General features: G+C 51.0%; 45 protein-coding genes (1 of these 45 running past the window's edge). 24 read left to right on the top strand and 21 right to left on the bottom strand.

The genetic code is table 11. The features are described from left to right. The 6 genes from AC2215_RS17945 to AC2215_RS17920 all read left to right on the top strand — a co-directional run. Positions 1-721, top strand: partial view of a CHASE2 domain-containing protein gene (locus AC2215_RS17945; RefSeq protein WP_486811368.1) — the 3' end only. 1,844 nt of this gene lie to the left of the window's left edge; only the last 721 of its 2,565 coding nucleotides appear in the window; the start codon falls outside the window, past its left edge; the stop codon is at positions 719-721. A gap of 498 nt (positions 722-1,219) precedes the next feature. Next, positions 1,220-1,537: a thioredoxin gene (gene trxA / locus AC2215_RS17940; protein ID WP_486811367.1), complete on the top strand. Its 318-nt coding sequence runs from the start codon at positions 1,220-1,222 to the stop codon at positions 1,535-1,537. Positions 1,538-2,179: 642 nt separating this feature from the next. Next, positions 2,180-2,521 (top strand): photosystem II reaction center protein Psb28, encoded by a 342-nt coding sequence (psb28, locus tag AC2215_RS17935; RefSeq protein WP_486811366.1) that lies wholly within the window; start codon positions 2,180-2,182, stop codon positions 2,519-2,521. 395 nt (positions 2,522-2,916) lie between these two features. After that, complete coding sequence (locus tag AC2215_RS17930; protein WP_486811365.1) at positions 2,917-3,405, top strand: hypothetical protein; 489 nt, start codon at positions 2,917-2,919, stop codon at positions 3,403-3,405. Further along, on the top strand, positions 3,398-5,023 hold the full coding sequence (locus AC2215_RS17925) for a phospholipase D-like domain-containing protein (protein ID WP_486811364.1): 1,626 nt from the start codon (positions 3,398-3,400) through the stop codon (positions 5,021-5,023). Before AC2215_RS17930 ends, AC2215_RS17925 begins: the two co-directional genes overlap by 8 nt. Before the next feature lie 463 nt (positions 5,024-5,486). Further along, a complete protein-coding gene (locus AC2215_RS17920; RefSeq protein ID WP_486811363.1) occupies positions 5,487-7,178 on the top strand; it encodes an alpha/beta hydrolase in 1,692 nt (563 codons plus the stop codon). On the opposite strand, the gene AC2215_RS17915 is transcribed toward AC2215_RS17920, so the two are convergent. The 7 genes from AC2215_RS17915 to AC2215_RS17885 form a co-directional block, all read right to left on the bottom strand. Then, positions 7,138-7,407 (bottom strand): hypothetical protein, encoded by a 270-nt coding sequence (locus tag AC2215_RS17915; RefSeq protein WP_486811362.1) that lies wholly within the window; start codon positions 7,405-7,407, stop codon positions 7,138-7,140. The genes AC2215_RS17920 and AC2215_RS17915 overlap by 41 nt on opposite strands. A 206-nt stretch (positions 7,408-7,613) precedes the next feature. Beyond that, the gene (locus AC2215_RS17910) at positions 7,614-12,515 is read right to left on the bottom strand and encodes an ATP-binding protein (protein ID WP_486811376.1); all 4,902 of its coding nucleotides are present in this window, start codon (positions 12,513-12,515) and stop codon (positions 7,614-7,616) included. A 165-nt stretch (positions 12,516-12,680) separates the two neighbouring features. Continuing rightward, entirely contained in the window at positions 12,681-13,916 is a 1,236-nt protein-coding gene (locus AC2215_RS17905; protein WP_486811361.1) for an ATP-binding protein, read from the bottom strand. A gap of 261 nt (positions 13,917-14,177) precedes the next feature. Next, complete coding sequence (locus AC2215_RS17900; protein ID WP_486811360.1) at positions 14,178-15,584, bottom strand: MATE family efflux transporter; 1,407 nt, start codon at positions 15,582-15,584, stop codon at positions 14,178-14,180. A 91-nt stretch (positions 15,585-15,675) separates the two neighbouring features. Further along, entirely contained in the window at positions 15,676-15,804 is a 129-nt protein-coding gene (locus tag AC2215_RS17895) for a hypothetical protein (protein ID WP_486811359.1), read from the bottom strand. A gap of 180 nt (positions 15,805-15,984) precedes the next feature. Further along, positions 15,985-16,899, bottom strand: a complete 915-nt coding sequence (locus AC2215_RS17890) for a helix-turn-helix transcriptional regulator (protein ID WP_486811358.1) — start codon at positions 16,897-16,899, stop codon at positions 15,985-15,987. Positions 16,900-16,919: 20 nt separating this feature from the next. Then, complete coding sequence (locus tag AC2215_RS17885) at positions 16,920-17,819, bottom strand: methylenetetrahydrofolate reductase (RefSeq protein WP_486811357.1); 900 nt, start codon at positions 17,817-17,819, stop codon at positions 16,920-16,922. Between the two features lie 470 nt (positions 17,820-18,289). Here AC2215_RS17885 and chlP point away from each other — a divergent pair, with 470 nt between their 5' ends. Then, positions 18,290-19,540, top strand: coding sequence for a geranylgeranyl reductase (chlP, locus tag AC2215_RS17880; RefSeq protein WP_486811356.1), 1,251 nt, complete (start codon positions 18,290-18,292; stop codon positions 19,538-19,540). Between the two features lie 406 nt (positions 19,541-19,946). Here chlP and AC2215_RS17875 read toward each other — a convergent pair whose 3' ends face one another. From AC2215_RS17875 to AC2215_RS17845, 7 genes are all read right to left on the bottom strand, one after another. Beyond that, positions 19,947-21,347, bottom strand: coding sequence for a flippase (locus AC2215_RS17875; RefSeq protein WP_486811355.1), 1,401 nt, complete (start codon positions 21,345-21,347; stop codon positions 19,947-19,949). A 569-nt stretch (positions 21,348-21,916) separates the two neighbouring features. Beyond that, on the bottom strand, positions 21,917-25,006 hold the full coding sequence (gene sbcC / locus AC2215_RS17870) for an exonuclease subunit SbcC (RefSeq protein WP_486811354.1): 3,090 nt from the start codon (positions 25,004-25,006) through the stop codon (positions 21,917-21,919). A gap of 323 nt (positions 25,007-25,329) precedes the next feature. Then, the gene (locus tag AC2215_RS17865) at positions 25,330-25,650 is read right to left on the bottom strand and encodes an STAS domain-containing protein (protein WP_486811353.1); all 321 of its coding nucleotides are present in this window, start codon (positions 25,648-25,650) and stop codon (positions 25,330-25,332) included. A 491-nt stretch (positions 25,651-26,141) separates the two neighbouring features. Continuing rightward, positions 26,142-26,312, bottom strand: a complete 171-nt coding sequence (locus AC2215_RS17860) for a hypothetical protein (RefSeq protein WP_486811352.1) — start codon at positions 26,310-26,312, stop codon at positions 26,142-26,144. 689 nt (positions 26,313-27,001) lie between these two features. Next, the gene (locus tag AC2215_RS17855; RefSeq protein WP_486811351.1) at positions 27,002-29,554 is read right to left on the bottom strand and encodes a two-partner secretion domain-containing protein; all 2,553 of its coding nucleotides are present in this window, start codon (positions 29,552-29,554) and stop codon (positions 27,002-27,004) included. A 74-nt stretch (positions 29,555-29,628) separates the two neighbouring features. Next, on the bottom strand, positions 29,629-32,136 hold the full coding sequence (locus AC2215_RS17850; RefSeq protein ID WP_486811350.1) for a two-partner secretion domain-containing protein: 2,508 nt from the start codon (positions 32,134-32,136) through the stop codon (positions 29,629-29,631). A 358-nt stretch (positions 32,137-32,494) separates the two neighbouring features. After that, entirely contained in the window at positions 32,495-32,620 is a 126-nt protein-coding gene (locus tag AC2215_RS17845; RefSeq protein WP_486811349.1) for a hypothetical protein, read from the bottom strand. A gap of 54 nt (positions 32,621-32,674) precedes the next feature. Between AC2215_RS17845 and AC2215_RS17840 the strand changes: the two genes are divergently transcribed. Next, the gene (locus AC2215_RS17840) at positions 32,675-34,180 is read left to right on the top strand and encodes a M1 family metallopeptidase (protein ID WP_486811348.1); all 1,506 of its coding nucleotides are present in this window, start codon (positions 32,675-32,677) and stop codon (positions 34,178-34,180) included. Between the two features lie 73 nt (positions 34,181-34,253). Here the strand turns inward: AC2215_RS17840 and AC2215_RS17835 are convergent, their stop codons facing one another. Further along, positions 34,254-34,406, bottom strand: coding sequence for a DUF2256 domain-containing protein (locus AC2215_RS17835; protein ID WP_486811347.1), 153 nt, complete (start codon positions 34,404-34,406; stop codon positions 34,254-34,256). 168 nt (positions 34,407-34,574) lie between these two features. Between AC2215_RS17835 and AC2215_RS17830 the strand changes: the two genes are divergently transcribed. The 8 genes from AC2215_RS17830 to AC2215_RS17795 all read left to right on the top strand — a co-directional run bounded on the left by AC2215_RS17830 (position 34,575) and on the right by AC2215_RS17795 (position 41,976). Continuing rightward, positions 34,575-35,336 carry an RNA methyltransferase gene (locus AC2215_RS17830; protein WP_486811346.1) on the top strand — a complete coding sequence of 254 codons (762 nt, stop codon included), beginning with the start codon at positions 34,575-34,577 and terminating at the stop codon, positions 35,334-35,336. A 166-nt stretch (positions 35,337-35,502) separates the two neighbouring features. After that, entirely contained in the window at positions 35,503-37,092 is a 1,590-nt protein-coding gene (locus AC2215_RS17825) for a serine hydrolase (protein WP_486811345.1), read from the top strand. A 287-nt stretch (positions 37,093-37,379) separates the two neighbouring features. Beyond that, positions 37,380-37,637 carry a DUF4212 domain-containing protein gene (locus AC2215_RS17820; RefSeq protein ID WP_486811344.1) on the top strand — a complete coding sequence of 86 codons (258 nt, stop codon included), beginning with the start codon at positions 37,380-37,382 and terminating at the stop codon, positions 37,635-37,637. 93 nt (positions 37,638-37,730) lie between these two features. Further along, the gene (locus tag AC2215_RS17815) at positions 37,731-39,422 is read left to right on the top strand and encodes a sodium:solute symporter family protein (protein ID WP_486811343.1); all 1,692 of its coding nucleotides are present in this window, start codon (positions 37,731-37,733) and stop codon (positions 39,420-39,422) included. A gap of 139 nt (positions 39,423-39,561) precedes the next feature. Beyond that, a complete protein-coding gene (locus tag AC2215_RS17810; RefSeq protein ID WP_486811342.1) occupies positions 39,562-39,858 on the top strand; it encodes a hypothetical protein in 297 nt (98 codons plus the stop codon). A gap of 240 nt (positions 39,859-40,098) precedes the next feature. Beyond that, positions 40,099-40,932 (top strand): photosystem II manganese-stabilizing polypeptide, encoded by an 834-nt coding sequence (gene psbO / locus AC2215_RS17805; RefSeq protein ID WP_486811341.1) that lies wholly within the window; start codon positions 40,099-40,101, stop codon positions 40,930-40,932. Positions 40,933-41,230: 298 nt separating this feature from the next. After that, the gene (locus AC2215_RS17800; RefSeq protein WP_486811340.1) at positions 41,231-41,647 is read left to right on the top strand and encodes a XisH family protein; all 417 of its coding nucleotides are present in this window, start codon (positions 41,231-41,233) and stop codon (positions 41,645-41,647) included. Next, positions 41,635-41,976, top strand: a complete 342-nt coding sequence (locus AC2215_RS17795) for an element excision factor XisI family protein (protein WP_486811339.1) — start codon at positions 41,635-41,637, stop codon at positions 41,974-41,976. The genes AC2215_RS17800 and AC2215_RS17795 overlap by 13 nt, the downstream gene beginning before the upstream one ends. A gap of 303 nt (positions 41,977-42,279) precedes the next feature. Here the strand turns inward: AC2215_RS17795 and AC2215_RS17790 are convergent, their stop codons facing one another. From AC2215_RS17790 to AC2215_RS17770, 5 genes are all read right to left on the bottom strand, one after another. Next, positions 42,280-42,483: a nucleotidyltransferase family protein gene (locus AC2215_RS17790; protein ID WP_486811338.1), complete on the bottom strand. Its 204-nt coding sequence runs from the start codon at positions 42,481-42,483 to the stop codon at positions 42,280-42,282. Positions 42,484-42,517: 34 nt separating this feature from the next. Next, positions 42,518-42,718 carry a hypothetical protein gene (locus AC2215_RS17785; RefSeq protein WP_486811337.1) on the bottom strand — a complete coding sequence of 67 codons (201 nt, stop codon included), beginning with the start codon at positions 42,716-42,718 and terminating at the stop codon, positions 42,518-42,520. After that, a complete protein-coding gene (locus AC2215_RS17780) occupies positions 42,715-42,897 on the bottom strand; it encodes a hypothetical protein (protein WP_486811336.1) in 183 nt (60 codons plus the stop codon). Before AC2215_RS17780 ends, AC2215_RS17785 begins: the two co-directional genes overlap by 4 nt. A 185-nt stretch (positions 42,898-43,082) precedes the next feature. Then, positions 43,083-43,874, bottom strand: a complete 792-nt coding sequence (locus AC2215_RS17775) for a class I SAM-dependent methyltransferase (RefSeq protein WP_486811335.1) — start codon at positions 43,872-43,874, stop codon at positions 43,083-43,085. A 77-nt stretch (positions 43,875-43,951) separates the two neighbouring features. After that, positions 43,952-47,929: a magnesium chelatase subunit H gene (locus AC2215_RS17770; protein ID WP_486811334.1), complete on the bottom strand. Its 3,978-nt coding sequence runs from the start codon at positions 47,927-47,929 to the stop codon at positions 43,952-43,954. Positions 47,930-48,875: 946 nt separating this feature from the next. On the opposite strand from AC2215_RS17770, the gene AC2215_RS17765 reads away from it, so the two are divergent. The 8 genes from AC2215_RS17765 (at position 48,876) to AC2215_RS17730 (ending at position 56,748) form a co-directional block, all read left to right on the top strand. After that, on the top strand, positions 48,876-49,598 hold the full coding sequence (locus tag AC2215_RS17765) for a DUF928 domain-containing protein (RefSeq protein WP_486811333.1): 723 nt from the start codon (positions 48,876-48,878) through the stop codon (positions 49,596-49,598). A gap of 302 nt (positions 49,599-49,900) precedes the next feature. Continuing rightward, complete coding sequence (locus AC2215_RS17760; protein ID WP_486811332.1) at positions 49,901-50,950, top strand: PstS family phosphate ABC transporter substrate-binding protein; 1,050 nt, start codon at positions 49,901-49,903, stop codon at positions 50,948-50,950. Between the two features lie 371 nt (positions 50,951-51,321). Then, positions 51,322-52,257, top strand: a complete 936-nt coding sequence (gene pstC, locus AC2215_RS17755) for a phosphate ABC transporter permease subunit PstC (RefSeq protein WP_486811331.1) — start codon at positions 51,322-51,324, stop codon at positions 52,255-52,257. Beyond that, positions 52,254-53,174 carry a phosphate ABC transporter permease PstA gene (pstA, locus tag AC2215_RS17750; RefSeq protein WP_486811330.1) on the top strand — a complete coding sequence of 307 codons (921 nt, stop codon included), beginning with the start codon at positions 52,254-52,256 and terminating at the stop codon, positions 53,172-53,174. The genes pstC and pstA overlap by 4 nt, the downstream gene beginning before the upstream one ends. A 76-nt stretch (positions 53,175-53,250) precedes the next feature. Further along, positions 53,251-54,057, top strand: a complete 807-nt coding sequence (pstB, locus tag AC2215_RS17745) for a phosphate ABC transporter ATP-binding protein PstB (protein ID WP_486811329.1) — start codon at positions 53,251-53,253, stop codon at positions 54,055-54,057. Between the two features lie 832 nt (positions 54,058-54,889). Beyond that, entirely contained in the window at positions 54,890-55,654 is a 765-nt protein-coding gene (locus AC2215_RS17740; RefSeq protein ID WP_486811328.1) for a MotA/TolQ/ExbB proton channel family protein, read from the top strand. A 15-nt stretch (positions 55,655-55,669) separates the two neighbouring features. Continuing rightward, positions 55,670-56,107, top strand: coding sequence for an ExbD/TolR family protein (locus AC2215_RS17735; protein ID WP_486811327.1), 438 nt, complete (start codon positions 55,670-55,672; stop codon positions 56,105-56,107). Between the two features lie 164 nt (positions 56,108-56,271). Next, positions 56,272-56,748 (top strand): ExbD/TolR family protein, encoded by a 477-nt coding sequence (locus tag AC2215_RS17730; protein WP_486811326.1) that lies wholly within the window; start codon positions 56,272-56,274, stop codon positions 56,746-56,748. Positions 56,749-57,191: 443 nt separating this feature from the next. Here AC2215_RS17730 and AC2215_RS17725 read toward each other — a convergent pair. Further along, positions 57,192-57,671 (bottom strand): hypothetical protein (locus AC2215_RS17725; protein ID WP_486811325.1); only part of this gene is annotated, 480 nt, incomplete at its 5' end.

The raw sequence follows: 57,671 nt of genomic DNA, 5'->3' as shown, positions 1-57,671 counted from the left end.
GGGTTCGATTTCGTTGATTGTGGATGGGTATTGCGACGATCGCGAAGAAGAAATGGAAATGCTCCAGCAAGCCCATCGCTCTTCCTTGCAATTATTTGAGTTAATCAGCGAACTCCTAGATTTGAGCCAGCTCAAATCCGGTGACGTTGCTCTCAATCTCAAATCAATCGATTTAAACTCTTGTTTGGCGAAAGCGGTGTATTTACATATCCCGAACTTACAAGATAAATCTCTGAAGCTGATCAAAAATTATTCAAAAGAAATTCTGAAAGTTAAAGCCGATTCCAAAAAACTCAAACAAGTTTTCATTAATATTATTGGTAATGCCATCAAATTTACCGATCGCGGTAGCATTACGATTTCGACGGCTCTCAAAGTTTTGAAGATCGGCAATATACCCCAGACTTCCTTTGCGGTTGTCACGGTTCGAGATACGGGTATCGGCATCGATCCGAAGCTACAATCGCAAATGTTTGAAGCCTTTATGATGGAATATGGTTCCGTCACTCGTCCCTATGGTGGGAACGGACTTGGCTTGACGATCGCTCAAAACTTCATGAAGATGATGGGGGGGTTCGTCACCCTCAAAAGTCCTGGAAAAAACCAAGGTACGATCGTCGAAATTACGATTCCCATAGCCAAAGAAACCCCGATGGAGATGCCATCCACGGTTGAATCATCAGAACGAGTCGTTCCCACCTATCACTCAGAGCATGTTTGATCCGTTCGTCATCTGAAATTGAAATTTACACTGACTGTAGCGGGCGGGAACCTGTCATCTCTTGCGATCGGATTCAGCTTATAGCAGTTTTCACAAAGGTAGACCCCCGGTTATAACCCCTACTGCTGCTAACATTTTTCCGAGCAACTCTGTATGGGGTCAATGTTTGTGCAAACCGCTATAAGTTTGCGGGTGGCGGTGAGTAAGAGTTTGACAGTAACGATTCACCGAGCTTCATATCGTATCAAGCCCTAAAATCATCGTCTCATTCTCAATCGTTATATAAAAGCGATCGTGACTGTTGATGCTGGGGATCTCGTCCTATGATGAGGCTAAGTACGAGCGCGACGATCGACGCTCCGCCAACCTTGACGGTTTACATTGGGTGAGAAAACTTACGATCGAAACCTAATATTTGAACCCGATACCGTATCCGATCCAATAAAGCGTTTCCTCGATCGTCAGCTAACCTGTCAACCTAGCAAAATTCCTATAGATATGGCAGTCAAAAAACAGTTCGGTAGCTTCCAAGATTTACTCGCCGATTCGGATGTACCCGTACTGGTCGATTTTTACGAACCTTGGTGCGGACCATGTCAAATGATGGCACCGATTTTAGAGCAGGTGAACGAGCAGCTCAAACCAAAGTTACGTATTGTCAAAATTAATACCGGCAACTATCCCAGCCTAGGAACGAAATATCACATTGCGGCATTACCGACCTTAGTGTTATTTAAAAACGGTCAACCGATCGATCGAATTGAAGGGGTGATGGCTGCCGAACGACTGATTCCTCGCCTGGAAAGTTTTTTGTAATCAACAGTCTAGCTCTAGTTCGCGCATCCCTTGGAATCGGCAACGTGACATCGATCGACGGAGCTTAGAAGAAGTGTGACAAGATCTCGATTTCACGATCGCCGCAGACATTTCACTCCCTTGAGATTTTACTCCACTTAAGTCGTCCCTTCAGGATGCATCGTTGACCCATAGGGACTCAGCGCTGTTTTCACCTAGTGTCGCTACGGGTCATTAAGAATGCGCGTAGGAAAAATGCTGACTGTACATCGCTTTGCGCGATTGAGAACGAGCTTGTTGTTTCTGCCGCACTGCAGTGGGGGAGCCGAGCATCGATGAACGTCATGTATAGCGCTACGCGAAGCGGGAACAGGGAACGGGGAACGGGGAACAGTAGACTCTCAGAGAGTTTCAGGATTTATAAATGTCCTAACTAATTTGCGTAGTGCGATACAACTTAACGATCCAAAACCTGACAATGCGGGGTAACTGGAGTTGGGAGAAGGGGAAAGGGGGAATTTTTGGACTCGCTCACCACATGGCGAGCGCTCAAAGTTGCACATCACATGATTAGATATCTCCGAATACTGACGCTTGGGTGTCCCTCTCGATCGGATGCCATGAGACAATGTTAAAAGATTGTTAAACATTGAAGGCAGAGACATGGCTCAAATTGAATTTACGAGAGGAATTAAAGAAGAAATCGTACCCGACATTCGGATGACCCGTGCTAAATCTGGCAACAACGGTAAGGCCATCTTTTTTTTTGAAAATCCTAACGCCCTTTCTCCCGAGTACGGTCAAGAGATTACTGGGATGTATCTGGTGGATGAGGAAGGAGAACTCGTCACCCGAGATGTTAAGGGTAAGTTTATCAATGGCAAAGCCACCCACTTAGAAGTGGTTTACGTGTGGAAGACTCCAGAAGATTTCGATCGCTTTATGCGTTTTATGGAACGATATGGAGAAGAAAACGGTCTGGGATTCAATAAGGCCCAAGAGTAAATTCTCCGGTTGTGGTTTTTTGGGTTCTGGGTGCGTTGGGGTGTCGAAATCGACATTGAAGATTGAAATGGCAGCGCATCCTTTGCGATCGTTAAAGGTGGGACAATCGTTGCCCAAAGCACCCTACATGTAGTCAGTCCGACTCTCCATAAAGAAAACCCCCTGGAAAGACGACTAGAGTATAGGAGCGTCCAGGGGGCGTATTAGTGCATGGGTGCTATATTTTTCGCTTATCTCCATTGTCCGCTACTGGTCTAAGAGGTTAGGCAAAGGAATTGCAAAGATACAAAATCATTAATTTAAAGATCCGCCACATCTCGAAGAATCTCCGACTTGGGCTCGTTGGTATATCTATTGCGCTCTCCACGACGATCGCACCAACTCGAACTCAGGTTTTGGCCCAAACAAGTTGTCCGGCGCAAGTCGACCCCCTCATCGAGCAGATGTTACCGGACTTACCCAGTTATGCCAATCGCGCCATCTCCCGCTCTCGTCAAAGGGAAAATCCCGATCCGCCCAGTTCGATTATCGTTGCCGGACAACCAGAATTTACCCCCCTACCCCTGGGAACGGCACGCTCGACCGTCGGGACGGAACATTCCGAAGAAAGGGAAGAAAACGTCCGGCAGGTATTTTTTAGCACCTTAGAGCGTGTCTACACCCCCACAGATGCGATCGAATTGCAGGGATACCACTGGTTGTTTATCACCCCAACTCAGAACGGGTGGCAGTTGGTGGTGATGTATTCCGTATTCGATTCCTACCTGGCTTCAAATGCGCCAACACCGCCGGAAAACACCACAGATGGGGCACTCGCCCAGGGGGTGCGCAACTGGTTGCGTGACTGTCAGGCCCGGAATATGGAGCCGCAAAGTCGTGTCTAGAACCCGATCGATTCTCTTGCTGCTGCTGATTCTGCTTGGTGGTGGGGTGGTGGCTTTCGGGTGGCGGCGCGGTTCCACCCTGACGCCAAAATTACCTTCTCTACCCCAAGACCCCTTTATTCGCGCCTATTTCAACCACAACCGGGCCGCTGAGTATACCGAACCCTATCGAGGGCAAACCCGTGCTGGAGATGATTTAGAAGGCTCGATCGTCCGGGCGATCGAAAACGCAACGACGCGGGTGGACGTGGCGGTGCAAGAGCTGCGGTTGCCCAAAATTGCACGGGCATTGGTCGATCGCCACCAAGCAGGAGTAGAGGTGCGGGTCATTCTCGAAAATACCTACAACCGACCCTGGAGCGATTATACCGAGACCGAACTCAATACACTCGAAGCGCGCGATCGCCAGCGACTTCAGGAAGGACGGCGGTTTATCGATATTAATGGTGATGGCTCTCTCAGTTCTGAGGAAATTCGCCAGCGGGATGCTTTAGTTATTTTGCGAGATGGAGGAGTTCCTCTACTGGACGATACTGCAGACGGGTCGAAAGGTAGCGGTTTGATGCACCATAAATTCGTCATCGCCGACGATCGCCTCCTCATCGTCACCTCGGCGAATTTTACCCCCTCCGGCATTCATGGCGATCTGGGAAAACCCGCCAGCCGGGGTAATGCGAATAACCTGCTCGAACTCGATAGTACCGAGTTGGCGCGGGTATTTACCGAAGAATTTAACATCATGTGGGGAGATGGTCCCCAAGGGAAACCGGACAGTCGGTTCGGTTTGCAAAAACCTGCTCGCGGTACGACGAACGTTACCCTGGGAGAAACCTCCGTCTCGGTGCAGTTTTCCCCCACTTCCCGCACCCGTCCTTGGAACGAGAGCGTTAACGGAACGATCTCCCAAATTCTCAGCGGTACGGCGCGATCGGTAGATTTGGCGCTGTTCGTTTTTTCCGAACAACGGGTGGCGGATGCACTGTACGAACGTCACCGAGATGGGGTAGCGGTGCGAGCGCTCATCGATCCGAGTTTTGCCTTTCGCGAATACAGCGAAGGGTTGGATATGTTGGGGGTGGCACTGCCTAATGCCAAATGCGAGTACGAAGCGGACAATCGTCCTTGGAAACATGCGATCGACTCTGTTGGTGTTCCCCTACTTCCCCCCGGTGATAAATTGCATCACAAATTTGCTCTCATCGACGATCGCATTACCATCGCCGGTTCCCATAATTGGTCCGCTGCAGCCAATCTTCAAAATGACGAAACCTTACTGATCGTCCGCAGTCCAATTGTCGCCGCTCACTTTCGGCGAGAGTTCGATCGCCTCTACACCGACGCAACCCTCGGTCTTCCCGATAGTCTGGAAAACGCGGTACGCAAACGAACGCAGGAATGTCCGCCACCGCTTCCACCCACCCAAACTCGGGCCAAAGTGAATTTGAATACAGCCACCCAGCAGGAGTTGGAAGCCCTTCCCGGTGTTGGACCCACTTTGGCGCAAAATATTATCGCCGCGCGATCGCAAAAACCCTTCACGTCCCTTGAAGATCTCGATGGAGTGTCGGGCATCGGACCGGCGAAGTTAGAACAGTTAAGGGATTTAGTCACCTGGTAAATTCATGGGTGGTCGGTTTTGGGATATGGGACACACCCAATCCTCTCTACGACCGTCAGAATCGAAAAACCCCTTCACCTCAAAAGAGGGAAGGGGAGGCTTGATTGGGTATAGCAACCTTGGGTGTACTGATTCTTACAATAAGAGGAGAGTATGAAAAACTTGTGAAAATCAGTCGAGCTTCAACATTTCTTCGTACAAAAAAAGTAACTCAAAAGACAATGGCACCGTGAGGATGTTTGTGTTTCTAAGATGACACGCATTGGTGCATACCATCAGTATACTGGCACTCCTTACTGTCCATGATTAGTATGGTGGTTGTCATATCGCTGTATTCATCTAGATGAGGACAGTCTGATATCCCACGAGTATCTTTCTGAGCCAGCTCAATACTGCTGCCGTGACTCCCCCAACTCACCAATACCGTCCATAGCGATCCTGAATAGAGCGATCGACCCTCTCCATGACAAAATCTTCCCCCATCGTTACCCTCATTGCGTTCTTACTTCTGTCGTTCGTGGGATGGGGGTTGTGTACGATCTTCAGTCCAACTCAGCATATCGCTTCTGAATCCTTTTCGATTTCCCTGGATGCCGATCGAGCATTAGTCGCTCAATTGTATACTCCTCGAAATCAACCCACCCCTCACCCGGTGGTGATTTTGGGTCACGGATGGAACAATTGCAAAGCGATGGTGACTCCTTTAGCGATGGAACTAGCGCGACACGGGATTGCCACGTTAACCTTCGATTTTGGTGGCTTTGGCGAATCCTACCCCCTCCCGACTGCCGAAAAATCAATCGATCGCCTCGAAACCAGTACCTTAGAAGATGCTCGATCGGTGTTGAGCTGGATTCGCGATCGCCCCGAACGTTTCGATGTCACCCGCATTGCCATCGGCGGTCATTCTATGGGGGGAACGACGGCGTTACAACTGGGGCAAATCGACCCGCAATTAAAGGCCACGGTGGTGTTGAGTATGACGGGAACGGTAACGCCTACTACGCCTAAGAATTTGTGGGTGGGGGTTGGGGTTTACGAGCAAATGCATTCCCCCGCAGACGCGCGGAACATGATGGCACAAGCAACTGATAGTCGAGATTTGACCTGTCTCGATGACGGTATCTGCGGCAATTTTGCTACGGGAACGGCGCGCCGGTTGGCGATCTCTGCAACGACCGACCATGTTTTTGCCCCCTACGATGCCCGATTGATGAGGGCGGTGTTGCGTTGGCTCGATCGAGCGTTAGAAGTGAAAATGGGGGATGTGTCGCTGGTACTGCCGGGATGGATACTAGGTTGGGGATTGGTCTTTGGCGGAGGTCTGGGGGTCGGCATTTGGGGGGTTTGGCAACTCGATCGCATTTGGGCAGGTCTTGGCAGGCAAAGACTCTGGCGATATGGCAATCCCGTGTTTTGGTCGATGGTGGCGATCGCAGTGTGGGGATACTTCCACCCCCTTTGGGTTGATACGGCTACGAATCTCCTCGTCTTCAATTGCATACTGTTACTGACGAGCAATTACGCCCTTGGCAATCGGAAAAAATTTCCCAAAGCCTTGCGCGTCGTGGGGTTGTACGTCTGTTTATTCGAGGTGGCTATCCTGCTACCGGCGATCGTTTTTGGTTTGGAAGAGCTTTGGCAGCAGCCGGCGTATTTATTGGAACTCCCGCAGTTTATCAGTCAATGGCTGTTGTGGAGTAGCTATTTCGCTTCTCAATTCATCAAGGCGGCATTATTCCAGGCGACGACTTTAGAACTGCGCCTGACGGGGTGGTTCGTGGTGTTGGTGTTATGGGAGTATTTCCGACCGGGGGGGATATTGAGGGCGATCGAGCGAGTTGCGGTTTTTGGAGTGGGGTGGTTGCGCCGTCCCCTGAAACTTACCACGGGTCAGGTGTCTTCTCGGCAGGCGATCGGGTTATCGATTTTGACCGCGATTCTGGTAGTTTTAGTTCACCAGCGAGCTGCTGACGGCATTCTGGAATTGTTGACAAGTGATGGCAGTTTGGTGTTGCGGCAGGTGAGTCTGTTGCTGTTATTGCCCCTGGTGACAATTTTGGGGTGCGTGCGATCGTCTTGGTTCCGCCGTTGGGAATCGGCTGCGATCGCCCTCAATTCTCGAAGTATTGATGCCAATTGTCGCTCAACTTAGAATCCTCGATCGCATCTCGATGGTCTCGGTATAGTTGCCGCAACACGCCTTCAATCTGTGCCTCGCTCATTGCGGCGAGGAGGATATCAAGTACATCCACCAAACTTGCCGCACTTTCGGCTAGGGTGGGACTCAGGGCCCAAACATCTTGTACCCAGTCACTGGCTTTGTCTCCAGTGAAGATAAGGTCTTCGAGTAAGGATTTGGCTTGCTCTTTGGAAAGGGTCATATATATGCAATCGTGTTCAGACACTAGTTACTATGGGCTGAGGGAGCAGGCAATCGCTGTGGAAGAGAGGTACTCGTGTGAGATTGAAGTGTCTGCGCCCTCACTGAATACAGCCATATTACAAGAGGTAAAGCATTAGATTTGAAGTCATTCAAAAAAGGTCAGACTTGGTGCATCTGACCTTTCTTACTAACGAAAGAGCGCGATTAAATATCCAAATCCGTCAAATTCAGCTTCGGTCCGTAGGTTTCGATAAACTCCCGACGCGGGGCCACCCGATCGCCCATTAACACGGTAAAAATGCGATCGGCTTCGGCCGCATCCTCGATTTCTACCCGCTTCATCATTCGGGTTTCTGGGTTCATCGTCGTATCCCACAATTGAGCGGGCATCATTTCACCTAAGCCCTTAAATCGCTGAATCGTGTAGTTGGCATTTGCTGGGAACTGGGCAATTTGGGCTTGCAAATCCCGATCGCTGTAACAGTAGTAATGGTTTCGCCCGCGTTCGAGTTTGTACAACGGCGGACAGGCAATATAAATGTAGCCCTGGTCAACCAATTCCCGCTGATAGCGATAGAAGAACGTCAGCAACAGGGTACGGATGTGCGCCCCGTCTACGTCCGCGTCGGTGTTGTGGGCGCAGAGTCCCCCAGTGCCGCAGACGAAGTTTTCGTCATCCTCCACGGAGAAATCGTAGACGTACTCGCCCACGGGTTCGATTTCCCGAACGCTGACCACTTTCAACCCCATTAAATCTTGCCCGATGGGGAGGTATTCCTGGGGTTGCCGTCGGGGACGGGCTAAATGTGCTTCGATATTCCCCGCGTTGTGATGTCGCCGCCAAATGCTGCGGAAATGTTCTAATTGGTCTTTGCCCGCAATCCGGACGGTGTAGTGGGGTCGCCGTCCTTTGGTACGGGCGCGGGAAGTGGGGGAAGGCTGATGGTGTCCCGTCCCGGCCACCACACCCAGTTGTCCCAGCAGATACAGGAGTCCGTCTTTGAGGGTTTTTGAGGCGGTAGTGATAATCAAACTATCGCGATCGATGGTTCCATCCCCCAAGAAGTAACCTTCGAGGAATGCCAGTTGCAGTTTCTCGGGTAGGCTAAACACCAAATCGGGGATTTTCTTCTCGTGCGATCGCTTGTTGAGTTCCCACGCCCGCATCAGTCGTGCTGCCGGAACGCTGCTAAAGCAGAGTTCGGAATACTTGCCTCGGGCTTCGTCGGAGTGGCAGCGGGGTGTCTCGCCAAAGAGTTTTTGGATGGTTTTGGTGAGGGGTTCGATAAACGGTTCCCCGCGCCGCCCCATATAGAGTTTGATATGGTGGTTGCTCTGTACCCCTTGGGCGACGTACCATCCCACGAACCACATCAAGTCTTTGGTAATGGGCAAGTAGCGATCGAAGGCTTTATCGGGATGCGATCGGGGAACGAGTTTCACGTTTTCTCCCAGTTTTGCTAATTCCCGATTGGTGAGTTCGTCGATGGGTTTGATGCAGCTCACTTCCCGCCAACTGGCATTTTTATTCTTGTCGTTTTTCGACAGGTACTTGCTAATCCGGGCGGGCAACTGGCGATAGGTAATGCTTTTCTCCCAGCCAATTTCCTCCAAGTAGGTGAGGAAGTGGGAGAGAATCGGGCGCTTGAGTCCCCGTTCCCAATTCCCGATCGTGCCGCCGTGTTTGACGTTGCACGATACCGCCACTTGATTGAGCGTCACTCCCGCCTCTTGCCGTTGGGCGATGAGTTGCTGCCACATTTCCGGGTTCAATTCGATCCGAGGTTCGCTCCACTGACTCGGTTGCGACACCCGCGCTAAAACCCGCTCTTTGGCAATTCGGCGCACGTCCTCCCCTTGAACGTACAGGGCGTGAGTTTCGTCGAACTGGCAGAAGGTTTGCAATAAGTCGATCCGCTTGGGACTTTTGGCGGGACGGGGAAGGTGGTGACTGGCAACGAGAATATCGTTGGGTTGGACTTCGTTGCCTTTTTTGAGCTTCACCCCATCGTTTTCATAGACGAAGACACTGTGAGAGGAGGTGACTTTAATCGTGCGATTGTACCGAGTGACAATTTCGTACATCGGTTCCTCGTGGGGGTGACGAATCACCGCTTTCAAGGGGCGGAACCGGGTGGCTTTGGTATCGGGATCGAAGGAAATCACTTGGTAGCGATCGGGATCGCGCCGTCCTTCCACGCAGTCGTCGATAAAATCGCCGATGTTGACGAATTCCGTCTGCCCCGAATCCTTCTGTACCAGCGTCGGTTCGTCCCCTGCCACGCTCATAATCACGATTCGGTGATAGCGCAGTTGATCGGCATCGAAGTCTTCCCCTTTAATCCCTAATCCCAGGGCAGTAATTAGGGATTGGATTTCGTTATTTTTGTAGATTTTGCTGTCGTCGGTTTTCTCGATGTTGAGGATTTTTCCGCGCAGGGGGAGGATGGCTTGGAAGCGGCGATCGCGTCCTTGTTTGGCGCTGTTGTGGACGAAGATACCGCAACTGAGGGCGAAGTTGTGGGTGTTGGGGACTTCGATATCGAATACGTCTTCCCGATAGTCAAGATGTTCGACGGATACGACTCGGTGATTGTAGTTGCGAACAGCCTGCCGCGCTCGCAAGTCGTCACCGCCAAAGTAGCGATCGCAGAAGGTTTCGTACTTCAGGATCGACCGATCTTTCAGGCGGCGGCGATAGTCTTCGTACATGCCGAAATCAAAGTAGCCCAGTTGGCGCAGAACTTCCCGCAGGGTTTCGATGGTTTTGCGATAGTAGGTGCGATCGAGCGCTTCGCGACGCTTTGCCCGAAACTCCCGCGTCCACTGCTCCTTGGTTTTCTCTCGCCGCCATTCGAGCAACTCTTCATTTTGCCATTGGGCTTTGGCTATCTCAGAATGCGCTTCTCGTGCCTCGGGGTTATTCTCAAAATACGTCCGCACGCGATCGGCTTGGGCTTGACGATTCGAGTCGTCGCTCCAATATTCTGACTGAGCTTTGTTTAACTGCTCCCGATTTTGCTGACGGTATTCTTCGTTGCTCTCGTAAAACTCCCGCCACTTCTGCCCCATATAGGCTTTGTAATTCTCATCCTCCCACTGAACCTTTGCCTGTACCGAGAGCATTTCGCGGGTGCGGGGGTCTTGCATCCGCTCGCTCATCATTGCCCGAAATTCGGCACTTTGATGGATTTGGCGGCTTTTTTCAATAACGTCGGGACGATGGAGGGTTTTTTCTAAGTTCTTGCGGTGTAATGCCAGATGCTCGTCGGCGGGCAATCGCTGAATGTTCGTGGGGTCGTTGTTGCGCTTGTTAAAATCCACGTGATGGCGGTGTTTGCCATCGGCCGCGCGATAGACCCCCCGCGCCAGGTTGTAGAAGTCGGCGAGCAAATGGGTGTAAATCCAGCGATCGGTTCCGGGACTCCACGCCATCTCGTACCCGTCGAGTCCCTGCCCCTTCTCGTTTTTCACAGACACCTTGCGATAGAGAGGCATTAGGGAATCCTCAGGAGTCAGCAACTCAGCCGCTTTGTACGTCCCATCTCGCATCATGAAGGGGTGATCGGGGGTACAAATAATAGTTTCCCCGTTATCGAGGGTGACTTTCACCAATTCGGCATTGGCTTTAGTCATGCGAGCGTTAATAATCCGCTCGATCGCCACTTTCCCGTCTGGGCGCATGGTGTAGCAGAAATGTTCTTCCCCTCGAGACTGCTCTTCAACGATCTGTTCGATAGGTATTTCACGACCATCAGCCAAAGAAACATAAGTATTTCTTATAAAACAGCCGCCCGCTGAATCCCCTTCCACGAGAAATATCTCCGATTCTGAGGGGTCTTTAGAGCTGCAATCCGCCAGTTTTCCGGGCAATGTAGAGGATTCGAGGACGGATTTGCGCCGCACCAACTCCCGCGCTCGTCGGGCAGCTTCTGCGGCGTTAAAAGCCTGAATTGCTTTTTCTAAAATGGCATCGCCGACGTTGGGATTAAAGTCGAGATATTCTGTGAGAACTTCCCCCACGAGGGAATCGACAATTCCCCGCACTTCCGTATTGCCGAGTTTGGTTTTGGTTTGTCCTTCAAATTCGGGATCGGGGACTTTAACGGAAATCACCCCCGTCAACCCTTCCCGAATATTTTCACCGCCGAGGTTGGAGTCGTTCTCTTTGAGTTTGTTGCGCTTGCGAGCGATCGAATTCATGGTGCGCGTCAGCACCGTTTTCAACCCTTCGAGGTGAGTTCCCCCATCCACGGTACGGATGTTGTTGGCAAAACCGAGCAAGTTATCGCTAAAAGCATCGATACACCATTGCAGGGCGGCTTCGACTTGAACGTTATTGCGTTCGCCGGAAATATAGATAATCTCTTCGTGGAGGGGGTCTTTCTCCCGGTTCATGTATTCGACGTATTCCCGAATGCCGCCTTCGTAATAGTAGGTTTCGACTTTAGGTTCGTCGGTTCCGAGCAATGCCAAACGGCGATCGCTCAAAGTAATTTTTACCCCGGCATTCAAATAGGCCAGTTCTCGAATCCGACGGGCAATGGTTGCATACTCGAATTCAATCCCGGTCGTAAATACCTCAATATCGGGCATAAACTGCACCGAAGTCCCGGTGCGACCTTTCTCTTTAGAGGGCTTCACTTTTAGGTCGGCAGCAGGTTTTCCCCGTTCGTAGCGCTGGGTATGTACCTTTTTCTCCCGCCAAACATTCACTTCCACCCATTCGGATAGGGCGTTCACGACGGATACGCCAACTCCGTGCAATCCCCCGGAAACCTTATAGCCGCCACCGCCAAACTTTCCCCCAGCGTGGAGGACGGTCATCACCGTTTCTAGGGCAGATTTCCCGGTTTTGGAGTGAACATCGGTGGGGATGCCGCGACCGTTATCGGTAACGGCAACAGAGCCATCGGCGTTTAAATCCACTTCGATGTGAGTGCAATAACCCGCGAGCGCTTCGTCGATCGAGTTATCGACGACTTCGTAGACGAGATGGTGGAGTCCTCGCGGTCCCGTGGAACCAATATACATCCCCGGACGTTTGCGGACGGCTTCTAAACCCTCTAGAACTTGAATCTGATCGGCACCGTAACTGCTGGTCATAACAACTTTCTCCATCTGTGGGGCTAGACACGCCGCGGAAGTCTAGCGATGACAAAAATATCCCAAATTTTAACACAAAAAGGTTAGTGGCGATTCTAGGGGGTGTTCAATGAAAATTTAGAAGGGGGTTGCACCCTCTTATTTTTTAAGTTTTAAGAATAAATCTTACGAACCCAGATCGAGCGGGTTCTCGATAACTTCAGGTCGAGCGCTCAAATACTCTAACAGTGAGGGTTCGACGAGTGCGGTGACGATTTCTTCAACGTCTTGATTGCTGAGTTTCGATTTCATGGGTCCGTTGTACTCTGGATCGGGAACCAGCACCGCCACAATTCCCATCCAACCCGATCGCACCTGTTGCCATTTTTGCTCGATGTTGCTGCCAGGTAGAGGATGCAAAACTTCAACGGCACGCACGATACCTCGTTTTAAGCCCTCGACGTGAGTTCCTCCATCAATCGTGCGGACTTGATTGGCAAAGCTGGTCAGGTGAAGCGCATCGTATAGATTTCGACCGGGATGAAAGCTTTTTTGGAATGCTTGCCCGAAAATTGCCGTACAGGGGAAAAAGTGCAGGATCTGTCTATATTCTACCTCGGATGGGATACGCCAGCGCAGGGCAACTTCCACTTGGATGCGATCGCGCTGGGTTTTAAGGTGAAAGATATCCGATGGCAGTGTGGGACTGGCATTGACCTGGGTTAAATAATCGGCGATGCCGTTGGGGTAATAGAAGGTGTCGATGTGTGGCGTTCTGCCGATGCGTTCTAAGCGGCGATCGCGCAGAACTAGTCGTAACCCCGGATTGAGATACGCCAGTTCGTGCAAGCGTATTGCCAATAACGTCGAATCGAACCGGGTCGTTGTTAGCATTTGCGGGTCGGGTTGAAATGCGATCGCCCTTCCCCGACGGTTTTCTGGGTTGGGTGTTTCTTGAAGGGATGTTACCGTTTCTCCGCGTTCGTAGCGTTGGAAAAATTGTCGATCGTTTTGCCAAATCGTTGCTTCCAGCCATTCCGATAAGGCATTGACGATGGTAACGCCACCCCCACGCAAACTTCCCTCAATTTTATAGAAATGTCGATATGGGTTGGGACTTTTGGGGGCCCAAAGCTGGGTCATTATCGATTCTAGAAATGACTTTCCAGTTTTGAGGCGAATATCGGTGGGAATGCCGCGACCATTATCGGTGACAACAACGGAACCATCAGCATTCAAATCCACTTCAATCTGAGTACACTCTCCTGCGATCGCCTCTTCAACGGCATTATCCAGTACGATATCGAGCAGACAATGCAATCCCCGCAAATCCGTATTGCCGATATACATCCCCGGTCGCCTGCGAACTGCCTCTAAACCGGTCAAAATCTCGATTTCATCACTACCATATTTGCTCGTCATCGCAACGTTCTCCATTTTGTGGCTAGAAGCACCGCGTATTTCCAGCGATGAAAAAAATCTCCTGAATGCTAACACAAAAAGGTTGGTGGCGATTTTATAGGGCTTTGGGTAAAAGTTTAGAGTGGGGTTACACCCTCTTTAAGTTCACGTTTCCTATGGAGAAGCAACGAAGACAAGTCAAGCAGGTTTTCGACAAGTTTGAGGCAAGTGTGACAGAACAATCCATCACATGCACCCCCTGGCAGAGTTGACGGGCAATTTTCACCGGCTCGATCGCGATTGCCATCGCCAGAACAAACAGGAACTGAGCACCAGGGTAAAGAGGATTGCCGCACTCCAGCCGCCAAAAACGCCGACTCCGAATTGCGGCAAAAAAACAACGAGTCCTTCGCCGCGATCGAAGGTCAAGATATGAGTTAGAGGTACGAAGCCGAACCAACTCAAAAGAACCGCAAGCAAACTGGGCATCCGAACGTCGCCAGTTCCCTGAAGGCAAAAAGCACTGCCAATATTCAAGGCGTTAAAAGCGTTGTAGGCAACCGCGAGCCACAATAACGTCTGACTTAGGGCAATGGTCGATTCAACTTCACCGTCGGCAGTGGTGACAAATAGCGGCACCAGCCAGTGCCCGTTGAGGGCGAGCACAGTATTCACTGAGATGGCGTAGGCAACGCACAAGGCGATCGCCACATTACCCAATCGCTTTGCCCAGACTCGATCGCCCGCGCCAATGGACTGACCCACCAGCGTCGTTCCGGCTTGGGCAATGCCTAACGCGGGCATGTATGCCGTCGAAGTCAGCGTCATCACAACCTGAGTAGCCGCCCCAGCTACGACACCGAGTTTGACCTGCATCATTTGAAATAATGCGATTCCAGTTAGATCGGCCGTCATCAAAAAGCCCAGGGGTATGCCCAAAGCAAATAAATAGCGAATCGTCGCCCACTCGGGTTTCCAGACTCGATGAGATTGGAAGCGCTGGCGAATTTTGCGCTGGAGAAAGGCATACAGGAAAATTGCCATACCCGCGATGAGAGATATCGTTGTTGCCCAAGCGGCCCCAGTCATCCCCATGCCCAACCGAAACATCAGCCCCTCATTGAGAATGGCATTGAGCGCGGCAATGGCGATCGATACCCCGAGGGTAATCGTCGGTTGACCGATGCCGTTGAAGAAAGCCGTCAATGCTAAATTGGCAATGGCGATCGCCAATCCCAACACGCGAGGAGTCCAATAGGCTTTTGCCAACTGTTCGATGGCGGGAGAAAGCCCAAACAGCTCGAGCCACCCGGAACCGGCAAATGCCAGCCACACAAATAGCGGTGCGAGTAATAGCGCACTCCAACATCCCGCCCCAACAGCCCGCGCGGCCCGATCGGGTTTACCTTCTCCATAAGCGCGAGCCACTAAGGTTTGCACGTACATTCCCACCCCGCCAAAGAGGATAAACACCACCAGAATCAGGAAGTAGAGTGCCCCCATGGCGGCGATCGCATCGGTAGACAGTCGTCCGATAAACCAAGAATCTGTCAGGTTCAAAATGGCTTGAACCCCGCTACTGAGAAATAGCGGAAACGCCAGGAGCAAGATGGCGCGATAGTCCACGCGACGTTTGCCCTGCAAATCGATTTTCACTGCAGGGACTAAGGATTCACGAGAATAAGCCATAGCCCGATTTTTAGGATTTTTAGATTTGAGTTCTCTGTCGCCAGAGCCAGTCAGTGTCCCGAACGCGGACCTAAAATAATTTCGTCGTGTTTTAGGCTTGGGTATCGAGCATTTTCTCGATCGAAACCGACACAGTGGCAGCTCTTCGTGTCACCTTGGCGAAAATATTCGATCGAGTATCGCCGTATTCAGAATGGTGAGGACAATTGTGCGAATGCATGGGCGTTCTCAACAATCTGATGAGTGGAAATATCCATCGCGAAAGTGAATACCGCGATCGCAAGTGACAAAGGGTCAAATTTGACCCAAAGCCCACAGCTGAAGGCTTACTGCTCAAGTATGCAAAAAATCCAAGGTTGAGATCTTGCACGTTTCTGCGATTTTTTGCACGTTCTCACTCTCACCGCTCGCGAATAAATGCTTTAGGCGTGACCCCAACCCAACGCTTAAAGTGGCGATTGAGATGGCTTTGATGGGCAAATCCCACCTCCAGAGCAATATCGGCGATCGCCAACTGACCTTCAACCAACAGTTGTTTCGCTTTTTCGACGCGCTGCCGAATCACATACTGATGGGGCGTAAATCCGGTTGACTGCTTGAAAGAACGGGTAAAGTAGTTGGGACTGAGTTGGGCGATCGCTGCCAGTTCGGTCAGGGTCAGATCGCGATCGAGATAAACATCCACGTACTCGATAACGCGACGCAACCGAGCGCGGGGCAATCCTCCATCTCGAGTCTGCCGCGGGGGTTGTTCCGAAGTATAGTGGCGCAGCAGATGGGCAAACAGCGCGCTGCACAGAGAGTCGGCATATAACCGTCCCCCCAAATTTCCCGACTCGAGTTCGCCTTTGAGAGATAAGCCAATGCCGTAGACCAACGGGTCGGCTGCGCTAAAGTGAGGGATGAGTTCGCTGGTTTGGCGCTCGCCAGCAGATTGCACCGTATTTAGGAAGGCGATCGGATCGAGGCTGAGGAGTAAATAGCGATTTTCGGTATCCCAATTGGCTCGGTGCGGCACGTTCGCCGGAACGACTAAAACACTACCGACTTGAAAGTAATTTTTTTGAAACCGCGTTCCCAACCATTGCTCGACCCGAGTCGGTATTTCCAGATGAATCAGAACCAGATGTCGCGCGCAAGCGACTTCGGGAATTTCGTGGGGTGGATGCTGGTAATAGCTCAGATGTACGCCGTTCCACTGTCCCGGATGGCTCGACAGGAGTGGAGCACAAGGCAAAACCCGCACGACTTCTCGGTCTTGGGTAAAGTCTATTGCTAGAGCGCTCGGTGCAGTTTGTTTGCGAGTTTTCGGCAATAATGGCTTCCCCTCACCCATTATCCGATCGCCTCAACCCCGGCCATCTCCAAAATTTCGGGAATCAAATCCTCTCGCCGCACTGCCATCATATGTACCCCCTGACAGAGTTGACGGGCAATTTTGACTTGTTCGGCAGCGATCGCCATTCCTTCTCGCAGGGGTTCTTCTGCTCGTTCCAACCGATCGATGGTTTCGTCAGGAATATGGACGCCGGGGACGTACTTATTAATAAACCGAGCGTTTTTCGCCGATTTGAGCAGAAAAATCCCCGCCAACACCGGCTTCCCCATCTTGTCCGCCACTTCCGTCATAAACTTATCGAGGCGATCGAAATCGGAAATCAGCTGACTTTGGAAAAACTGTGCCCCCGCGTCCACCTTACGCTCGAACCGACGTTGCAAAGATGAAAAGCTTTTCAGTTGCGGATCGACAGCCGCCCCGACAAATAAGTCTAGGGGTTCGTCCGGGAGGGGTTTATCGTTGGCATCGAAGCCGCGATTGAGCTTGTCGATGACCCCTAGCAATCGCACCGATTCGAGATCGAAAACCCCTCTGGCATCGGGATGATCTCCCGCTTTGACTGGGTCTCCCGTGAGGGCGAGAATGTTACGAATTCCCAAGGCATGGGCACCCATCAAATCGGCCTGCAAGCCGATGCGGTTGCGATCGCGACAGGCCACCTGACAAATCGGTTCGATGCCCTGTTGTTGGAGAAGCACCGAAGCCGCCAGCGACGACATCCGCAACACGGCGCGCGAACCATCGGTAATATTCACCCCGTGGACGCGACCTTTGAGGCATTGTGCCATTTTCAGCATATGGGCGGGATTTCCCCCTTTGGGCGGGGCAACCTCTGCGGTCACTAAAAATTCTTGGGCGCTGACAGCGTCGCGCAAGCGAGATAGGGTTTGGCTCATTGCTTCCGTACTAAATTCGATCGTGTTTGATTGGTCGCTACCCTATCATCAGATAGCCGATCGACGACGATCGGTTTTAGCTATTCTAGACGATGGAAGACCCGTACAGTTTGCTGTGGATGGCTCAAAAGCCGATTTCCAACTCGCTCGAAAATGAGTCTTTGCTCCCATAACACACCAGATATAGTAACTTTTTATTTCATAAAGTAAATATTATTTGACTTATATCTCTTTTTGTATTCAAGCGCGTCCCTTCCCCATCCCTCAAATGTCCGCAATAACTCGAGTCAAAATCGAGCCAGCCAAAAGAGATCGGATCTGAGAGAGAGCAAGATCGAGCAAAATGTATCGAAAAGTTAAGCTCTGTTTCATTGCATCACAACTTCGAGGGAGAAGATGAAACCGGTGGCCCCCGCCATGATACGATCGCTGCGGTATAACAATTCAAAGCAATTTTTAGGAGAAGACCTTTGGGAATACGGGTTGCTGTCATTGGAGGGGGTCCTGCCGGTTCCTCCGCTGCTGAAGTCCTAGCCAAAGCCGGCATTGAAACCTACTTATTCGAGCGCAAGCTGGACAATGCCAAACCTTGCGGTGGGGCCATTCCTCTGTGCATGGTCAGCGAGTTTGACTTACCCCCAGAAATTATCGATCGGCGCGTGAGAAATATGACGATGATCTCGCCGTCAAATGTCGAGGTCGATATCAATATCGAAAAGCCGGATGAGTATATCGGGATGTGCCGTCGGGAAATCTTAGATGGTTTCCTGCGCGATCGAGCCCACAAACTCGGCGCGAACTTAATTAACGGGACGGTACACAAACTCGAAATCCCCAGTAACGATACCGACCCCTACACCATTCACTACGCCGACCACTCCGAAGGCGGTTCCAAAGGGATTCAAAGAACCCTAAAAGTGGATGCGGTTATCGGTGCCGACGGGGCCAACTCTCGCGTGGCTAAAGCCATCGATGCTGGGGACTACAACTACGCGATCGCCTTCCAAGAGCGCATTCGCCTTCCCGAAGACAAAATGGCCTACTACGAAAATCGGGCGGAAATGTACGTCGGCAACGATGTTTCTACCGATTTCTACGCCTGGGTTTTCCCGAAATACGACCACGTTGCCGTGGGAACGGGAACCATGCGCGTTCACCAAGCAGATATCAAGAAGTTGCAAGCGGGAATTCGCGCCCGCGCCGCTCGCCGCCTCGAAGGTGGGAAAATTATTAAAGTGGAAGCCCACCCCATCCCCGAACATCCCCGTCCCCGTCGCGTTCGCGGTCGAGTTGCCCTCGTGGGAGATGCTGCCGGAACCGTCACCAAGTCTTCGGGAGAAGGAATCTACTTCGCTGCAAAATCTGCCCGGATGTGTGCCGAAACTCTCGTGGAAACCACCAACGGCGGTCAGCGCATTCCCACGGAAGGAGATCTGAAGCTGTATCTGAAGCGGTGGGATAAAGAGTATGGCATGACCTATTTGGTACTCGATATCCTGCAACGGGTCTTCTATCGTTCCGATGCCTCTCGGGAAGCCTTCGTGGAAATGTGCTCTGACTTAGACGTGCAGCGCATGACCTTCGACAGCTACCTGTACAAAACCGTGGTGCCGATGAATCCTTTAGTGCAGATGAAAATCACAGCTAAAACGATCGCCAGTTTGCTGCGCGGTCCGGCCTTGGCCCCGGCAGAGTATCGTCCGGTAAAAATTCGGAGCTAAACCTTCGGATCTCGTCTGTTATTGAAATTGACGAATAGCGGTTTTCGCAAACATCGATCGTCCCCAGGCAAACGAATTACCATCGTATTGTTGTCGAGTTGGGAGATCGGAGTGAGTGAAAACCGCTACTTTTTTGCTAGGTTCTGTTGACATTTCAGACTGGAAGTCTTGACCCGCAGTGATTTACGAAGCATTTTGCTCGTACAGATGAAACTCAGTCATCACATGGGGTAAACGCCAAATGTCAACACAGCCTAGGGATGTACGGGTTTAGAGTGTACCCATCGTCGGGGTCAACGGCCGCATTCCCCCTATCGGTGTATCTTTGATGACGCGGGTACTTTATTTCTTTGCAAGTCCCCTAGTACTTTTGTGTGGAACTTTTGGAGTCGATCCAGAGCCGATCTCAAGCCGCCTCTCCCAAGAAGAATTGAGGACGCATGACAAACACCATCGCGATCGCACTTGCCACCAACAATCCAATGCCAAAGATGGGCGTGGTTCCCGAAAGAATTAATGAAGGGCAAGCAGCAGCAACCAGACTCAGCAAGGCCACAACTCCGGTCAGTTTGCCAACCCGATCGAACTTCGATCGAATCATCAATCTCAACCCCAACACGCACAACATCACTTCGCTGAGTAAGGTGGCATAGGCAGCCCCCACGCCACCCATCTTGGGAATCAAAATAGCATTGAGAACCACATTAAATAGGGCCGTAACAAACAACAGCGGCGGTAAAGATTTTTCTTTGCCCGTGGCTTGTAAGAATCGATAGGCTAAATTCCCAAACATACTAATTCCCAAACTGGGCAGCAGAATGGCTAGAGAGTCGATCGAGGGAGTAAATTCATTGCCGTAGATAATCTGCACCAGCAGTTTCTGCAAAAAACCGGCTCCGAGTACGACCGGCAGAACTAGAGTTAAAAAGAGGCGATTGGCTTTATAAACTTGCTCTGGAAGTCGTTCGGGTGCATTGGCATTACACTTGGCAAATCGGGTGAATATTACTTGAAAAACTACCCGAGGGAGGGCAAAGAAAATCTCCATAATCCGATAGGATGCGCTGTAGAAACCTGCTTCTCCTGTGAGTGCCATCCCTTTGAGCATCACAATATCAACTTGATAGTAAAGAATCCATAAAATTCCCGAAACCGCAAACGGATAGGCTAAAATTAGGGACTGACGAATTTGCTGAAAATCAATCTTAGATTTGAGATTAACTTTTCCATTTAGATAGTAAAGCAGTCCAAAAATATCGAACGCTCTCGCAATTGCAATCGTCGCCACAACCAGAATCAAGTTTTGCGTGAGTAAGAGAACGAGCGAGGCAATGATATACACCACAGAGCGTTCCGTGGCTACGGCAACGCTTTCCGAACGAAACCAGCCCAACCCTTTAAAAACTCCTCGCAGCGTCATTTTAGCTGCGCGACAAATTTCTGAAAAAACGACGAGATAGCAAACGAACAATCCAACACCTTCGTAATTTAGAGTTTTGGCAAGGGGAAATAATAGAATGAGGACTGGGATAGAATTCAACACCTCAATCGTTAAAAACTTTAGCGTCGATTTGGGACCTTCTTCGGGATTAGCAGCAACTTCTCGTTGCAACAAAATTGGCATTCCGAATTGAATTAAGAGAGCCAGAATAGAGCCGAGGGCTGCGGCAGCAGCAAAGGTTTCATACTTCTCGGGACCGAGAATTCGCCCCATCAGACTATAGAAAAAAAACGTGATTCCGAGAGTCGCTTCACTCAGAAATGCATAAAAATAAGACCAATCCAAACGCGAGAGAATTTTTTTCATCTCAATTTTTTCGATTAAAAATTGGGCGATCGGCTCCTTTCTCTATCGCTGGGGTTTGTATTTCTCACAAGACCCAAAAGAGACATTCGCACCTCAACAAAACGTCACGATCTTGAGTTCGAGAATCCAGAGGACGTGAGGAAAAAATTCTCGGAGTTCAATTCGAGCATTTTTTCCCAGAAATCGATCGAGTTGGATTTTAGAATCATGGGATAGATGCGGGCACGACTTGATGTCGATTTCCGTGACAGCACCTTGGGCTAGGTCTACTCAGGTCTCACCTCGATCGCGGTTCACCGTATTATAGCGGTTCTCATTGATGGAACATTCGGAATTTGAAAGTGCAGAATTGGGAATGAGGAAGGGGATTGGAAGTACGAGTATATTCTTCCGAACCGAGGCCGAACCGATCGCTCTAAGAGGTCATTTATAAAGTAAACCTTAAGCTCCGATCGGGTGGGCAATGACAGTGATTGTGTGAGTCTATCCCCTAATTCGAGCGTAAATCTGCGGTCATACACCGCGCTTTGGGGCTTAACATTCACTTGATAAATGGTCTCTAAATTCCCTCAAATGGAGAGATGTAACTGAGAACCATTTTCCGTTTTTTGCACCTCGATGCGAGCTTGGAAGGCTTCTTTGAGGTGGGGGATGTGGGTGACGGCGAGGATGCAGGCAAAATCGGCGGCGATCGCGTTAATCGCCGCCACCAAACGCTCGCAGCCCCGGTCGTCCTGAGTGCCAAATCCCTCATCCACGATTAGCATTTGCAATGCTGTACCCGATCGCCCCGCTAAGAGTTTTGCCAGTGCCAGCCGAATGGCAAAATTAATTCGAAACGCTTCCCCCCCAGAATAGGTTTCGTAGGGACGAGTCCCCCGCGCGTCGGCAATCAGAATATCTAAGGTATCGATGAGTTTGGCCTTTTTCTTCGATCCCTTCCGCGCCCGTTGAGTGACAAACTGGACGTGGAGTTGATTGGCACTCAGGCGCGATAAAATCCGGTTGGTTTCCGCCTCGAGTTCCGGCAAGACGTTCTCAATGGTTAAGGCCTGAATACCGTTCTTACCAAATGCTTGGGATAGTTCTCGATAGACTCGGCTTTGGCGGCGAATGGCTTTGAGCTGTTGCTGGCGTTCCTCGTATTCCCCTTGCAGGGCTTCGAGTTGCTGCTGCTGCTGCTGCAACCGTCCGTATGCGGCGATCGCCCCATCGAGTTCTCGACGACGCTGCTGAATCTGTCCCTCCAGAGTTTGAATATCACCGGTGCGATCGGGGGTTTCTTCTAACTGTTCTCGCACCGCAGTCATTTGCGATCGAGCTGTTTGCGCCTCGCGATCGTATTCCTGCAAACTTTCCATCAATCCCGCAATCCGCTGCTGGACGCGGGGAGACTCCTGCTTTGCCCCGCGCAATTCTTCCACCCGTCTCACCCACACCTGCGCCTCCCGCAGCGCCCCCCGCACCCGACCGTGTTCTTCGAGGTTATAGTCCAAATTGGCGATGTAGCGCTCCAAATCCGCCCGTTGCCGCGCTAAATCCGATTCCGTTTGCAAAACATCGAGTTGCCGTTCCAAATCGGTGCTGCGGGCGGCGAGTTCCGGACGGCGTTCGTCGATGTCGGCTTGTTGCTTTCGGGCGGCGCGCAGTTCCGCATCCTTAATTTGCGCCCACCGCAACCGATCGACCGCCCCCCGTGCCAGGGCGTGATTTTTTTCATCGTAGTTGAGTTGCTCGACACTGCGATCGAGTTGGGTGAGTTCTTCGCGCACCTCCCGGGCGTAATCCCCCACCGCCAATGCCCGCTCGATTTCCGTTCGTTGGGCGGCCAATTCCTCCAACGTCCCCCGATCGCGATCGCTCGCATCTAACTGTGCCTGAAGCTGTCCCCGCCGTTCCCGCAGAGCATCGTATCCCGCAAGTTCCTGACTCAGTTGACTGTACTCTTGACGCAACACCTGAATTTCTGACTCGGAAGCGTCCAGTTGCTCCTTCACCACCCACAACTGCCCCATAATTTCCCGATGCTGTTCTTGATGCTTTTGCGCCACTAAATCCCAATGATGCTCGTCGAGGGGGCGATCGCACAGAGGACAGAGGGCATCGGGCACTTGCAGCATTTTGATTTTGCGATCGAACTCCTCGATTTGCACTTCATAATCCCGTTGGTGGGCTTTGAGGCGATCGAGAAAACTGCGGCGTTCCAATCCCTTTTCCCGCACGCGCTGCTGGTAAACCTGCTTTTTCTCCAGTTCGCCAATTTGGGCGCTCAGTTCGTCGAGGGCGGCTTGCAACTCCAGCGTTTGCGCGTCCGGGTTTCCCAGGGCGGTTTGTTGGGTTTGGATTTGTTCGAGGCGGGCGTTGAGGCGGGCGGTGGCGCGATCGAGTTCGGTTTGGAGTTGCAATCGGCGCTGCACGAGGGGCGCCACTTCCGTTTGCAGGCGATCGAAGTTCGTCAGGTGTTCTCGAGCAACTTGCAACTCCTCCAATCCCGCTGCGACTTGGGCTTCCTGCGCCAGAATCTTGGCTAAATTTTCGGTCTGGCGATCGAGGGCTTCGAGTTCTGCGACGGCAGCTTGTTGCTGTTGCCGGTAATCGCTCGCGTGCTGCGTCAGTTGTTCCCGAACTCCTTCGAGGCGAGTGCGGGCATCTTGGAGGGCGTTGAATTTCTCAGAAAAGACTTCCTCTTCCCCCTGCAACTGTTGGAATGTCGCGTAACCGAGATCGATTTGGGTTTCTCGTTCCAGGAGTCGATCGAGTTCCTCGGCGTGCTGTTGGGCGTTGGCGAGTTCGAGTTGCTGGCGGTGGGATTCTCGTTGTCGGCGATCTGCTTGCTGTCGGTGCCAGTCGAGTTGTTGCTGCCATCCCTGCCGTTGAGTTTGCTGGGTTTGCAGTTGTGCCAGGGTGCTGCGATCGCCTTCTTGTGCCTGTTGAAGTTCGGCAAGGCAGGTTTGGGTGCGGGCGAGTTCCTCGGCAATTTCTCCTTCTTGTTGCAACTGTTCCGTCAGCGTGGCGAGGTTCTGTTCGAGCAGTTTTTCCTGTCCGGTGGTTTGACTGGCAATTTCTTTGGCTTTTTTGGAGAGTTCGTCGTAGCGATCGAGTTTGAGCAAATCCGCTAAAATCTGCTTGCGTTCCGACGGCGAGCGCAGCATGAACTCGTCGGCCCGCCCCTGGCGCAGATAGGCGGAGTTAATAAAGGTATCGTAATCGAGTTTGATATGTTCGAGGAGTTTTTGTTGGGTGGCCCGCAATCCCTTCGCCGTCAGGGAGCGAAATCCCGTGGGGGTTTCCACTTGAAACTCTAGGGAACTCGACTGTCCCCGACGGCGAGAGCGAATCACCCGGCAAATTTGCCCTTGGCTTTGGAAGGTGAAATCCACGCGCACTTCTTTTTCGCCAATGTGGATCGCGTCATCTTCGGAAGCAGCGCGGCTTTTACCCCAAATCGACCAGGCCATCGCTTCGAGGAGAGAGGATTTGCCCGCACCGTTCGCCCCGCAGATACAGGCCGTATGGAGTCCTTGAAAATCTAGGGTGGCTTCTCGATAGCTAAAAAAGTTTTTGAGTTGGAGTTGGTGGGGAATCATATTGCGGCGATCGCATCGATGAAGACCGAGAAGAGAGGAGTCTGGGGCAAAAAAGTTTGAGTGGGCGAGCAAATCGTCGGCGTTTTATTTTAATTGATGAGTGCGACTCTGAAACAATGGGTTTTGAAGAAATGCGATCGTCGATTTGGTTATTTTTACGGGAAGGAGTAACGGCGATCTCTGACTGAAAGTCTAGTGGAGATCGCTACTTCCACAACTGAGTGAATCGGCAATACTTTTCTTTTCGATCGCCTTTGGATATTTTGAGCAGACTTTTTCCGAATCCACCCTTTTACTTTATATTATTTTAATATTTTGAGGCTTCAAAGTCTATAAAAAAGAGGGACTCGATTGATAAGTCCCTCACGTCAGGATAAAGCTCAAATGTTGAAAGATTAGAGGACGATCGTTTCTACCCTTCCAATTGGGCGATCGCCACTATCTACAATATCAAATTGTCGATCGAGTTCGGTAATTGCGAAGATATACTGAACCGATTCTCTGAGGTTGCACAAACTCAAACGTCGTCCAATTTTACGAGCGTATTTGTTGGCTTCGACGAGGGTCACCAAACCCACATTCCCCACGGAATCAACCTTTGATAAATCGATCGCCCAATGGTCGTGCTGAGTTTGTGCAAGTCTGAATAGCTTGAGCCGAAGCGCAGCTGCTGCTTTTAAATCTAGATTGTGTTGAGGCTGAAGGATAACCGTCATATTTAAAGAGTCTCCTATTCCACTGTTTCCAAACGCAAGCGTTCGAGTCCTAATTTCCGATCTTGAAAGTGTTGAGTCAGATCGGTTTTCAAGTCTTTGAATTTTTAAGTATTATCGTCTGAATATGACCGGTCAAAAAAACGTCGATTTTCCCGCATTCAATGAGTGGATTTATAGAATAGGCTCTAGTGCGGAATTTAGCTTAAAAGCGCGTATGATTTACAGTCACATTGAGTTGAGATCGCTGGGGATTTACGAACGAGATGCAGTCCCAATGGCGGGTCGGTTGAATTTGGCATCTGAGACAACTTGGAAAAAACGAACGGATACGAGGTTGCGATCTGACACTTGCAAGCTAAGTATTTTTACGCAAAATTTAGGGAGATGCGATCGAAGTAAACGCCGTATTTTTACGGAGGCTTTCAAGCAAGCGATCGGTGCCGATCCAATCCCTGGTTGCAACATTCCAATCCGCTGCGTGCCGCACCTTGTTATCCAACAATGACCGTTCCTTCTGACAGGAGTTGTTCTAACTGTTTTAAAGCTGCCATTTCTGATTCGTCAAACTCCTGCGACCAGAGCAATTCATCAATTTCTTGCTCTAAATCGGGCGTGATTTTTCGGGTTTTGACGATTTCTTGAACGATCTGGGTAAATTTCATGGGATACCTACCTGCACAACAAAACTCTATCGTATATGTCCAATATGATGTATCTTTCCCCCTAGGGCTGTGATGCATCTGGCTACATCATAGTGATAATACTGACAAAGAACAGCGATCGAAGAAGCAACACCTAGTGATATCCGTCACCAGAGATCGGCAAGTATTGTTAAAAAAGTCAGCAGGTCGTGCAGTCAAAGAGGTGATGCGATTTTGACTGAGGCACCTTCTACTAGGTTAACAGGAACAAACATGAAGAATCGGTAAAGAATCGCTAAATCTTACAGCGAAATGTTGCATGTTTCGATACTTTTTTCGCGAAACCTTCGTCATCAATTGGAGGATGGGAGATCGGATCGGTGAGGAGAAAACCGATTGACTCACAGTCAATTGTCCATTAAATGTTTGGTAGAAATCAAAAATAAAATCTATTTCTATGCCGAATTCATGAATTTACTGTCTTTTTTCCCCTTAAACCTTAACCTTTAACCCGTTTTCTCCAGATGTCTATTAACTCCTCCCATCTGGAGGGAATATAGCGGTTCTCAAATCAGTGAGGCTCGATCGTGAATCTCAAGTCCCCCTTCATAAGGGGAGGCAGCGTCGCCAGAGGGGTTTCCCCAAGTAGAATGACTGCCGTGGATGCGCGGGGGATCTTCGGGACCTCATCCATTCGAGAAACGCTATAGTTATTCAGATCGCCCTAAATCTTCTGCAATCGGGCGATATTCACGGTGAACTGAAGATGCTTCGCAATCTGGATGCGGTTGCCAAGAGGAATAGGAGGAGTTACCCGATGCAGTCACCAGCTCAATTTGACCGCGATCGTTCCGTATCCATCCCGTGGCTTCTACTAAGGGCACGGGGGGTCGAGATGAGACCTCGGATTCGGCTTCTGTTGGATTGGGGACAAGGTGGATTGGGATTTCTCCCAAGCGGGTATCTCGCCAGACCGTGGGCGGGTGTAAGGGTTGAGATGGGTCTGGGGGGAGTCCGCCATTGCCAGTGATGGCGAAGCGACTTCTATTGGCAATTTCGCAGCGATTTTGAATTTGGGTATTGGGGTTGAGGGGGTCGCCATCTAAGGAGACCAGTCCCGATGCGGGATCGACAATGGGATTGTTGACACTCACCGTGCCATCGACACCGAATTGGGAACTGGCGGTAATGTTGCTATCGGGGGACACGAAGAGTCCTTGGGTGCTAATTTGAATATTGCCTCCACTTCCTTCAAGGGCATTGGCATTAATGCGACTGTTTTCAACGAGAACAAGGGTGTTGCTCTCCAGAGAAAGGTTGCCTCCATCACCGGTATCACCTGCTTCCGCAGCAATGGAACTGCCTTGACGCAGTAGCAGAGAATCTTGCACCCGAAGTTGAAGATTTCCCCCTGCCCCCGATGCTGTGGAAGCACTCAAGCCTCCGAGGCGATCGAGGGTGATGCGATCGGCATCGATCCGTAGGTTGCCAGCATTCCCCGTTCCATTGTTGCCCACCGCAATCTGTGCGCGATCGGTCACTTGTAACGCTTGAGTGGAAATGTCGATCGCCCCGGCATCTCCACTGGGGATGGGAGCGAGATCGAGCAATCGTTGAAACAGCGGTGATGGGAATTGGGCCTCAGATTGCACGCTGCTGAAAATGGGTTCCCCTTCCACAAGCACGAACCCACGGACATCGACCCGGTCGGTGGCAGCAATCGAAAGATTTCCAGCATTTCCTGACGTAGTGGTTGAAACGCTCAGAGAACCACCATCTCGAATCCGTAACTCGGAAGTCTTAACGCTCAACCGACCGGCATTACCCGTATTGAGACTGCGCGATTGTATGGCACTTCTGGCATTACCTTGACTCGATGCTGGATTCACTCCCACAATTTCAACCAACTCCGAGGCATTGACGGTCAGAGAACCCGCATTGCCGACACTGAGAGTGGTTGCGGAGATTTGTCCCCCATCTCGAACGCGCAAACGTTGAGTGGCGATCGTTGTATTGCCTGCATCACCACTCAACAGAAAAGCCAGGGATTGAATACGATTTACTCGATTCGTCTGTTGCAGGCTCGAACCGAACATCTGCACGGACTCGGATGCGGAAATCACAACATTTCCTCCGATTCCCTCTCCATAATTGGCACTCGCAACGATCGCTCCATTTTCGAGGATTAAGTCACGACTGGTCGAGATAACATCAGCTCCTTTTCCAGTGCCGATGTTTTGAGAGCGATATCCACTCGCCAAAGGTGAAGTTTCATCGTTTGTAGCGATCGAGCCATCAAGCAATCGAATCGACTCGCTGGCGGTTACGGTCATACTGCCAGCTCGCTCGCCAGTATTCTGAATTAATAAACTCGAACCATCGCGCATGTCGATATTGCGTCCCCGAACCTGAATCGAGCCTCCCTCACCACTCGCATCTACGAGAGCTTGAGAACTCAGGTGAATGTCATCAAACCCGGTGACACCCTCGTAATCGAGTATCATGCCACCATCACTCAATTGGATTCCGACAATCCCTGCATTTGCACTGCCGAGCTCCACGCGCCCGGATTCAGCCACGAGCATTCCCCCATCTAATGTGACAGGTCCCCCAAGCAATCCCAAGGTTTGTCCGGGGAGCACCCGCAAACTCATACTCGTATCTGGACGCTCGAGGGGCACAAATCCACTATTTCTCACTTGTAAATTGTGTCCGGTTCCCCGAACGGCAATTTCCCCCGGAGTGCTGCCCATCTGTAACCCCACCGGAACGTTCACCGTCAATAATGGCGGTGCGTTCGGTTCTGTGGCACTGTAAAAACTTCCATCTTCAAACAACAGGCTTTCGGCCGTACTTCCAAGGAAGGAACCTCCAATCTCCAATCGGGCATTGGGTCCGAATTGGATGCCGTTGGGATTAATCAGAAACAGGTTCGCACCTGCGTTATTGCGAATCAATCCGTCGATATCGGAAAGATTCCCTCCAGTCACGCGGGTGATGATGTTCTCGATACTGGTGGGGTTGTTGAAAAAAGCCTCACCACCCGTGGGGATGGAAAAATCTTGGAAACTGTGGAAGAGATTGCTGCCTGCTTCTGTTCCCCCCTCGATGGTGAAGACGTTGCCATCGGGTAGTACGATCGAATGATTCGGTAAGGTCGTATCTGAAATAATTTGCGCTCGAGCAGGTAGACTCGCGAGTCCCAAAAGGAGAACCGTACCCACAGACCAAGAGGGCAAAAAGCGAGAAGAGGCTTTGCACATGAATGTTTTTGGGTGGAATTAAGTTCAGGCAGTTCAGAGCTTGAAGGGTGATGGCTAATTCGATTCTATGAAATTCATCGTACAGAGTCGTGAGGAGCGATCGCATCTTGAGAAATCGCATCGCAATCTGGATGGGGTTGCCAGGAGGAGTAGGATGTATTGCCCGATGCGGCGACTAACTCGATTTGACCGCGCTCGTTGTGTCTCCATCCCGTGGCTTCGACTAATGGAACGGGGGGTGTGGATGCGGCCTCGGATTCCGTTTCCGGAGAATGGGGTGTGAGGTGGGTTGGGATTTCACTCAAGCGGGTATCTCGCCATACCGTTTCCGGTTGTAAAGATTGGGTGGGGTCTTCGGGAAGTCCGCCACTACCGACAATCGAAAAGCGACTGCGGGTGGCAATCTCACAGCTATCTTGAATTTGGGTATTGGGGTTGAGGGGGTTGGTATCCAATGCCACGAGTCCCGATGCGGGATCGACAATGGGATTGTTGACACTGACCAAACCATCGACACCGAACTGAGAACTGGCGCTAATTTGGCTATTGGGCGTAACGAACAGTCCGCGGGTGGAGATTTCAATATTGCCCCCCGCACCTTCAAAAGCATTGGCGTTGATGCTGCTATTTTCGACGAGGGCGATGGTGTGTGCATCTAGCGTCAAGTTGCCACCGTTTCCCAAACCACCCGCTTCCGCATCGATCGAACTTTGACCGCGCAATTGCAAAGAGTCCCGCACTTGCAAATTGATGTTGCCTCCGGCTCCCGAAGCCGTTGATGCCGTTAGAGTTCCTTGGCGATCGAGGAATACCGATGTGGCATGAATTTGCAAGTCACCGGCATTATTCGGTCCAATATTGCCCACAGAGATATTCGCCCCATCAGTAATGCGCAACTCGGATGTATTTATCGTCACATCTCCAGATAAAGCATCGGGGACGGGAGGCAATTGAAGAATGCGCTCTAGGAAGGGATCTCCGAGACGGTCGGCGGAAGATCTGACCCGGCTGACTTCCGTCTCCGAAATTTTACCGCTAACTTCGATAAGTTCCGAGGCATTGAGAGTAATGCTGCCGGCCGCACCGCTGGCAAAAGTATCAGAAATAATGCGACCGCCACCTTGGAGTCTTAACTGCTGAGTATCAATGGTGACGGTTCCTGCATTGCCACGGTTAAAGGTTGAGGCGGAAACCAGGCTGACGACATTGTTAACGAGATCGGCTCCGAAAATGTCAACGGACTCTCGAGCCTCAATGATAATATTCCCCGCATCACCCGTTCTCACTGTTGAAGTTGAGATGAGTCCACCATTGGCGATCGTCAGTCGTTGTGTTGAGACTTGAATTTCTCCTGCATCCCCAGTGTCAAAAGCCGATGATAGGAGAGCCGTTCTGATACTCGAATCGGGAGAGGCAAAACCGATAATATCGATCGACTCCGAGGCGTTGGCAATGATAATACCCCCCTTAGCGTCACTGAAGGTTCGAGCGAGAGCCATTCCCCCATCTTGGAGGGTTAACTCTCGAGTGGAGATCTCAATGTCTCCAGCCGCACCACTCCCCAAGGTCTCGTTAAAAAAGCCACTCGTAATGCCAATCTCTTCAAGGAATCCACCGATCTCAACGGACTCGCTCGCATTGATGCGAATCGCTCCGGAAGCTTGCTCTCCCACATTTTGCACGAGTATCACCGAGCCATTGCTCAGGGAAAGATTACGCCCTTGGATTTGAATTGAGCCGTTCCCCAAAAAGCCGCTTGCATCCACCACAGACCGATCGAATAGATGAATATCTCGGAAACCTTGCACTGCTTCGTAATCCAATGCCCAGCCTTGAGTCGCGGCATCGAGGCGAACCACACCCGAATCGACGCTTCCCAACTCAATCCGTCCGGAGTCGGCAAGAAGAACGCCACCGTCCAAATTGAGATTTCCGCCCACGAATGCGAGAGTTCGTGCGGGAGGAACCTTTAGCCCCGAGAGACTTTCACCGCGTTCGATCGGGCTGAGAATGGGGCGTTCGGATGTGAGGGTATGCCCGGCTCCATTCACTTGAATATCTCCCGGATTTTGCCCCATTTGCAAGCCAACGGGAACGTTCACTGTTAATAATGATGGTGCATTGGGTTCCGTGGCACTGTAGAAGCTACCATCTTCAAACAACACACTCTCGGCCGTACTTCCGAGGAACGAGCCGCCAACCTCCAATCTGGCATTGGGTCCGAATTGGATGCCGTTGGGGTTAATCAGAAACAGGTTCGCACCTCCATTGGCACGAATTAACCCGTCGATATCGGAGAGGTTACCTCCGGTGATGCGGGTGATGATGTTGTCGATTGTCAGGGCATTGTTGAAAAATGCTTCACCTCCCGTGGGAATCGAGAAATCTTGGAAACTGTGGAAGAGATTGCTGCCAGCTTCTGTACCGCCTTCGATGGTGAAGATATTGCCATTGGGTAGAACCATCGAATGATTTGGTAAGGTCGTATCTGGAATAATTTGCGCTCGAGCTGGCGTTTGACCCGATCCAAAAGCAAAAACAGTCGCAGATACGAAGACAAAACTTGCCTGGTAAAAGTTCATCAGCGGTGTTGAGTGGAATAAAGTGAATAAATCCCAAGAGACGAATCGGAAAAACGAACCAGCTGGCAAAGTGCGATCGCAACTCAAAGCCTCTGGCTTAGATCGTCAGCATCCTCGGTCGTAACGCTATCCGTTACCAGTCAGCTCGGTTACAAACAGACGAATATAGCAATTCTCAAATCAGTGAGGGCTGATTAAGAATCTCAAGTTCTCCTATCGAAGGGAAATTTAGGGATGTCGTTCGTACCTCATCCATTCGAGAAACGCTATACATCTGTTGAGAGAAATGCTATGTGCTCGTCTTGCATCAATCGCGGATCGAAACTGTTTTGACAACTGTACGGATGGCCGCGCATTTTCAAAGAGTTTCTTCGACATCCTCCCGTGCGCGAACGATCGCACTCACGACAACCCAAGCTATACCTTGAAACACGATCGCCTGACTCCCGAACTCGATCGCAACTTCAAGCGTCTGCGATGCCAAAGCTCGTTACTTTCAGCGTAGCATCGACTCTGTCGCTCAACCTCAGAATCAACAATGGCCAGAATTTTTACCAGAATTCTCAAATTTCTCGCCGGAATCGCGATCGGGTTTCTCCTGAGCGCGATCGTTTCTACATTAGCTGTGGCGATCGATTTTCCCGATTCCCTAACTCCCGCCATCAGAAACTCGACTCCAATTTTCAAACCTTTTCTCGGATTTTCTCCAACGAACCCAACCCTGGCTAAGGCCGTCTCCAGTCCCGGTGCGGCAGGCATGGGAGATCCCTTTTATCCTTTGATGGGGAATGGCGGCTACGAGGTGGAAAACTACACCCTCGATCTGGCGGTGGATACAGAACGCAATTTTATTACCGGAACGGCAACCCTCACCGTCAACGCAACGCAAAATCTGAGCGCCTTTAACCTCGACTTTTTTGGCTTGAATGTCGAGGATGTTCGCATCGACGACACCCCAGCCACCTTCAGCCGCCAGGGAAGCGAACTCACCGTGACTCCGGCAACTCCCCTCCAGAACGGCACACAATTTACCACAACCGTGCGCTACAACGGCATTCCCACCCCCGTCACCGATCCGGCAATTCCCATTCCCCTGGGTTGGCAAAAGGGAAGCGAAGGGATATTCGTCGTCAGCCAGCCGTCGGGTTCCATGTCCTGGTATCCCGTCAACAACCACCCCACGGATAAAGCAACTTACACATTTCGGGTAACGGTTCCCAACCCCTTAGTCGTTGCCGCCAATGGAATCTTAGAAGAGGCGACGGATAACGGAATGACAACGACCTACATCTGGCAGATGCGCCACCCGATGGCGAGCTATTTGGCAACGGTAAATATTGGCAATTTTCGACGCCAGGATGAAGAAAGTTCGATCGGCGTGCCGATTCGCAACTATTTCCCCGAAGGCACTCCCGATCGGACCATGGCGGCGTTTCGTCCCACCTCCGATATGATGGCATTTTTTAGTGAAATGCTCGGACCCTATCCCTACGATGTTTACGGTGCGATCGTCGTCGGGCCGGAATTGGGAGGAAATGCCCTCGAAACTCAAAGTCTGTCGGCGTTTGGTTCCTTCGCCACCCGCGAAACCTTAGTGGCGCACGAGTTGGTACACCAATGGCTGGGAAATCACGTCACGGTGAAGTTTTGGGAAGATATTTGGCTCAATGAAGGCTTTGCCACTTATTTACCTCTCTTGTGGATAGAGGATCGTTATGGGAAAGCGGCGATCGAGGATGCCATGAGTCAAATGTACCGCGAGTTAGAGACCTTGCGGGTGGGACCGCCGGCCAAGATTGCTGTCAACCAAATGTTTAGTCCGTCTGTGTACCGCCGAGGTGCTTGGACGCTGCACGCACTGCGGTTGGAAGTGGGAGACGACATCTTTTTCGAGATTCTCAAAACCTATTCCCAGCGGTTTGCCGGCGGGTACGTCACCACGGCCGATTTTCTCGCGGTGGTGAATGAGGTCAGCGATCGCGATTTGACGGGGTTTCTCTCTCAATGGCTGTACGAGGAGACGTTGCCAGCGTACAGAGGATAGTTGGGGCCGGGGAAGCCGGGGGAGCTAAATTCTTCCTTGTTTTCTGCGCTTTTCCCCCACTCCTCCAACCGTATCACTCGGCTTGAGAACGGCGACGGCGACAGCGATCGGAACAGTACTTGACCTCATCCCAGCACTTTTCCCACTTTTTGCGCCACGCAAACGGGCGATCGCACACGGGGCAAATTTTGGTCGGTAAGTCAGATTTTTTGCGGTTGCGTCCCATAGGGGTTTTAAGGAAATTGCGATCGGGCGAAACATTCGAGTTTATACTCTATACTTACGCCTACTCACCGCATCTGCAAGGTTTTGGACGGTTCCCCCAAAGAATTCCCATGAATTGGCACGAGAATTCGCCTCCAGCCTCCCCTGCCTCCTCTCGCCTGACACCTCAATGCCTCACCCCGCACTCGCACCGATTCGCATCGTCCTTGTCGAACCCGAAGGTCCGCTGAATGTGGGTTCGGTAGCGCGGGTGATGAAAAATATGGGCTTGCATCAACTGGTGCTGGTGAATCCCCAGTGCGATTGGCAGGGGATGGAGGCAAAAAAGATGGCCGTCCACGCGATCGAAATTTTAGAAGCAGCGCGCGTGGTTGATACGTTACCCGAAGCCTTACAAGGCACTCAACGAGTCATCGCCACGACAGGTCGCGATCTCGCTTTGCCCACTCACCTCGAACGTCCTCGCGATGCCCTACCCTGGCTGTTCGAGACCCCCTCGGCGATCGTCTTCGGTGCGGAATATCGAGGACTCAGTAACGAGGAACTCAAATACGCCCAGCGCTTCGTACGCATCCCCAGCAGCGACGACTACCCGTCCCTCAACTTGGCGCAAGCCGTTGCTGTCTGTGCCTACGAGCTTTATCAAGGGGCGATCGAATCCGATCGCTCGCAGATCTTAAGCTCTTCTCAAGCATCTGTGGAAAACCTTGAGGGGTATTATAAGCATCTGGAAACAATATTGCTTAAAATTGGATATCTTTATCCTCACACTGCATCTGCTCGCATGGAAAAATTTCGCCGACTTTACAACCGCGCCGAACTTTCAACCACAGAAGTGGCCATGCTGCGGGGAATTCTCCGACAGATGGATTGGGTGCTGTCCCAGTGTCCGACCATTGATGATACTCTAAACGAGACTGGAGAATCTTGAGGGCGGCCTGGGGACGATCGCTCTTTCTCTTGAAGTGCCCTAACTCCTAAATTTACTCGTGGGTTGCTTGCAATAGTACGACCCAACTCATTAATTATTCATCCCTGCTTGCCCCACTATGTTAAAGTCTGGCAATTCGCGACCCTTGTCACATTTGCGTTCTTCTTTGAAATCGAAGGATTCTTCCGAGCGTCGGCTGAAGTTGTCCGGACCTCAAGAGCCGGTCAAAAAGCCTTCCCCAGAGCGTCCGAGAGTCACCCCCATTTCCTCGGTTCGCGATCGCCTCTCACTACCCCAAATTTCTATAACCCCCCCAGAAGCCTCCTCAGACAAGCGGTTCTTGCGAAAGCCCCCGAATCCAAACGCCAACACGGGTCTGTCTCGCTTTGGCGATCCTCGATTTCGTCACGGTAAGAAACCGATCGCAGGGGCAAGACTTCCTCTCCAGCCACCGGATTCCCCCCCGGAGCCACTGGAAAATCTCAAACCTCTGGGCGATCGATTCCCCCGCAAGGTGACGAATCGAGAGGTTCGAGAGCGACCGCGAAAAGGAACGAATCGAGAAGTTCGAGAGCGGTTAAAATCCAATGCCTCGCGGTCCACGTCGAAATCCTCTCCTCAAAAAAACACCAAATCGGCGAAGGTGACGAAGACGCAACCTCGTAGTAAGCCGCGTCCCCAACCCAAGTCCCCGATTAAACCTTTGGTTTATCTGACGCGCCTCTTAATTTGGGGAGTGGGCATGAGTGCAATTTCGGGGACGGTACTGGCGGTGTGGAATCCGGCCGGTCACTCTCCCGGGAATATCGAGCGATCGCAACCGCAAAGTCCTCAAGACTCCCGACCTTCGATCGAGCTACCCCTAGCCCAGGAGATCGGTTCTCTCAAAACTTCGATCGAGACCGTTACGGCAAAACATCCCCAATTGACACCGGGTGTCTTTTTGGTGGATGTGGATACGGGAGACTATCTCAATCTCAACGGGAAGCAAACGTTTGCAGCGGCGAGCACGATTAAAGTGCCGATTCTCGTGGCTTTTTTCCAGGCGGTGGATGCCGGTCAAGTTCAGCTCGATGAAACCCTCACCCTCAAGTCGAACCAAATTGTTGGCGGGTCGGGAAACTTTCAAGACGATCCCCCCGGAACCACGTACACGGCCTTGGAAGTGGCAACGGCGACCATCGTTACCAGCGATAATACCGCCACGAATATGTTGATCGAGCGGTTGGGTGGCATCGACTCGTTGAATTTGATGTTTCAAAATTGGGGTTTGACGGAGACTGCGCTGCAAAGTCCCCTGCCAGATTTGACGGGAACCAATATCACAACCCCCCAAGATTTAACCCGACTGATTTCCTCCATCGAACGGGGAGAACTGATTTCTCGACGCAGCCGCGATCGCCTCCTCGATATCATGCAAGCCACGGAAAATAATGCTTTGCTTCCTCAAGGTTTGGGGACCGGTGCATCCATCGCCCACAAAACGGGAACCCTCAACTCGGTTTTGGCCGATGTGGGAATCGTCGATTTGCCCAGTGGCAAGCGCTATATTGCAGTAGTCATCGTCAAGCGAACCGATAGCGATGAGGGTGCGGTGGATATGATTCGCCAAATCTCGAGTACCGCCTACGAGCATTTCAATCGCTTCGAGATGTCCCCTCAAACGGCGCAGACATTGCCGATGTCCCCTGCAGCCAGCGAGTCTTGGGCAAATTCTACCCAACAGGCTTGGACGCAGGAACCGCAGTCGGAGTAAGGTCAGCGCGGGTTTACACGGTTTCGGGTTCGGATGGGGAACGGGGAATGGTTTTGGGAGCTCAACATTGCTCGGTCATCGGAAACCGTCTAGATCCCAAGAGTCAATCGAGGGGCAACACTAAATATGGGGCTTGACAAACGAGCAATTTTTTTTCCTTTCACCAAGGACTAACACCCCACACCCCACACCCTTAACCCCATCCCCCTTAACCTTTCATCAACGATCGACCACAGATGTCTGATGTCGTGATATCCTGCACGATATCCAACTGAGATCGACAATCCATGAACGAGCCAAATCGTAATCAAGATCGGGCGTACTGGCAAGAAAATATCGCGCTAATTCGCAATCTTTTAATTGTCTGGGCGATCGTTTCCCTCGGCTTGAGTATTTTGCTCGTTGGTCCCCTCAATACCGTCAATTTCGGACAAGTGCCCCTGGGTTTTTGGATCGCCCAGCAAGGGGCTATTTTTGTATTTGTTATCTTGATTTTTGTCTACGCATTTCAAATGGAAAAAATCGATCGCAAGTATAAAAAATAAATTCGACACGCAGCACGTTTTCAACCAAATCGCATTGGGTTGTTGAAAAAATTAATCTTTTCCGTCTTGAATATTTGAATCCCTCTCGAAACAATGTCAGCAGAAGCTTGGACCACCATCCTCGTTATTATTTCATTCATTCTTTACCTGTATATCGGCTGGCGATCGCGAGTTCGAGATAGTCAGGGGTTTTTCGTCGCCGATCGCGGCGTTCCAGCCATTGCGAACGGTGCTGCCACTGCGGCCGATTGGATGTCGGCTGCCTCGTTTATTTCCATGGCCGGTCTGATTTCGTTTATGGGCTACGATGGCTCGATTTACTTACTCGGTTGGACGGGAGGTTACGTGTTGCTGGCGCTGCTGCTGGCTCCTTACCTGCGCAAATTCGGCAAATACACCGTCCCGGATTTCGTGGGCGATCGCTACTACTCCAACGTCGCCCGACTAGTGGCAGTATTCGCAGCCATTTTCGTCTCCCTCACCTACGTTGCCGGACAAATGCGAGGGGTGGGAATCGTCTTCAGTCGCTTCCTTCAAGTGGATGTGAGTACGGGCGTGGTTATCGGGATGGCGATCGTCGGATTTTTTGCCGTCTTGGGGGGGATGAAAGGGATTACCTGGACTCAGGTGGCGCAGTACGGGGTGCTGATTATCGCCTATCTGATTCCGGCGATCGCCATCTCGTCACTCCTCACGGATAACCCCATTCCCCAACTCGCATTTAGTTTCAGCGATATTGTCGAGAAACTCGATGGGGTACAGGTGGATTTGGGATTTGCCGAATACACTCAACCCTTTGCCAGCAAGTCGATGCTGGACGTACTCTTCATCACCATTGCCCTGATGGTGGGTACGGCGGGACTCCCCCACGTCATCGTCCGGTTTTATACGGTTCCCAGCCCCAGAGATGCTCGATTTTCGGCGGGATGGGCGCTGCTGTTCATCGCCATCCTCTATACCACTGCCCCCGCTGTGGCAGCCTTTGCTCGCTATAATCTCATCGACAGCTTGCACGATCGACCCATTGAGGAGGTGCAACAACTCGATTGGGCGACGAAGTGGGGAAATACCGGTTTGCTCGGCTTTGAGGATAAAAATGGGGACGGTCGCTATCAACTGACTCCCGACGAAACCACTAACGAGATTGAAATCGATCGCGACATCATGGTGCTTTCCACCCCGGAAGTGGCTCAACTCGCCCCCTGGGTTATTGCATTGGTGGCAGCCGGGGGATTGGCGGCCGCCCTTTCTACTGCTTCGGGATTGCTGCTGGTGATTTCGAGTGCGATCGCCCACGATGTCTACTACCGCCTCATCGATCCGGGGGCTTCGGAATCCCGGCGGGTGATGGTCGGACGGGTGATGGTCGGGTTTGCCCTGGCGATTGCCGGGTATTTCGGCATCAATCCCCCCGGATTTGTCGCTCAGGTGGTGGCGTTTGCCTTCGGGTTGGCAGCAGCCAGCTTTTTCCCGGCGATTATTCTGGGCATTTTCGACACCCGCACTAATAAGGAAGGGGCAATTTCCGGCATGGTGGTGGGATTGGCATTTACCACGCTCTATATCATCGGGGTGAAGTTTCGGGGGATGGAACCCTGGCTGTTGGGCATCTCTGCCGAGGGCATCGGTACGGTGGGGATGATCTTAAATTTTGTCGTCACCTGGAGTGTATCTCGTCTGACGCCGCCGCCTCCACCGGAAATCCGGCAGATGGTTGAAGATTTACGCCTGCCTGGTGAAGGGCCTCCCGCTCTAGCGGATGTGGGAGAGGAGGAGTTAGACTAAAAAGCTGGCTCTCAATGGGAAATGGGCGAATGACTTTAGATACCCATCGAAATCCTGTTGAGATTGCGTCCGGCAGTTTTCCGATACCCGATGCCCGATCTGTGCGGGTGAGTTTGATGTTTGTCTTTGGTACTTAGCTATGCCTCCAGAGCTTATTCTCGCGATCGCCGCCTTAATTCTGTCCTGGATTATCTTTACCTGGCTGATTAAGATCGTCAAAACCACCTTTAGTACGGCCATTGCTGCGGCGGCGATCGTCCTGGTGATGCAACTCTTTTTCGGAATCGGTCCCGATGCGATTCTCGAAGCGATTTTCAATTTACCTCAGACGCTGATGAACTTATTTGGCGATGGAGACCCAGCGCGATCGAGTGCTTTCTCGCGCTGGGTTTCGATGGCGATCGCGGTCAAATTACAATGGGTTGCTGGTTTTTGAGGGATGCAATTGTTGCATATCAGATTCATGTCAGATCGATCTTTTTTGTATTAATTCTTTACATTTAAACCCCGCACAAATGAGTGGCAATTCTGGTTTTTCAACCAGGCGGGATCGGGGACGGGAGTTTGATAAAATGCTTTTTGGTGCGATCTGAGTCCCAGAGCGTTCGCAGAGCCGATCGCGTCGCAAGTTCTAGATTGCCCCGGCTAAATTTTTTCCTTCAGATCGAAAGATACTATGAGATATCGTTCATTAATAGCTGCACTTATTGCATTGTGTTTTGGCTTTCTCACTGCTTGCAGCGACGTTCCCGATGTTAAGCTGAGCGACCAACCTTTTACCTACGACGAAATTAGAAATTCCGGCTTTGCCAACTTCTGCCCCCAATTGCGCGAAAACGCTCGCGGGTCGATTTCCCTTGATAAGAGTCAAGCTTATTCTTTCGTCGAAATTTGCGTTCAGCCCACGACCTACTTCGTGAAAGAAGAAGCCAAAAGCAAGCGAGCTGAAGCCGAATTCGTGGCCGCCAAACCCCTAACTCGCTACACCACCAGTTTGAACCAAGTGTCTGGCGACATCGTCTTTAACGACGACGGTAGCGTGACCTTCATCGAAAAAGCTGGAATGGACTTTCAGCCGATTACCGTTCAGCTACCCGGTGGCGAGCAAGTTCCCTTCTTCTTCACGATGAAAAACCTCGTTGCTACCACGCAAGCGGGTTTGGAAACCATCAATACCTCCACCGACTTTAGCGGTGACTACAACGTTCCTTCTTATCGCGGTGCAACCTTCCTAGACCCGAAAGCTCGGGGTGAAGCCACTGGATATGACAACGCCGTTGCCCTTCCCGCTCAAGCTGACGAGGAAGATTACATTCGCTCTAATGTCAAGCGCACCAATGTGGGTGTGGGACATATGACGCTGCAAGTTGCTCAAATCAACAGCGAAACCGGCGAAATTGGTGGTGTATTCGAGAGCGAGCAACCCTCTGATACGGATTTGGGTGCCCAAGATCCCCTCGAAGTGAAAGTCCGAGGTATCTTTTACGGTCTACTCCAACCTGCGGTTTAAATCTCTCAACTCTAGGAGTGGGAGCAAGCTGGCTCTTGTTCCTCCCCTCCTGAGGCGAACTTTCCGCTCCGGTGTCGTGTAAGTCATCCCGTGGAAAATTCACACCTAATCCCAGAAGAACTGATGGCTCGGGCTTTAGTTTCTCTGGGATTTTGTTTTGTAGAGTTATGGTAGTTTGTGCTGCTCTTGGTACGGCAGACCTCTTTTGGCGTTATCTTAGCGTTATCTTAATAGCAGTTCGATCGAGGCGAATTAAAAAATGCGATCGCTACAACGATAATCCAACAGCAAATAATGAATGGCGGCTAAAGACCTCTTTCACAATGCAGTTAAGCAAGCACTCATCCGCGATCGATGGGTGATTACCGCCGATCCGCTCGTGATTAAAATTGAGGAGGTCAAACTCGAAATCGATTTAGCAGCAGAGAGGACGATTGCGGCTCAAAAAGCCGGACGGAAAATTGCCATTGAAATCAAAAGCTTTCTCAATCCCTCTTCGATTACAGATTTTCATGCTGCTCTGGGACAATTCTTGAACTATCGTTTAGCATTACAAATGCGAGAACCCGATCGCGTCTTGTATTTAGCCGTGCCGATCGATACCTTTGAATCTTTCTTCCAGGAATTATTTGTTCGAGAAGCAGTTAAGGTTTATCAAGTCAAACTGGTCGTTTATCACCCAATTCAAGAGGTCATTGTCTTATGGAACGAGTAGAGCGATATCGTAGTTGCATTCGTCAATTACTCACCGCGAAAGGGACTGTCGATGGAAGTCAGTCCGATGGGGAAATTGAGTGCCAACTCATCTTCGATACCGAACGCGATCGCTACTTACTGTTAGATATTGGTTGGGAGAATCTCAAGCGGATTTACAATTGCTTCATTCATCTCGAGGTTAAAGATGGCAAAATCTGGATTCAGCGCAATATGACTGAAGCGGATTTAGCCCGAGAATTGATGGAAATGGGAGTGTCGAAAGAAGATATCATTTTGGGGTTACATCCACCTTACAAACGTCCCTTAACGGGTTATGGAGTAGCTTGATGTGAGTGATTGAATCACCCGTAAATTCTCGATAACTCGTTGCATCCAAAGGGTTTTTAAGTAAGTTGGGCGATAGCGCGTTGGCGGTAAAATCTTGAATTTCCCGAATGGCTTGCGTCATATCCCAAAGCGCACTGGCCGATGCGGTTACTCGGCTGCATAAATGACTTGATACGTTTTTAAGATTTCTGCTCTGGTATAGGGATTTTTTAAGAGTTTCTTTTGAGTGAGATCGACTTTTCTGCAAAATATTTTTTCGATCTGTTGCTGCATTTCTAGCCAAGCATGAAACGTGAGATGATACTAGGGTGAGAAGACGACGAGAATATCGACATCGCTATAGAGTCTAAAATCCTCTCGAAGGACTGAGCAAAATAATGAGATTTCAATAATATTCCAGCGTTGACAGAATTTAAAAACTTGCTCGATCGATACGTTGCATTTTTCTGTTAGTAGAGATTTTAAAAGACTAGAATTTAGAACATTTTGTTTAAAGGTTAAATTCATAATGATATCTATACAGAAGTTTCAATAATTTAGATTATTCATTTCTTCTCTTCAAATTAAAATATCCTTGCTTGTTTGTGGCAATCACCATATCACCTTCAATCGAAACTCTTTTTCCTTGCTCTTTGCAAACTCGATCGAACTCCTGGGCTTCTTGCTTTGTCTCAAATTTAAAATGTAACCCTCTCGTACTCATAAAAACATGGTTTGCGCTGTACCCACCTTCTTTCATCATGACTCCCACTTTGCAGATTCCGCTTCCTTCGTTGCCACAACTGTATTCCCCTCTAGATAAACATATTTACCTTGCTCTTTACAGACCTGATAAAACTCCTGGGCTTCTTCACTGTCTAAAAATTCAAAGTGAAATCCTCGCTTGCTAATCATGAATCGTTTCGGCTTAAATCCTTTCATACACGATATCTGAATTCATCAAAATATCTTACTTATACCAACTCATCGGAGTCTTGGCACTCAACAAACTTCACCCGATGACCGTCTGGGTCTTTTTTCACTGCCCGAATTTCCCATGGGGAAGGCTGCAGCGATGCAATAACCTCGTAAATCTGTGCTAAAAATAAAGGGTTTCATGATTTTAGTTACACATCGCCATATTCTTGAATAGGTTTATAAGCCAAAAAGTTAATGGGAATCAGGTGAATATCATTATTTTTTTGTTTGCAGTTTAGATATTTATCAACTTTGTCCCATTCATCATCGGACAATTCGTTTATAAAATTTCTGTCTATTACTTGCTGAAAGAATGATTCTCGATGTCGTTTTTCTCGATCGAGTTTATTCTTTTCTATTTCAATCTTTTTGAATTTACATTTTTTCAAGAATAACTCGTAACTCTCTGGTGAAGGAAGATACCACTTGAAATTATTTTTTTTGTTAAATCTTGGAATAATTTGTATCAGTTTATCAAAAAATAAATCGGTAGTTCCAGCGCCATATAACTGTGCGACAAAGCGTCCACCAGGCTTTAATGCTTGCCAAACACCATCTAATAAGTCTTTCTGTTTCTCTTCATTAATCCAGTGAATTAATCGATGAGATACAACAGCATCAAATTTTTCTGTAAATGATAATTGAGTTGCATCCAACTTTTTGAAATCTAAGTTGCCATTCTTGAAGTATTCCGTATTTTCATAATCTCTCCTAGCTCGCTCGATGTTATCCTGGCAACGATCGATTCCTATCACTTTCGCACCAGCTTCAGCGATCGCATAGGTAAGTGTGCATATTCGATCGAAAGAATTAACAAATTTACCCATCCCACAACCTAAATCTAAAATAGATTCATCCGTCTTAGGAGCTAATTGTTTAAAAAGTTCCCTCTGTGATTCATCAAGTTCCGGAAATCCATTCAAGTCATCATTCATATTCATAAAACCTGAACTCCATCAAGAAAAAAGAGGCGCGGCTTGCCGCACCTCCTTTAAAGTATCAAAAATCTAAGAGAAAGTTATTCAACTCCCTCAATGCGATCCTCAACTTCCTGATACAACTCCCGCAGCAACTGCAAGTTATTATCATCCGTCTCCCAATATCCCCGGCCATTCGCCTCCAGCAGCGTCGTCACCACCTTCCGGAACGAGTGGGGATTCAAGTTCATCAACCGATCGCGCATCGCCGCATCCTTGATAAACGTCTCATTACTCTCCTCGTACACCCAGTTATCCACTGCCCCAGCCGTGGCACTCCAGCCCACCGTATTCACCAGCCGCTTCGAGAGTTCCCGCACCCCCTCATACCCGTGAGAAAGCATCCCCTCATACCACTTCGGATTCAGCAGCTTCGTCCGCGCATCCAGGCGCACCGTCTCCGAAAGCGATCGCACTTGAGCATTCGCCGTCGTCGTATCCGCAATATACGAAGCCGGTTGCTTGCCATCGTCCCGCAGGTTGGCCACCACCTTCGTCGGATCGGAATCGAAATAGTGGGACACGTCCGTCAAGCTGATTTCCGAAGAATCCAAATTCTGGAACGTGGCATCCGCCGTTTTGAGCGCCGCTTGGAACAAATTCCGATCCTGTTCCATCATCCCCGGATTATCCGAGTTGAACGCAAAGGACTTCCGCGTCAGGTACATCTCCTGCAACTCCGCTTCCTCCTCCCAGGTGCTATTCTCCACTGCCAAATTGACGTTCGCCGCATAGGAACCCGAAGCATTCGAGAACACCCGCGTTGCCGCCTGGCGCAGGTTCACCCCCATTTCTTCCGCTTGGGCGATGGCATGTTTGCGCACGAAGTTCATCTCCACCGGTTCGTCCGCTTCCGCCGCCATCTTCACCCCTTTATCCAACAGGTTCATCTGATTCACAAACAAATCCCGGAACACCCCGGAACAGTTCACCACCACGTCGATCCGGGGGCGTCCCAATTCCTCGAGGGGAATCAATTCCAGCTTGTTCACCCGTCCCAGGGCATCCGGCACCGGCTTCACCCCAACCATCCACATAATCTGAGCCAAAGACTCGCCGTAGGTCTTGATATTATCCGTCCCCCACAGCACGCAAGCAATCGTCTCCGGGTAGTTGCCGCCATTTTCCAGCTTTTGCCGATCGATTAATCGATCGACCACCACCTTCGCCGACTTCACCGCCGCCGCCGTGGGAATCGCCTGGGGGTCGAGGGCGTGGATGTTTTTCCCCGTAGGCAGCACGTCGGGATTGCGAATCGGATCGCCGCCGGGCCCCGGTTCGATATACTCCCCTTCCAACGCCCGCAGCAGGGAACCCAACTCGTTATCGGCACACACCTGTTTCAGGCAGAACTTCAGATACTCGAACAGGGGTTTGATGGCTTCGGTATCCACGTTGCCATATCCCGCATCCCGCAAGGCATCGAGCCAGGGTTCCTTCTTGCCGAATTGGAACAGACCCCGCTTGCCATCCAGCTCGATTCGTCCTTCATCGTCGGTGCATTCTTCCACCATGGAGGCCACCGCCGCCCGAGTCGCCTCGGTAATCGCTTGCAGCAACTCCACATCCGCCAGAACGCCCCGGTCGTTATTGACGTAGATTTCTTCCAAATTCCGACCCAAACTATTGGCAATAATCCGGGGCAATCCCAGAATCTCCTCCTCTTCGCGATCGAGACTGGCAATATTCACCAGCGTCGCCACCGCTTCTTCCGCCGTCGGAGGCTTCCCAATCACGTGCAACCCGCAGGGCAACAACCGCGATTCGATTTCCATCAGCCGCCGATACACCGCACCGACCACGTTATCCCGTTCCTCGGCCGTCAAATCCTTGGCATCGGCATCCGGCAGCGCCACATCCTTATCCAAATTCACCAGCCGCGCCTTATCGACAATCGTATTCACAATCGCCACCCCGCGCCCGGTATCCTTCAGGGTTTGGTACGACCCAATCAACTCGTTCAACTCCTGCAACCCCTTATACAACCCCGCATTCTCCGCCGGGGGGGTGAGGTAGGAAATCGTCTCCGCGTAACTGCGGCGCTTGGCAATCGTCGCCTCGCTGGGATTGTTCGCCGCGTAGTAATAGAGGTTGGGAATGCTGCCAATCAGGTTATCGGGATAGCAATCCCCCGACATCCCCATCTGTTTCCCCGGCATGAACTCCAAGGACCCGTGGGTGCCGAAGTGGAGCACCGCATCCGCCTGCCAAATTTGCTCCAAATAGGTGTAGAAGGCGGCAAATCCGTGGTGGGGGCTGGCGGAACGGGAAAACAGCAACCGCATCGGATCGCCCTCGTACCCAAAGGTCGGCTGGACTCCGATAAACAGGTTCCCAAACGACTTCCCAAACACCAACAAATTCTGCCCGTCACTATTGAGATGACCCGGCGCTTCTCCCCAACTCTCGTGCAACCGTTCGTAATAGGGGGTGAGGCGTTCGTACTCCACCTTCGACATCCGATAGGCGACGTTCAACTCGGGACTGGCATACTGGGCCGTGGCATCGTGAATCACTTCCTGCATCAGGGCTTCCGCCGACTCGGGCAAATCCCGCACGTCGTAGCCGTTGCGCTGCATGGCCACCATCACTTCGTAAATACTGCCGAACACGTCCAGATACGCCGCCGTCCCCACGTTGCCCTTATCCGGGGGGAAACTGAAAATCGTAATCGCCAGCTTCTTATTCAACTTCGGCTTCCGGCGCAACGAGGCCCACTTCACCGCTCGTTTGGCCACCGCTTCGACTCGGTCTTGCAAGGCGATCGCTTTTCCGGTCATTCCATCGCGGCCCGACATGACAATCGGTTCGATCGCCCCGTCCAACTCGGGAATCGCAATTTGCAGCGCCACCTGAATCGGGTGCAAGCCCAAATCGCTATCTTCCCACTCCTCCGTGGTTTGGAACACCAACGGCAGCGCCACCATGTAGGGTCGGTTCAACCGCTGCAAAGATTCGATCGCCTTGGGATGGTCTTGCCGCGCCGGACCCCCCACCAGAGCAAACCCCGTCAGAGACACCGTCGTATCCACTAAGGGTCGATCGCCGTCCCAGAAATACTCATCCACCGGCTTCGAGAAATCCAACCCCCCCGCAAACACCGGAATCACCCGCGCTCCCATGGCTTCGAGTTCCGAGACAATCGCCACGTAATGGGCATCGTCCCCGGTCACCAAATGAGTCCGCTGCAACACCAACCCGACGCACGGCGCCAGGGGGTCTTGCAAATCGCCGGGGATATCGGGCCGATTCTGATACCAATCGAGATATTCCTGCACGTCCTCGAACATCTTCGGCGCCAGGGGATGCCAGATACCCATATCCGGATACACCACCGGGTCCTGATAGTCCAGACTTCCCGTCGTCGCGCCGTTATCCTGAAACACGTACTTATCGGCGAGCATCAGCAGGAAGTTCTCCAGGTTATCCGAGGAACCCCCCAGCCAATACTGGAAGCTGAGCATGAAATTGCGCGCGTCTTGAGCCTTGTCGATGGGCATGTATTTCAACACCTTCGGCAGGGTGCGCAACAGCTTGAGCATCCCATCCTGGAACGACGACCCGGACTTCTCCTTGCGCTTGCGCATGAACTGGGCGATCGCACTCTTGGATTGTCCCAACTGCGCCATGGAGAAGCTGCCCATTTTATTGAGGCGCATCACCGCCGGCATGGAGGGGAATACGACCGCCGCATCCAGGCGATCGCGCACGGGGGTCACCGCTTCGACGACTTTTTCCGCTAAATCTTCGATGAAAATCAGCGAGGCGATGAAGATATTCGCCTCGGCCACATCTCTTTTGAAATCTTCGTAATTTTTGAGATCGCGCAACTCTTCAATTAGGTAGCCGCTAATCTCGATCGCCACGTTGGGGCTGTTGGCATTAATCGATTTCACCGCCGCCGATAGCGCACTCTGATACTGGGACTCTAGCACCACATAGACCACCTTCAGAAGGGAACGCCCGTTGAGGTTCTCGGGCTTAATATGACGAATGGTGGGCTTGACATTGGTGAACATTTCGTGTAATTCCTCTGGCTGCGATCGTATCCAAAACCTCGACTGATGTCAGTACTGACTCAGTTTCCACAGACTACTTTTTACCAAAAAATGTCCACTTTCGGGCGCTCTAGCTCTCGATCCGTCACAATTTTATATAAAAATCGTTATCTTTGTTTACATTTATTTACAAATATAGAATTGGATGCTATTTCTATTAATTAATAAAAATTAACATTAAAATTGCTATCCAACCCTCCTAACGCGACTGAACATGGCGATAGCAGTCGCCATTCGAGTTAAGACAACACCAGCCAATTGTGTAATCTGCCGGACGTCTTCCCCCTTCTGCCCACCTTCACAACGGTCCTAAGTGCTATGGCGATGGCTATCAATACCCCAAACCAGCCCCGTCTGGCTCAAGGCTCGAGTGCCGAGCGAGTTTACAACCGTCAAGATTTGTAGCAGCGATCGCCCCAATGAGTCTTGATTGATGCAAAATTGTTAGTTTGACGTGGTGTGCAACTTTAAGCACTCGCCATATGGTGAGCGAGTCGAAAAATCCCCAGAAAAATCCCCAGTGTAAATAAACCCGCGCGAAGCGCTATACCGATCTTCTTTTGTCATTTCTCCAGGTTTTTATCAAGAAAAACCATAAAATCGTCAACTTGTCAAACCTCGTGCCCGCGCTAGCGCCATATTTGACAACAAAATCTCCGTGAAAATTCCGATCGCCATCGCCCTGAGGGATAGACAGACCCTTCGTAAAATCCCGGAGAGATCGATCCTTTAACGTCACCATCGAGCCGATTCAATCTTGAAGAGACGATCGAAAATCCCGATATTTTGGTCCAAAGCCTAGTAAAATTACGGATCGATCGCGTTTATAGAAATTTTAAGATCTCGACTTATTTCGAGCGTTCTCGGCTAAAATATAGTCGAGCAAGCATTAAGGAGGACACGACCCATGAAGCGCGGTATCGCGATCGGCACCGCTTTAAGCCTGATACTCTTCACCCCAGGCTACGCGGGCGCGCATCGCAACAATACCGACGATCTACCGCCCAATACCGGTGGTCGCTCGGGAGGTTCGCGCGGATGTAGCTCAGAGGTGGCGGTGGCGAACGACCTACCGGCTTTGATTCTCCTCGCACCCACCGAATCAAGCTCTCAAACCATTTCGACTCGTCCCACTTTTGCCTGGTTCGTGCGTGATGGGGGAGCGTGGCCGATGGAGTTTCGTCTCTACGAGCAAGACCCCGTCAATCTGGAGACGAAGTTGGTGGCGGAGGTCATCGATGAGGATTTCAAAAGCGCGCCGGGAATTACCACCCTGACCCTCTCAGAAGCCATGCCGCAGTTGGTGGTGGGTCGCAAGTATTTGTGGCAGGTGGAACTGGTGTGCGATCGCAACCGACCCTCAGGGAATCCCTTTGCCGAAGCGGAGATTGAAGCGATCGCTCCCTCAGCCGCTTTGAACGCGCAACTTGCCCAGGCGAAAAACGAACTCGATCGAGTCGCCCTCTACGAAGAGAAAAACCTGGGGTACGATGCCCTCGCGACCGTCCTCAATGCGACGACCAACAGCCAACTCGAGGACTGGAAGGTTACCCTGCTCGATCGCATTGCCCTTGGGGAAGCTGAAAGCGAGCAGTTTCAACAGAGCGCGATTCACCACCTGCAACGATAGATAACCATCGCAATTAGCCGGAGTGAGTTGAATGCACCGGTGAGAACGATATCCAGAAAAAGGTCCGACAACTCAGGGTTGTGGGGGAAAATCTCCCGGTCGTTCTTCCCTTGAGTCTCGATCGCTGCATTTGAGAAAATCTTGACAAAAAATTAACCCAAGCTTAACCCCAGCTTAACCTTGGAAATCAATAAAGGTGTGAATACTGGTTATGTGCTGGGTCACCATTTCTCTGGTGTGCAACACAGACCTTCGCTCCTACACACATTTGCGCGATCTCAAACGGTACTAAAGAGAAACCTATGAATTTCAACTTTAAAGTGAAACGCTTGACTCTTTGTGGGTTAGCTGGAGTCTTAGCAACCCTGACGCTCGCAGCCTGCAGTGGTGGTGGCGGGGAAACATCTACTGACAAGGCCCAAACCGCCGAAGGCGGTGCCAGTGGTGGAGTTGACGTTCAAATTGATGGCTCGAGTACGGTCTTCCCTATCTCCGAAGCGATGGCCGAAGAGTATCAAAAAGACAGCGGTAAGAAAGTCACCGTAGGCATTTCCGGTTCCGGTGGCGGATTCAAGAAATTCTGCGCTGGGGAAACTGATATCTCCAACGCCTCTCGTCCCATTAAAGAATCTGAAGTCGAGTTGTGTGCCGAAAATGGCGTGGAGTACGTCGAGATTCCCGTCGCCTTTGACGGTCTTTCCGTGGTGGTAAATCCCGCCAACGACTGGGCCGCTTGCCTCACCGCTGAAGAACTCGGTCAAATGTGGGAGCCGGCTGCTGAAGGGCAAATCAGCAACTGGAGCCAGGTTCGGGCTGAATTCCCCGATGTGGAACTGGGCTTGTACGGACCGGGAACCGATTCGGGAACCTATGACTACTTCACCGATGCCACCACTGGCGAAGAAGGGGAAAGCCGAGGCGACTACACCGCCACCGAAGACGATAACATTATCGTTCAAGGGGTTCAGGCAGAAGACGGCGCGTTAGGCTTCTTCGGTTATGCCTACTACGAAGAGAACAAAGACTCCCTCAAAGTGATGGCGATCGAAAATTCCGCCGGAGAATGCGTGGAACCGAGTGGGGATGTCATCGCTGACGGAAGCTACAATCCTCTATCCCGTCCGATTTTCTTCTACGTGAGCAAAGCGGCTCTCGAATCGAATCCGTCGGTGAAGGAGTTTGCCGAGTATCAAATCGATCCCTCCAACCAGGATTTGATTACCGAAGTTGGCTACGTTCCCCTACCGGATGATATCCTAACGAAAGTTCAGGAGCGTTTAGATACGGTCAAAACCGGCTCAATTTTTGAAGGCGGTTCTTCTGTGGGTGTAAAACTCTCCGATAAGCTTTAATCTGGACGGATCGTTCTCTGGGGAGATGGATAGAAACGCGCTTTTCGAGTTATCCAAACTCCCTAGAGTTTGCGGAGTAACCGCATTATCTTCGGGTGCATCTACGACTGCGTAAATTATTAATCTGTGAATAGGCGGGGGAGCATCTAACCCGCGACGGAAGCTTTAAGCTATCCTTCAAAATCATTTTGATGCCATGACGACGAGTCTCGAGAGTTGAGTTTCGATCGCCCTTCTCATGCAATCGAGGGATTCGATCGAGCCGAGACCCAACGCTCTTCGTCTTTTGATTTTCGTCTCGGTCTCGACGAGCACTCGCTCGCTGAATCTCAATCGAGCCGACTTTTATACCGTTTTTACGGTTTTCTAGAATGACAGCCGAATTCCCCTCTTCGCCAACCTCCAATCTCTGGAAACCCAATCGCCAGAGGAGCAAGCAAATCGAACTCATCGTTAAAATTATTTTCGGTGCGTTTGCTATCGTTTCGATTCTTACCACCATTGGCATCATCGAAACTCTCATTGTCGAAACCGTTAAATTTTTTCAAGAAGTTTCCCTGTGGCAGTTTTTAACAGACGACAAATGGACTCCTTTATTTAGAAGTGCCAAATTTGGGATTTTCGTCCTCATTAGCGCCACGGTGATGACTTCGAGCATTGCCATTATGGTGGCGCTGCCCCTGGGACTGCTGTCGGCCATTTGTTTGAGCGAATACGCCAGTCCTAAAGTGCGCGGTATCCTCAAACCCGCCCTCGAAATTCTCGCGGGGGTGCCAACGGTGGTCTACGGTTACTTCGCGCTCCTATTCGTGACTCCCCTACTGCAAAAATTCGTTCCCGGCTTGCAAGGCTTCAACGCTCTCAGCGCCGGCATCGTCCTGGGAATCATGATTACCCCCCTCGTGGCATCCTTAAGCGAAGATGCCATCTACGCCGTTCCCCGCAGCTTGCGCGATGGTGCTTACGCACTCGGGGCAACCAAGCGAGAAACAATTGTTTCCGTCGTCCTGCCCGCCGCGCTCTCAGGTATCGTTTCCTCCCTTATTTTGGCCATTTCGCGAGCGATCGGAGAAACGATGATCGTCACCCTCGCCGCCGGACAAAACCCGCGATTGGGCTTAAATCCCCTGGTTCCGGTGATGACGATGACGGCCTTCATCGTTCAGGTGAGTTTGGGAGACACCCCGGCCGGGTCCCTCGCCTACAAAACCATCTATGCCGTGGGGATGACCTTATTTGTCATTACCCTGGCTTTGAACGTGTTTAGCTTTTGGTTCGTGCGCCGTTTCCGGGAGAAATACGAATGACTACCCACAACCCTGAGAATTTGGGCAACAATCGCCCCGATGGAAGTCGTAACTTTAAAATTAATCTGAGCGGACGCTATCGATTCGATCGCATTTTTGAGATCGTCACTTGGGTTGCCGTCGCGATCGCCTTATTGGTTCTTGCCACCCTGATTACAGACGTACTCGTTGACGGACTGCCCCGATTGAACTGGCAGTTTCTCTCGAGCTTCCCCTCCCGCAAAGCCGAGCAAGCCGGATTGAAGTCAGCGATATTCGGGACGATGTGGGTGATGAGCGTGGTGGCGGCCGTCTCCTTCCCCCTCGGTGTGGGGGCGGGAATTTTCCTAGAAGAGTTTGCCGGAGATAATTGGTTTACCCGGATTATTGAAATTAATATCAACAACTTAGCTGGGGTTCCCTCGATTATCTACGGTTTGTTGGGTCTGCAAGTTTTCGTCCGGTACATGGAACCGATTACCGGCGGGCGGAGCATTCTCTCCGGGGGATTAACCCTGGCACTGCTGATTCTGCCGATTATTATCGTCGCCACCCGCGAAGCCCTGCGGGCGGTTCCCGACAGCCTCCGCCTCGCGGGTTTTGCCCTGGGGGCCAATCGCTGGCAGGTGGTGCGCGAACACGTCTTCCCCTTGGCGATCCCCGGCATTCTCACCGGCACCATTTTGGCTCTGTCTCGGGCGATTGGAGACACCGCTCCGTTGATTACCATCGGGGCGCTGACGTTTATTTCCTTCTTGCCCGAAGGCTTGCAAAGCCCCTTTACCGTCCTACCCATTCAAGTGTTTAACTGGGTGTCTCGCCCCCAGCGAGACTTTCACGACAATGCTGCGGCGGGGATTATCGTCTTGATGGTGGCGTTGCTGCTGATGAACGCGACAGCCGTTTTCTTGCGAAACAAGTTCCAGAAAAAATTCTAGTCGAACAGTTGTCGCGCCCGAACCCCCTTTCCCCAGACTTCTCCAAGAAATTGACTGTCGTTCTCATAAGCTGAATATGATTTCTAATTCTTCTCATCCCGTTGCCACGGAAACCGCTCTCACCGCCGAAGATGTGAACGTCTATTACGGCTCCAACTTAGCGGTGCGCAACGTTTTCCTCGAAATTCCCAAACACAAAGTGGTCGCTTTCATCGGACCCTCCGGTTGCGGGAAAAGTACGATCTTGCGGTGTTTCAACCGGATGAACGATTTGATTCCGGGGGCGCGCGTTGAAGGTCGCATTACCTTCAAAGGTCAAGACCTCTATGCAAAAGGGGTAGACCCGGTGGAGACTCGCCGTTACATCGGCATGGTGTTTCAGAAGCCCAACCCGTTCCCGAAATCGATCTACGAAAACATTGCCTTTGGCGCGCGGATTAACGGCTACCAGGGCGATATGGACGAATTGGTAGAGCGCTCGCTCCGGGGGGCGGCCCTGTGGGATGAGGTGAAAGACAAACTTAAAGGCAGCGGTTTGGCCCTGTCTGGGGGACAGCAGCAGCGTCTTTGCATCGCCCGCGCCATCGCTGTGGAACCGGAAGTGATTCTGATGGACGAACCCTGCTCGGCCCTCGACCCAATTTCTACGCTGCGGGTGGAAGAGTTGATTCACGAACTCAAACAGCAGTATACGATCGTCATCGTCACCCACAACATGCAACAAGCTTCGCGGGTGTCGGATTTGACGGCATTCTACAACGCCGAAGCCACAGAAACCGGCAACAAAATCGGCTACCTAGTGGAATACGACCAAACCCAAACGATTTTCCACAATCCCGCTCAAGAAGCAACTCAAGAGTACGTTAGCGGTCGTTTTGGTTGAGATGTGAAGCCCGATCGATCGGATTTTTCGCGAGCCATCAAATCCCGTTGGGGTTTTTCGAGCTTAGCGATCGAATCTGTTCGATTCTGCCTCGAAAAATGACCCGATCGATGATTTCGAGATGGAGTCGACAATGGCAACAACGACGATCGATTGCCATTACCTGAGTGTTGTCGCGAAAGAAAGATTCAGGTTGAGTCTTCATACACCTGGTAGGGGTCAACGGCCGTTGACCCCTACGGCATTCTTGGCAAATCGAGGATAGGGGTTATAGCGCTTCGCGCTGGTTTATTTACACGATTGAAGAAATCGGTTTTTTGTGTTCCCTATTCCCGATGACGGGAAATATGTAATGACACCAGCGCGAACAGCTATCGGATAATCTGAGCGTTATCGGCATCCTTATTCCAAACCTCTCGAAAGCGACTCAATACCGTTTATCACGACGGGTCATTACAACTATCACAACGGGTGAAGATCGCTACATTTTACAGACAAAAAATAATTAACCATATATTAACGCTTTCTTAACGATTTCGATCGAAAAGTTCGATAATCTTTATGTTGGATCGGGGTGTCCTCGTTCAAATCGCGATCGAAATCCAATTCGTCATTCTGAATTCGTTGGTAAAAAGCTCGAAAAGACGAGCTGAATTCAGAAAAATTTTTCAATCGCAACCGGTGTCATTTGATGCTATTCGATTGCCAATCCGATCGACAACTTTCGCCTAAATTCTAAGAGGGTTCGAAGGTAAGGATTCGACCGGTCAACCGTTAAAATTCCGATTCTCGGCTTTCTGATTCTGGTGCGATCGGGTCAATATATTTCCCCATGAACCTATTCTATTACTTACTCGAAACTCCACCCGAAGTTGTGGAAACTCAAACTCGAATTATCGATGAGTTTCTCAAGGGGGGACCGGTTATGTGGCCCCTATTGGGTCTGTCCGTTCTCACCCTCACCACGGCCCTAGAGCGCGGTTGGTTTTGGTTGCGTCTCATCTCCCAAGAAGACCGCATCGTTAATGACGTCCTCGAAGCGGCGCGATACGATTTGAGTAAAGCCCTCGAAATCGCCGAATACGCGCGACACCTGACCATCGGGCGCTTTTTGCTGGCCCCGTTGCAACTGCGGCAACCGAGTCCGGAAACCTTTCGCCTGGCCATGGAAGCCGCCGCCGATAAAGAATTCGTGAAAATGCGGCGAGGAGACAAACTCCTCGAAACCGTGATTGCCGTCGCGCCGCTACTGGGGTTGCTCGGTACGGTGACGGGATTGATTTCCACCTTCGATAACCTCACCGTCGGGGGTGGCGGTTCCGCCGACGAAGCGACAAAAGCCGCCTCCGGGATTGGCGAAGCGCTGATGACGACGGCTGCGGGGATGGTAGTGGCGATTATGGCGCTGCTGGTGTTTCGAGTCTTCGTTACCCTCCAGGCGCAGCAGATGGACTATTTCGGCCGCGTCGGTAGCGAATTGGAGCTGATTTACCGACAAATTTGGTACGAACCCGCCGCAGAGGATACGAACTCGAATCTGCCGGTGGCCACCATTGCCGCTGCCGAGACTTCCATCTCCCGAAACGATCGAACTTAGGGGTGAGGAAATCTCGTGCGCGCGCAACAAGCTAAATCGAAAATTCCCCAAGTCAATTTGGTGCCGATGATCGACGTGTTGATGTCGGTGCTGACGTTTTTTATCATCATGGCGATGAACCTCACCAATTCGACGGTGCCGAACGTAGACGTACCGAAACTCACAGAAGGCATCGTTGAAGGAACCGATGGCAAAGGGGGTCTGGCGGCGGAAAAAAGCCAATTCCCCGAAGCTTTAATTGTGGGATTGGATAAAGAAGGTCAAATTATTTTGGACGGTGCCCCCGCAGACGAAATCCAGCTTGCCGAAGCCATGGAAGTCTTTCTGGCGGAAAATGCCGAAGGGGTTGTCAAATTAACGGCCGATCGCGAACTCAATTTTCGCAACGTCGATGGATTACTCGAAACCATGGCCCAAATTGGCGGCGATCGCGTTTTGTTGGTGGTGGAATAATGTTTTTAGCAATGGACCATGGACAATTAACAATTGACGGCGGTGACCTTGAGTTGTCACCACCACAGGCGCAGACCCCCCAAACTCAATAGTTTTAGGTTTTAAGTTGCACCATTCTCGAATTATTACTTATTACTTATTACTTATTACTTATTACTTAAAAAATGCGCTTTCAAGATAAAAACGAGCTGGGCGAAATTCCCGAAGTCGATATCACCCCGATGCTGAACGTGATTATGGTGGTATTGGCATTTTTTGTCATCGTTTCGACGACGCTCACGGGAGAACCGGAAACGGTACGGGTAGACTTACCCCGTTCTCAAGACACCGAAGCCACGGACGAAGAAGAAGCCGAAGATACCGAACCGCCACCGGTATTGCGGGTGAATGTGGCCGCTGATGGCACGATGACCGTAGACGATCGCCCCTACGAAAGAGAGGAAGTGTTGGCGATCGTTCCGGCGTATATCGAAAATAATCCCGAAAGTTTGGTGTATCTCATTCCCGATCCGGAGTTGCCCTACGAACAGGTGATTCAAATGTTAGCCGCAATGCGAGATGTGGGAGGAAATCGCATTTCTCTGGCGGTGGGAAATAGCAAGAGAGAAGCAGAAGAAGATACGGAAGGTTCTGAGGAATAAAGTTGTTAGAACATCAGGGCGATCGATTACCAACGATCGCCATCAGAAAAAGGTCGGAGTTGATGCTCTGACCTTTTTGAATGTCAGTTTTGCTTAAGCCGTTTCGCTCGGATGCTGACTCTGGTTGACATTCGGGCGGTCGGCAACCCTCTTCAAAGCGATCTGGTCGCTGGGGAGAACAGTACTCCATTCCCCATTTCCCATTCCCATTCCCTTTCCCTCTTCCAAATTCCGAATTCCGAATTCTCCCTTCCCTACCCTCACCTGAAACAGTCTTATCCAAAACTGACGTTTTTTACGTGGATCGATCGGATGAAGGTTGGGTTGGTGGGCAGTTCGATGACCGGTGTAAAAGTACGATCGCCGCACCGAACACTGCCCACCCTAATCATTTCTCCCCCTGCTCCCAAAGCACCCGAGAGTAAGCGTTGCCCATCGCATCATCAAGCCGCATTCTCCCTGGGGTCGTTCGTCCAAATAATCATAATCGCCCCACTGCCTTTGAGTTTGACTAAACTCATGAAAAACGCAACCCCATCATCATTTTCAGCCCGATATAAGTATTCATCGGCATAATCTTTTCCTAAAGATTCCACCGCAAACCCCAGTTGTTCTGTCAGAATCGGTTCGACATACTCAGGATAGGCATTACGCGGACTCACTTGGGGAATGGTAATCCACTCTCCTTGTAAAGCACCCTCCCGCAAACGAGGATTCTCGGGATCGGGATCCTCAAAAAATTGGGGCAGCTTGTCATCGGGAATCAAATCGATGGGTAAACTGCCGATATATTCGGCAATGGCTTGGGGTGTATTGACTCCTGCAGACCCCAGAGCACCGGCAATTTTAGTTCTTAAGGCAATCATCAAACCGCGACCTCCACGTCTGGTTCTTTCTGGATCGGGTTCGGGTTCGGGTTCGGG

It is taken from the genome of Zarconia sp., assembly GCF_057467645.1.
This window is presented reverse-complemented; position numbering and strand designations above follow the sequence as displayed.

What these genes read in the sequence shown, in the direction of transcription:
- trxA (WP_486811367.1), top strand. Translation starts at nt 1,220, where the DNA reads ATGGCAGTCAAAAAACAGTTCGGTAGCTTCCAAGATTTACTCGCCGAT.
- psb28 (WP_486811366.1), top strand. Translation starts at nt 2,180, where the DNA reads ATGGCTCAAATTGAATTTACGAGAGGAATTAAAGAAGAAATCGTACCC.
- AC2215_RS17920 (WP_486811363.1), top strand. Translation starts at nt 5,487, where the DNA reads ATGACAAAATCTTCCCCCATCGTTACCCTCATTGCGTTCTTACTTCTG.
- AC2215_RS17915 (WP_486811362.1), bottom strand. Translation starts at nt 7,407, where the DNA reads ATGACCCTTTCCAAAGAGCAAGCCAAATCCTTACTCGAAGACCTTATC.
- AC2215_RS17910 (WP_486811376.1), bottom strand. Translation starts at nt 12,515, where the DNA reads ATGACCAGCAGTTACGGTGCCGATCAGATTCAAGTTCTAGAGGGTTTA.
- AC2215_RS17905 (WP_486811361.1), bottom strand. Translation starts at nt 13,916, where the DNA reads ATGACGAGCAAATATGGTAGTGATGAAATCGAGATTTTGACCGGTTTA.
- AC2215_RS17900 (WP_486811360.1), bottom strand. Translation starts at nt 15,584, where the DNA reads ATGGCTTATTCTCGTGAATCCTTAGTCCCTGCAGTGAAAATCGATTTG.
- AC2215_RS17895 (WP_486811359.1), bottom strand. Translation starts at nt 15,804, where the DNA reads ATGCATTCGCACAATTGTCCTCACCATTCTGAATACGGCGATACTCGA.
- AC2215_RS17885 (WP_486811357.1), bottom strand. Translation starts at nt 17,819, where the DNA reads ATGAGCCAAACCCTATCTCGCTTGCGCGACGCTGTCAGCGCCCAAGAA.
- AC2215_RS17875 (WP_486811355.1), bottom strand. Translation starts at nt 21,347, where the DNA reads ATGAAAAAAATTCTCTCGCGTTTGGATTGGTCTTATTTTTATGCATTT.
- AC2215_RS17865 (WP_486811353.1), bottom strand. Translation starts at nt 25,650, where the DNA reads ATGACGGTTATCCTTCAGCCTCAACACAATCTAGATTTAAAAGCAGCA.
- AC2215_RS17860 (WP_486811352.1), bottom strand. Translation starts at nt 26,312, where the DNA reads ATGAAATTTACCCAGATCGTTCAAGAAATCGTCAAAACCCGAAAAATC.
- AC2215_RS17855 (WP_486811351.1), bottom strand. Translation starts at nt 29,554, where the DNA reads ATGTGCAAAGCCTCTTCTCGCTTTTTGCCCTCTTGGTCTGTGGGTACG.
- AC2215_RS17850 (WP_486811350.1), bottom strand. Translation starts at nt 32,136, where the DNA reads ATGAACTTTTACCAGGCAAGTTTTGTCTTCGTATCTGCGACTGTTTTT.
- AC2215_RS17840 (WP_486811348.1), top strand. Translation starts at nt 32,675, where the DNA reads ATGGCCAGAATTTTTACCAGAATTCTCAAATTTCTCGCCGGAATCGCG.
- AC2215_RS17835 (WP_486811347.1), bottom strand. Translation starts at nt 34,406, where the DNA reads ATGGGACGCAACCGCAAAAAATCTGACTTACCGACCAAAATTTGCCCC.
- AC2215_RS17830 (WP_486811346.1), top strand. Translation starts at nt 34,575, where the DNA reads ATGCCTCACCCCGCACTCGCACCGATTCGCATCGTCCTTGTCGAACCC.
- AC2215_RS17820 (WP_486811344.1), top strand. Translation starts at nt 37,380, where the DNA reads ATGAACGAGCCAAATCGTAATCAAGATCGGGCGTACTGGCAAGAAAAT.
- AC2215_RS17815 (WP_486811343.1), top strand. Translation starts at nt 37,731, where the DNA reads ATGTCAGCAGAAGCTTGGACCACCATCCTCGTTATTATTTCATTCATT.
- AC2215_RS17810 (WP_486811342.1), top strand. Translation starts at nt 39,562, where the DNA reads ATGCCTCCAGAGCTTATTCTCGCGATCGCCGCCTTAATTCTGTCCTGG.
- psbO (WP_486811341.1), top strand. Translation starts at nt 40,099, where the DNA reads ATGAGATATCGTTCATTAATAGCTGCACTTATTGCATTGTGTTTTGGC.
- AC2215_RS17800 (WP_486811340.1), top strand. Translation starts at nt 41,231, where the DNA reads ATGGCGGCTAAAGACCTCTTTCACAATGCAGTTAAGCAAGCACTCATC.
- AC2215_RS17795 (WP_486811339.1), top strand. Translation starts at nt 41,635, where the DNA reads ATGGAACGAGTAGAGCGATATCGTAGTTGCATTCGTCAATTACTCACC.
- AC2215_RS17790 (WP_486811338.1), bottom strand. Translation starts at nt 42,483, where the DNA reads ATGAATTTAACCTTTAAACAAAATGTTCTAAATTCTAGTCTTTTAAAA.
- AC2215_RS17785 (WP_486811337.1), bottom strand. Translation starts at nt 42,718, where the DNA reads ATGATGAAAGAAGGTGGGTACAGCGCAAACCATGTTTTTATGAGTACG.
- AC2215_RS17780 (WP_486811336.1), bottom strand. Translation starts at nt 42,897, where the DNA reads ATGAAAGGATTTAAGCCGAAACGATTCATGATTAGCAAGCGAGGATTT.
- AC2215_RS17775 (WP_486811335.1), bottom strand. Translation starts at nt 43,874, where the DNA reads ATGAATATGAATGATGACTTGAATGGATTTCCGGAACTTGATGAATCA.
- AC2215_RS17770 (WP_486811334.1), bottom strand. Translation starts at nt 47,929, where the DNA reads ATGTTCACCAATGTCAAGCCCACCATTCGTCATATTAAGCCCGAGAAC.
- AC2215_RS17765 (WP_486811333.1), top strand. Translation starts at nt 48,876, where the DNA reads ATGAAGCGCGGTATCGCGATCGGCACCGCTTTAAGCCTGATACTCTTC.
- AC2215_RS17760 (WP_486811332.1), top strand. Translation starts at nt 49,901, where the DNA reads ATGAATTTCAACTTTAAAGTGAAACGCTTGACTCTTTGTGGGTTAGCT.
- pstC (WP_486811331.1), top strand. Translation starts at nt 51,322, where the DNA reads ATGACAGCCGAATTCCCCTCTTCGCCAACCTCCAATCTCTGGAAACCC.
- pstA (WP_486811330.1), top strand. Translation starts at nt 52,254, where the DNA reads ATGACTACCCACAACCCTGAGAATTTGGGCAACAATCGCCCCGATGGA.
- pstB (WP_486811329.1), top strand. Translation starts at nt 53,251, where the DNA reads ATGATTTCTAATTCTTCTCATCCCGTTGCCACGGAAACCGCTCTCACC.
- AC2215_RS17740 (WP_486811328.1), top strand. Translation starts at nt 54,890, where the DNA reads ATGAACCTATTCTATTACTTACTCGAAACTCCACCCGAAGTTGTGGAA.
- AC2215_RS17730 (WP_486811326.1), top strand. Translation starts at nt 56,272, where the DNA reads ATGCGCTTTCAAGATAAAAACGAGCTGGGCGAAATTCCCGAAGTCGAT.